This is a genomic window from Zunongwangia mangrovi (assembly GCF_900112105.1).
Taxonomy (GTDB): domain Bacteria; phylum Bacteroidota; class Bacteroidia; order Flavobacteriales; family Flavobacteriaceae; genus Zunongwangia; species Zunongwangia mangrovi.
In genome coordinates, this window is record NZ_FOKV01000012.1 from 1 (window position 1) to 53,235 (window position 53,235).

General features: G+C 36.5%; 46 protein-coding genes. 18 read left to right on the plus strand and 28 right to left on the minus strand.

Going from position 1 to position 53,235, the window contains the following annotated elements; all coding sequences use genetic code 11:
* Positions 1-98 precede the first annotated feature (98 nt).
* The 3 genes from BM201_RS17025 to BM201_RS17035 are packed head-to-tail and all read right to left on the minus strand — an operon-like array spanning position 99 to position 4,734.
* Positions 99-1,121: a sugar kinase gene (locus tag BM201_RS17025; protein WP_092542853.1), complete on the minus strand. Its 1,023-nt coding sequence runs from the start codon at positions 1,119-1,121 to the stop codon at positions 99-101.
* A 3-nt stretch (positions 1,122-1,124) separates the two neighbouring features.
* Entirely contained in the window at positions 1,125-2,522 is a 1,398-nt protein-coding gene (gene uxaC / locus BM201_RS17030; RefSeq protein ID WP_092544849.1) for a glucuronate isomerase, read from the minus strand.
* Between the two features lie 4 nt (positions 2,523-2,526).
* Entirely contained in the window at positions 2,527-4,734 is a 2,208-nt protein-coding gene (locus tag BM201_RS17035) for a glycoside hydrolase family 3 C-terminal domain-containing protein (RefSeq protein ID WP_175487082.1), read from the minus strand.
* A gap of 173 nt (positions 4,735-4,907) precedes the next feature.
* On the opposite strand from BM201_RS17035, the gene BM201_RS17040 reads away from it, so the two are divergent.
* From BM201_RS17040 to BM201_RS17060, 5 genes are read left to right on the plus strand one after another with little or no spacing between them, the layout of a single operon-like run.
* Positions 4,908-7,061 (plus strand): alpha-glucuronidase family glycosyl hydrolase, encoded by a 2,154-nt coding sequence (locus BM201_RS17040; RefSeq protein WP_175487083.1) that lies wholly within the window; start codon positions 4,908-4,910, stop codon positions 7,059-7,061.
* Positions 7,062-7,068: 7 nt separating this feature from the next.
* Positions 7,069-7,812: an SDR family NAD(P)-dependent oxidoreductase gene (locus BM201_RS17045; protein ID WP_092544853.1), complete on the plus strand. Its 744-nt coding sequence runs from the start codon at positions 7,069-7,071 to the stop codon at positions 7,810-7,812.
* A 2-nt stretch (positions 7,813-7,814) separates the two neighbouring features.
* Entirely contained in the window at positions 7,815-8,987 is a 1,173-nt protein-coding gene (gene uxuA, locus BM201_RS17050) for a mannonate dehydratase (RefSeq protein ID WP_092544855.1), read from the plus strand.
* Positions 8,984-10,102, plus strand: coding sequence for an endo-1,4-beta-xylanase (locus BM201_RS17055; RefSeq protein ID WP_092544857.1), 1,119 nt, complete (start codon positions 8,984-8,986; stop codon positions 10,100-10,102). Before uxuA ends, BM201_RS17055 begins: the two co-directional genes overlap by 4 nt.
* Positions 10,044-12,872, plus strand: coding sequence for a glycosyl hydrolase 115 family protein (locus BM201_RS17060; protein WP_245758689.1), 2,829 nt, complete (start codon positions 10,044-10,046; stop codon positions 12,870-12,872). Before BM201_RS17055 ends, BM201_RS17060 begins: the two co-directional genes overlap by 59 nt.
* A 615-nt stretch (positions 12,873-13,487) precedes the next feature.
* Here the strand turns inward: BM201_RS17060 and BM201_RS17065 are convergent.
* The 7 genes from BM201_RS17065 to BM201_RS17095 all read right to left on the minus strand — a co-directional run bounded on the left by BM201_RS17065 (position 13,488) and on the right by BM201_RS17095 (position 23,177).
* Entirely contained in the window at positions 13,488-15,407 is a 1,920-nt protein-coding gene (locus BM201_RS17065) for a RagB/SusD family nutrient uptake outer membrane protein (RefSeq protein WP_092544859.1), read from the minus strand.
* Between the two features lie 9 nt (positions 15,408-15,416).
* Positions 15,417-18,557 (minus strand): SusC/RagA family TonB-linked outer membrane protein, encoded by a 3,141-nt coding sequence (locus BM201_RS17070; RefSeq protein WP_092544861.1) that lies wholly within the window; start codon positions 18,555-18,557, stop codon positions 15,417-15,419.
* Positions 18,558-19,058: 501 nt separating this feature from the next.
* Positions 19,059-19,625, minus strand: coding sequence for a phosphatase PAP2 family protein (locus BM201_RS17075; protein ID WP_092544863.1), 567 nt, complete (start codon positions 19,623-19,625; stop codon positions 19,059-19,061).
* 34 nt (positions 19,626-19,659) lie between these two features.
* Positions 19,660-19,890, minus strand: coding sequence for a hypothetical protein (locus tag BM201_RS17080; RefSeq protein ID WP_092544865.1), 231 nt, complete (start codon positions 19,888-19,890; stop codon positions 19,660-19,662).
* Between the two features lie 11 nt (positions 19,891-19,901).
* Complete coding sequence (locus BM201_RS17085) at positions 19,902-21,275, minus strand: MATE family efflux transporter (protein WP_092544867.1); 1,374 nt, start codon at positions 21,273-21,275, stop codon at positions 19,902-19,904.
* 100 nt (positions 21,276-21,375) lie between these two features.
* The gene (locus tag BM201_RS17090) at positions 21,376-21,783 is read right to left on the minus strand and encodes a hypothetical protein (RefSeq protein ID WP_092544869.1); all 408 of its coding nucleotides are present in this window, start codon (positions 21,781-21,783) and stop codon (positions 21,376-21,378) included.
* An 11-nt stretch (positions 21,784-21,794) separates the two neighbouring features.
* Complete coding sequence (locus BM201_RS17095) at positions 21,795-23,177, minus strand: M20/M25/M40 family metallo-hydrolase (protein WP_092544871.1); 1,383 nt, start codon at positions 23,175-23,177, stop codon at positions 21,795-21,797.
* 174 nt (positions 23,178-23,351) lie between these two features.
* Between BM201_RS17095 and BM201_RS17100 the strand changes: the two genes are divergently transcribed.
* A complete protein-coding gene (locus BM201_RS17100) occupies positions 23,352-23,954 on the plus strand; it encodes a hypothetical protein (RefSeq protein WP_092544873.1) in 603 nt (200 codons plus the stop codon).
* An 82-nt stretch (positions 23,955-24,036) separates the two neighbouring features.
* Here the strand turns inward: BM201_RS17100 and BM201_RS17105 are convergent, their stop codons facing one another.
* Complete coding sequence (locus BM201_RS17105; RefSeq protein ID WP_092544877.1) at positions 24,037-24,477, minus strand: Hsp20/alpha crystallin family protein; 441 nt, start codon at positions 24,475-24,477, stop codon at positions 24,037-24,039.
* Between the two features lie 170 nt (positions 24,478-24,647).
* Here BM201_RS17105 and BM201_RS17110 point away from each other — a divergent pair, with 170 nt between their 5' ends.
* The 3 genes from BM201_RS17110 to BM201_RS17120 all read left to right on the plus strand — a co-directional run bounded on the left by BM201_RS17110 (position 24,648) and on the right by BM201_RS17120 (position 28,508).
* Positions 24,648-25,946 (plus strand): DUF2254 domain-containing protein, encoded by a 1,299-nt coding sequence (locus BM201_RS17110; RefSeq protein WP_092544879.1) that lies wholly within the window; start codon positions 24,648-24,650, stop codon positions 25,944-25,946.
* A 94-nt stretch (positions 25,947-26,040) separates the two neighbouring features.
* Positions 26,041-27,882: an ATP-binding protein gene (locus BM201_RS17115; RefSeq protein WP_092544881.1), complete on the plus strand. Its 1,842-nt coding sequence runs from the start codon at positions 26,041-26,043 to the stop codon at positions 27,880-27,882.
* A 2-nt stretch (positions 27,883-27,884) separates the two neighbouring features.
* Positions 27,885-28,508: a response regulator transcription factor gene (locus tag BM201_RS17120; RefSeq protein ID WP_092544884.1), complete on the plus strand. Its 624-nt coding sequence runs from the start codon at positions 27,885-27,887 to the stop codon at positions 28,506-28,508.
* Between the two features lie 70 nt (positions 28,509-28,578).
* Here BM201_RS17120 and ettA read toward each other — a convergent pair whose 3' ends face one another.
* From ettA to BM201_RS17135, 3 genes are all read right to left on the minus strand, one after another.
* Complete coding sequence (gene ettA, locus BM201_RS17125; RefSeq protein ID WP_092544886.1) at positions 28,579-30,270, minus strand: energy-dependent translational throttle protein EttA; 1,692 nt, start codon at positions 30,268-30,270, stop codon at positions 28,579-28,581.
* Between the two features lie 108 nt (positions 30,271-30,378).
* Entirely contained in the window at positions 30,379-30,837 is a 459-nt protein-coding gene (locus BM201_RS17130; protein WP_092544888.1) for a DinB family protein, read from the minus strand.
* Positions 30,838-30,865: 28 nt separating this feature from the next.
* A complete protein-coding gene (locus BM201_RS17135) occupies positions 30,866-31,045 on the minus strand; it encodes a CAL67264 family membrane protein (RefSeq protein ID WP_092544891.1) in 180 nt (59 codons plus the stop codon).
* 181 nt (positions 31,046-31,226) lie between these two features.
* Between BM201_RS17135 and BM201_RS17140 the strand changes: the two genes are divergently transcribed.
* From BM201_RS17140 to BM201_RS17150, 3 genes are read left to right on the plus strand one after another with little or no spacing between them, the layout of a single operon-like run.
* A complete protein-coding gene (locus BM201_RS17140; RefSeq protein ID WP_092544893.1) occupies positions 31,227-32,855 on the plus strand; it encodes an acyl-CoA carboxylase subunit beta in 1,629 nt (542 codons plus the stop codon).
* Positions 32,856-32,858: 3 nt separating this feature from the next.
* Positions 32,859-33,743, plus strand: a complete 885-nt coding sequence (locus BM201_RS17145; protein ID WP_092544895.1) for a hypothetical protein — start codon at positions 32,859-32,861, stop codon at positions 33,741-33,743.
* A 57-nt stretch (positions 33,744-33,800) separates the two neighbouring features.
* Positions 33,801-35,435: a M1 family metallopeptidase gene (locus BM201_RS17150; protein ID WP_092544898.1), complete on the plus strand. Its 1,635-nt coding sequence runs from the start codon at positions 33,801-33,803 to the stop codon at positions 35,433-35,435.
* Between the two features lie 62 nt (positions 35,436-35,497).
* Here the strand turns inward: BM201_RS17150 and BM201_RS17155 are convergent, their stop codons facing one another.
* The 11 genes from BM201_RS17155 to holA form a co-directional block, all read right to left on the minus strand.
* Positions 35,498-35,716, minus strand: a complete 219-nt coding sequence (locus BM201_RS17155) for a PLD nuclease N-terminal domain-containing protein (protein ID WP_084840021.1) — start codon at positions 35,714-35,716, stop codon at positions 35,498-35,500.
* Positions 35,717-35,780: 64 nt separating this feature from the next.
* The gene (locus BM201_RS17160) at positions 35,781-35,981 is read right to left on the minus strand and encodes a helix-turn-helix transcriptional regulator (RefSeq protein WP_092544900.1); all 201 of its coding nucleotides are present in this window, start codon (positions 35,979-35,981) and stop codon (positions 35,781-35,783) included.
* The gene (locus tag BM201_RS17165) at positions 35,981-36,376 is read right to left on the minus strand and encodes a hypothetical protein (protein ID WP_092544902.1); all 396 of its coding nucleotides are present in this window, start codon (positions 36,374-36,376) and stop codon (positions 35,981-35,983) included. The genes BM201_RS17160 and BM201_RS17165 overlap by 1 nt, the downstream gene beginning before the upstream one ends.
* A gap of 79 nt (positions 36,377-36,455) precedes the next feature.
* Complete coding sequence (locus BM201_RS17170) at positions 36,456-36,818, minus strand: nuclear transport factor 2 family protein (RefSeq protein ID WP_092544904.1); 363 nt, start codon at positions 36,816-36,818, stop codon at positions 36,456-36,458.
* 24 nt (positions 36,819-36,842) lie between these two features.
* A complete protein-coding gene (locus BM201_RS17175; RefSeq protein WP_092544906.1) occupies positions 36,843-37,940 on the minus strand; it encodes an AMP-binding protein in 1,098 nt (365 codons plus the stop codon).
* Positions 37,941-38,018: 78 nt separating this feature from the next.
* Positions 38,019-39,014 (minus strand): CPBP family intramembrane glutamic endopeptidase, encoded by a 996-nt coding sequence (locus tag BM201_RS17180; protein WP_092544908.1) that lies wholly within the window; start codon positions 39,012-39,014, stop codon positions 38,019-38,021.
* Positions 39,015-39,022: 8 nt separating this feature from the next.
* A complete protein-coding gene (locus tag BM201_RS17185) occupies positions 39,023-40,057 on the minus strand; it encodes an o-succinylbenzoate synthase (protein WP_092544910.1) in 1,035 nt (344 codons plus the stop codon).
* A gap of 90 nt (positions 40,058-40,147) precedes the next feature.
* On the minus strand, positions 40,148-40,501 hold the full coding sequence (locus tag BM201_RS17190; RefSeq protein WP_092544912.1) for a four helix bundle protein: 354 nt from the start codon (positions 40,499-40,501) through the stop codon (positions 40,148-40,150).
* A 50-nt stretch (positions 40,502-40,551) separates the two neighbouring features.
* Complete coding sequence (locus BM201_RS17195; RefSeq protein WP_092544914.1) at positions 40,552-41,232, minus strand: metal-dependent hydrolase; 681 nt, start codon at positions 41,230-41,232, stop codon at positions 40,552-40,554.
* A gap of 86 nt (positions 41,233-41,318) precedes the next feature.
* Positions 41,319-42,221 (minus strand): 1,4-dihydroxy-2-naphthoate octaprenyltransferase, encoded by a 903-nt coding sequence (gene menA / locus BM201_RS17200; RefSeq protein WP_092544916.1) that lies wholly within the window; start codon positions 42,219-42,221, stop codon positions 41,319-41,321.
* Positions 42,222-43,226 carry a DNA polymerase III subunit delta gene (gene holA / locus BM201_RS17205; protein WP_092544918.1) on the minus strand — a complete coding sequence of 335 codons (1,005 nt, stop codon included), beginning with the start codon at positions 43,224-43,226 and terminating at the stop codon, positions 42,222-42,224.
* Between the two features lie 83 nt (positions 43,227-43,309).
* On the opposite strand from holA, the gene BM201_RS17210 reads away from it, so the two are divergent.
* The 4 genes from BM201_RS17210 (at position 43,310) to BM201_RS17225 (ending at position 47,081) form a co-directional block, all read left to right on the plus strand.
* Positions 43,310-43,759, plus strand: coding sequence for a type I restriction enzyme HsdR N-terminal domain-containing protein (locus BM201_RS17210; RefSeq protein WP_092544920.1), 450 nt, complete (start codon positions 43,310-43,312; stop codon positions 43,757-43,759).
* Positions 43,760-44,755, plus strand: coding sequence for a glycosyltransferase family 2 protein (locus tag BM201_RS17215; RefSeq protein WP_092544922.1), 996 nt, complete (start codon positions 43,760-43,762; stop codon positions 44,753-44,755).
* A 93-nt stretch (positions 44,756-44,848) separates the two neighbouring features.
* The gene (locus BM201_RS17220) at positions 44,849-45,694 is read left to right on the plus strand and encodes an OmpA/MotB family protein (RefSeq protein ID WP_092544924.1); all 846 of its coding nucleotides are present in this window, start codon (positions 44,849-44,851) and stop codon (positions 45,692-45,694) included.
* Positions 45,695-45,986: 292 nt separating this feature from the next.
* Positions 45,987-47,081 (plus strand): hypothetical protein, encoded by a 1,095-nt coding sequence (locus BM201_RS17225; RefSeq protein ID WP_092544926.1) that lies wholly within the window; start codon positions 45,987-45,989, stop codon positions 47,079-47,081.
* A 125-nt stretch (positions 47,082-47,206) separates the two neighbouring features.
* Here BM201_RS17225 and BM201_RS17230 read toward each other — a convergent pair whose 3' ends face one another.
* From BM201_RS17230 to BM201_RS17240, 3 genes are all read right to left on the minus strand, one after another.
* Entirely contained in the window at positions 47,207-47,827 is a 621-nt protein-coding gene (locus BM201_RS17230; protein ID WP_092544928.1) for an L-threonylcarbamoyladenylate synthase, read from the minus strand.
* Between the two features lie 2 nt (positions 47,828-47,829).
* Positions 47,830-48,042, minus strand: a complete 213-nt coding sequence (locus BM201_RS17235) for a hypervirulence associated TUDOR domain-containing protein (RefSeq protein ID WP_092544942.1) — start codon at positions 48,040-48,042, stop codon at positions 47,830-47,832.
* Between the two features lie 284 nt (positions 48,043-48,326).
* Positions 48,327-50,651 carry an ATP-dependent helicase gene (locus BM201_RS17240; protein ID WP_092544930.1) on the minus strand — a complete coding sequence of 775 codons (2,325 nt, stop codon included), beginning with the start codon at positions 50,649-50,651 and terminating at the stop codon, positions 48,327-48,329.
* Between the two features lie 171 nt (positions 50,652-50,822).
* Between BM201_RS17240 and BM201_RS17245 the strand changes: the two genes are divergently transcribed.
* Together BM201_RS17245 and BM201_RS17250 are read left to right on the plus strand one after the other, a co-directional pair.
* Positions 50,823-52,109: an amidohydrolase gene (locus tag BM201_RS17245; RefSeq protein WP_092544933.1), complete on the plus strand. Its 1,287-nt coding sequence runs from the start codon at positions 50,823-50,825 to the stop codon at positions 52,107-52,109.
* A 157-nt stretch (positions 52,110-52,266) separates the two neighbouring features.
* Entirely contained in the window at positions 52,267-52,788 is a 522-nt protein-coding gene (locus tag BM201_RS17250; protein WP_092544935.1) for a DUF7935 family protein, read from the plus strand.
* The last annotated feature ends 447 nt before the right edge of the window (positions 52,789-53,235 follow it).

The following is a 53,235-nucleotide window of genomic DNA, read 5'->3' on the forward strand; positions in this document are numbered from 1 at the left end:
AAGCTTTCCATCTATTGTCAGATCGAGTGAATTTCAATGTTAATTGAAATTTGTATCGAGATCTCATTTCTAGAATCTAGTATCAATATTCTAAAATCTTATCTCTTAATTCGTCCTCCGGTGCTACCGGCCATTACTTCTTCAACTTCTTCCGGACTTACCTGATTTACATCTCCCAGTATCGTATGTTTTAAAGCGCAAGCTGCATTGGCAAATTCCAGTGCCTTTTGATCTTCAAAATGAATCAGTCCGTAAATCAGTCCGGCGGCATAGGCATCGCCGGTTCCGATTCGGTCCACCACATCGGTAATCTCTAGTTCCTGGGTTTCTAGGTATTCCGTCCCCGTCCATGCTCTTCCGTACACCTTCTGCCAGCTTGCACTGAGTCCGGTTCTTACCTTATCAAATACTTTTTCGATCGAAGGGCATTCTTTGATCAAAGCTTTACTGGCTTCAATAAATCCTTCTTTCGAAAAATCATAGTCGGTCTTTAAAATCTCATTGATTTCATTAACCCCACCCACAAAAATTGTGGATAGGCTTACCAGTTCTTTTAAAACCTCATGACCGTCTTTCCCATATTGCCAAAGATTGCTGCGATAAGCAGGATCAGCAGTGATCGTAAGCCCTTTGGCTTTTGCTTTTTCGAGTCCGATCTTCAAGGTTTCATAAGCGCTTGCTGAGATCGCCGGGGAAATCCCCGTCCAATGTAAATAACCGGCGTCTGCTAAAATTTCATCCCAGTTTACCTGTCTTGGGCTAATATTGGCAAAACTGCCATGCAAGCGATTATAGGCGATCTTACTAGCCCGCATCCCTGAACCGACTTCTAAAAAGTACAATCCCAAGGGATGATCGACTTTGCTAATAGCCGAGGTATCGATCCCATATTGACGCATTTGCGCAATGGCGGCATCTCCTACTAAATCATTAGAAACATTAGTCACCTGTTGGGTATGTTCCCCAAAATACGAGAGCGAGGCCGCTACATTCATCTCGGTCCCTCCAAAATAGAAATCCATTTGGTGGGTTTGGGAGAGTTTGCGGTTCTCCGATGGACTCAGTCGCATCAGCACTTCGCCAAAAGAAACTATTTTGTGATGTGAGTTTGAGTTTTTCACCTTTTAAAACTTAAAGTATTCTTTGGCATTGCCATAGCAGATATTAGCTACCGTACTTCCGATGAGTTCCATATCTTCAGGAAGTTCGCCTGAAGCGATTTCCTTTCCGAAGAGATTGCATAGAATTCGTCTAAAATATTCGTGTCTTGGAAAGGATAAAAAGCTTCTGGAATCGGTTAGCATCCCAATAAAACAGCTAATTAATCCCATATTCGATAATGCGTTCATCTGTTTTTCCATCCCGTCCTTTTGATCTAAAAACCACCAGCCGGATCCCCATTGTACTTTTCCACGAACACTACCGTCATTGAAGTTCCCGATCATCGTGGCAAAGACTTCATTATCGGCCGGGTTTAGATTGTATAAGATCGTTTTAGTGAGTTTATCCTGGCTATCCAGTTTGTTTAAAAACTGAGAGAGTTTTTCCGCTTGTGAATAATCACCGATCGAATCCCAACCGGTATCGGGGCCCAATTGTGCCAGCATTCGTTTGTTGTTGTTTCGAAGCGCCCCTAAATGAAATTGCTGTACCCATCCGAATTTATGATAACACTCACATAAAAACAGTAAGATCGCGGTTTTGAATTTCTCAGCATCAAGATTTGAAACTGCTTTCCCGGCCAGTTTGTTTTTAAAGATCGCATTGATCTCAGCTTCGGTAAATTCAGTATAGCTCATCGCATTTAAACCATGATCACAAAGTTTACAGCCATGTTTATCGAAGTATTCGATACGTTGCAATAATGCATCTTTGAGATCCTGGAAGCTTTCAATAGCGATATTGGTGGTTTTACCCAGTGTTTTTAGATAATCGGTATAACCTTCCGCATCGATCAAAATAGATTTATCGGGACGAAAAGCGGTGCTCACTTTTATTCCGAAATCCTCGCCTGCCATCGCCTGGTGATGTTCCAAAGTATCGGTAGGATCTTCCGTGGTACAAAGCGTATTGACGTTCATTTTATGCAACAAGCCGCGGCAGCTGTTTTCTTGTTGCTGCAACTGATTGTTGATCTCCTGGTAGATCGAGGTAGCGTTTTTTTCATTTAAAAGTTCATCGATCCCAAAATAGCGTTTCAGCTCTAAATGCGTCCAATGATACAGTGGATTACGAAGCGTATGTGGCACCGTTTTGCCCCAGGCTTCGAATTTTTCCTGGTCACTGGCATTGCCAGTGATATAATGTTCATCGATTCCCAAAGTTCGCATCGCACGCCATTTATAATGGTCGCCGCTTAGCCACACCTGGCTGATGGTATCGAACTGCATATCGGCAGCGATCTGTGCCGGTGGCAAATGATTATGATAATCGATGATCGGTTGATCCTTGGCATACTGATGATACAACTCCTCAGCATACTTAGTCTCCAACAAAAAATTATCCGTGATAAAGGGTTTCATATTCTTATTTTAGTTGAAATTGAACCTTTTTCAAGGCTTTTTTTCCTAGTTCTTCATTTCTCTTCAGCGGACTACTACCTCCTATATAAATTTCAAAATCTCCTTTCTCAATAGTTTCTTTTCCATCTTCATCTATAAAACTCAACATCTCTGGAGTGATCGTAAAAGTCAGTTCTTTTGATTCTCCCTTTTTAAGCTGAATATTTTGGAATGCCACCAACTCGAAATTAGGTACTCTGGAAGAAGCTTTTACATCTTTTAAATACACCTGTACCACTTCATCACTATCAAAATCGCCAGTATTTTTTACTGAAATATGAGCTTCTAAAGATTCATTTTTCTTTACTTTTTGTTTAGATAATTGGATTTCAGAATACTCGAAATTGGTGTAACTTAATCCATAACCAAAAGGATACATTGGCGCAACGTCCATGTATTTATAGGTTCTTCCTTCCATAGTATAATCTTCGTAAGCGGGAAGATCTTCGATGTTCATTGGAAAAGTAATTGGCAATCTTCCTGAAGGAGAATTTTTCCCGAAAATGATATCTGCAATAGCATTACCACCTTCTTCTCCCGGATACCAAACCATTAAAACAGCATCGGCAAGTTTATGGACTTCAGCTAAATTCATTGGGCTACCACCTGTTACGATCGCAACAACCGGACGATCTTCTGCAGCTTCACTTACTTTTCGCAAATATTCGATCTGATTTTCTGGCAAATTATAATCCAGACGATCTCCAAAAGTTGGGGAAGCAATAGATTCTCCTTCCTCTCCTTCTAACAGTCCTGATATTCCCATCACCACAAAGGTTGCGTCGCTATTACCGGCGTTAGGCGATGCCCAATCCTGCGGATTTTCATTAGGAATATTAAGCCTGGTTCCCATTCTATATTGCAACTGACTTTCAGGTTTTATTGCTTTTGCGATACCCTCTAAGACAGTTACCATTTCAGGATTTACTCCGTGATAATTTCCTAATAGAACCTCGATATTCGTTGCATTAGGACCAGTAATAAAATATTTTGAAAGGTTATTTTTTAAAGGCAAAACACCGTCATTTTTAAGCAAAACGATCGATTTTCTTGCGGTTTCTCTCGCTAAAGCTCTATGTTCTTCGCTATTCATAACCTCAACTCCAATTTTATTGTAAGGATTACTTTCTTCAGCATCGAACAAGCCTAACTTAAAACGAGTTTCTAGTAATTTGTGCAAGCGTTTATCCAGTAATTCTTCTGAAACCAAACCATCTTTTACCGCTTTCGCCAGAAAATTATAAGTATCGCCACAGTTTAATTCTACACCAACTTCTAAAGCCAAAGCCGCAGCGGCCTCAGGCGATTCTACTACGTCATGCCCATTTACAAAATCCTGTAAAGCCCAGCAATCACTAACCACATGACCATCAAACCCCCATTCTTCTCTAAGAATTTCATTAACAAGTCTATTATTAGCACAGCAAGGTTCACCATTAGTACTATTATACGCACACATAATGGTTTCTACATTCGCATCAACCAAAGTTTTAAATGCCGGCAAATAGGTTTCCCAAAGATCTTTTTCACTAACATCTGCATTAAATTCATGTCTTAATTTCTCCGGACCGCTATGTACCGCATAATGTTTTGCGGCAGCAGCCGTTTTTAGATATTTTTCGTTATCGCCTTGCAGCCCTTTAACAAAAGCTTCCCCTAATCTGGAAGTTAAAAATGGATCTTCCCCATAGGTTTCCTGTCCTCTACCCCAACGTGGATCTCTAAAAATATTCACGTTAGGCGTCCAAAAAGTCAGCCCGCTATATTGCCTGTGATAACCATGTTTAACTGCATTATTAAAATTCGCACGAGCTTCATCTGAAACTGCTGTTGCTACTTTTAAGATCAATTCTTCATCGAAAGTTGCTCCCATACCAATGGCTTGCGGAAATACCGTTGCAACGCCAGATCTACCAAGGCCATGTAAAGCTTCGTTCCACCAGTTATAAGCAGGGATTCCAAGCCTGTCGATCGCAGGACTCGCATGTAACATTTGTAATGCTTTCTCCTCTAAAGTTAGCCTGCCTATCAAATCGTCGATACGCTTATCCATGGACAAATCGGCATTGTAAAAATCGTATTTAGATCTATCGATTTTCGATTCCTGAGCATGGATTTTCAAGCTAAAAAAAGCCATTAAAATCAATGCAAACAACCAACTATGTTTTTTCATTATTAATAATATTTTACCGGTAATTTTAACATAAACCAATTATTATACTGGATTAACAAATAAAACATAAAATTGAAATAAAAGCAACCGATTGCGTAAAATATTTTTTTAATAGCCAAATTTTATATACTTTTCAGTCCGCAATCGTTTGTTTAGTTAATTCGACTTTAAAAATGAAAAAAATACTATTTAGCCTCCTTTTTGTCCTGATAAGCAGCTATGCTGTTTGCCAGAATCCTTATGATTTATGGCTTCAATACGACAAAATTGAAGATAAAACGCTTCTCGACTCCTATAAAAAACAGGTTTCAAATGTCTATTTAAACCTGAATTCGCCTACAGGAGATGTAATTAAAGAAGAAATTGAAAAGTCGTTTAAAGGCTTGCTGCACATCGAGCCAAAATTCGATAATAAAACGCCCAATCTTATTATTTCTACCCTAAACAAACTTGATCCATCGCTGAAAAAAAAGCTCTCTAAAACTTCTAATATTAATGATGAAGGCTATGTAATTCAGCATATTTCAGAAAAAGGAGAATCAAAGATTATACTTTCAGCAAAAACAGAAAAAGGACTATTGTACGGTGTTTTCAACTTTATAAAACAGATACAATTACATAAAGACCTGTCTAAATTGACGATTGTAGATTCCCCAAAGATTCAGAAAAGAGTTTTAAATCATTGGGATAACCTGGACCGCAGCGTAGAGCGTGGTTATGCCGGATTTTCGATCTGGGATTGGTATTTATTGCCAGAACTGATCAAACAGGAATATATTGACTACGCCCGTGCGAATGCCTCAATTGGAATTAACGGTACGGTACTCACCAATGTAAACTCCAATGCTTTAGTGCTAAGCCCGCGATATATTCAGAAATTAAAAGCCTTAGCCAATGTTTTTAGACCTTACGGTATCCAGGTGTATCTAACTGCTCGATTTTCTGCACCAATAGAAACGGGTGATCTGGAAACCGCAGATCCTCTTAATGCCGAAGTTAAGCAATGGTGGAAAGACAAAGCTGAAGAAATTTATACTGAAATTCCCGATTTTGGTGGGTTTTTAGTAAAAGCGAATTCTGAAGGACAGCCCGGTCCCAACAATTATGGCAGATCTCATGTAGACGGTGCCAATATGCTTGCTGAAGCGGTTGCTCCTTACGACGGAATTATCATGTGGCGTGCTTTTGTTTATTCTGAAGAAAAACCTGAAGACCGCGCTAAACAAGCTTATTCTGAATTTAAACCTTTCGACGGAAAATTTAAGGACAATGTATTGGTTCAGGTGAAAAATGGCGCAATCGATTTTCAGCCAAGAGAACCTTTTCATCCTTTGTTCGGCGCTATGCCAGATACACCTTTAATGATGGAATTCCAGATCACCCAGGAATATCTTGGCGGCATGTCTCATTTAGTGTTTTTACCTAAACTTTTTGAGGAAGTTTTAGAAGAAGACACTTATACACAAGGAAAAGGAAGTACGGTTGGTAAAATTATCGATGGGCAGTTAAGCAACAAAAAACTTACGGGAATGGCCGGTGTCGCAAACATAGGAACGGCCAAAAACTGGACGGGACATCAATTTGGACAGGCCAACTGGTATGGCTTTGGAAGACTCGCCTGGAACCCTGAAACCAGTGCCGAAACTATCGCAAAAGACTGGCTAAAAATGACCTTTTCTAATAATGCCGAATTTGTAGATCCTATGAGCAAATTATTGCTCGATTCTAGAGAAGCTGTGGTAAATTATATGACTCCGCTTGGATTGCACCACATTATGGCGGCAGGACATCATCAGGGACCTGGCCCATGGGTTAAAGATATGCCACGACCAGATTGGACATCTGTTTATTATCATAAAGCAGACGAAAACGGAATTGGATTCGATAGAACTTCTAGCGGTAGTAATGCATTAGACCAATACGCTTCTGAAATTCAGGAAAAATATAGTGATCCGGCAACCACGCCAGATAAATATTTGCTTTGGTTTCATCACTTGCCATGGAACTATAAAATGAAAAGTGGAAAAACACTGTGGTACGAAATTACTGCGCACTATCAAAAAGGAGTAGAACAGGTAGAAGACATGCAAAAAACCTGGCAAAAAATGCAGAAATATGTAGATCCACAGGTTTTTAAAGAAACGAATATGCTTTTAGATATTCAGCTTAAAGAAGCAAAACAATGGCGAAATGCCTGCCTGCTTTACTTTCAGCAATTTTCTAAAATGGATCTCCCAGATCTTATTCCAGAAATCACAAAAGACTTAGACTATTATAAATCATTGGAAACTCCTTATGCTCCCGGCATAAGACCTTCCTGGAATTAAAAATTATATGAACTCAAATTTAACCGCAATAGTAACCGGAGGAAATGCCGGCCTGGGATTCGCAACTGCTAAAAAACTTTGCGATGAAGGGATTACGACCTACGTGATTGGTCGAAACAAAGAAAAAACTTTAAATGCCTGCGCCGAAATTGGTGAAAAAGCGAAGCCATTTATTTTAGATCTTACTGAATTAGATAAAATTCCGGATGCAATTACTGAAATTGCAAAAGAAGCCGGGAAAATCGATATCCTGGTGAACAACGCCGGAATCAATATGAAAAAAGAATTTCTGGAAGTCGAAAATGAAGAATTTCAGAAGATACTTCATACCAACGTCACCAGCGTTTTTGCCATGAGTAGAGAAGTCGCCAAAGTGATGAAAGAAAATGGTAAAGGAAGCATTATTAACATTAGTTCTATGGCGGCGCAGTACGGAATTCCGCATGTAATAGCCTATTCTGCCAGTAAAACCGCAATCGAAGGAATGACCAGGGCTATGGCTGTAGATCTTGCCAAATTTGGTATTCGGGTAAATTGTGTAGCGCCGGGATTCATTAAAACAAATATGTCTAGCAAAGCCTTAGATAGCGACCCAGAACGTAAAAATAAAGTATTGGGAAGAACCCCAATGGGGAAATTAGGCGAACCCGCAGATATTGGTGATGCCGTTTTCTATTACGCTACAGATCTTTCTAAATTCACCACAGGAACAGTACTTCCTATCGACGGTGGCAATTCAATTGGATTTTAAATATGGAAACCAGGATCATTAAAACCATGCGTTGGTATGGCGAAAGAGATGTGTTAAGCCTGCACGAATTAAAACAAGCCGGCATAACTGGCATTGTGACCGCTTTGCATCACATTCCGGTAGGCGACATTTGGAGCAAAAATGAGATTCAAAAAACAAAGCAAAAAATAGAGAATCTTGGCATGAAGTGGGAAGTGGTAGAAAGCTTACCAGTTCACGAAAACATAAAAAAAAGAACAGGTAATTATAAAGAATTGATCGCTAATTATATTGAAAGTCTTAAAAATCTGGCCGCTCTCGATATTAAAGTGATCACCTATAATTTTATGCCGGTTTTGGATTGGGTGAGAACAGATCATAATTTCGAAAATGCTGAAGGTGCTGAAGTGCTTAAGTACGATCCGGTAAAATTTAGAGTTTTTGACCTGTTTTTGCTGAAAAGGCCTAATGCTGAAAATGATTATTCTGAAGCACAATTTTTGGAAGCTAAAGAGAAATTTAATACCACTTCAAAAGAAGAATTAAAAGTTCTTTCTAAAAGTGTGATGTTGGGACTTCCCGGAAGTACCGTAGATTTTACTGAAAAGGATCTACTAGATCAGTTGGAAGGCTATAGCGAAATTACAGATGATATTCTTCGCGAGAACCTGATCTATTTTCTAAGCGAAATTTGTCCGGCAGTTGAAGATTTGGGTATTAAAATGGCTATTCATCCAGATGATCCACCATTTTCTGTACTCGGTTTGCCACGTGTGGTTAGCAAAGCAAATGATCTAGAATACATTTTTAAAAATGTAGCTTCTAAAGCAAATGGTCTATGCTATTGCACAGGTTCGCTTGGCGCACAACCCGATAACGATTTAGTCGATATTTTTGAAACTTATAAAGATCGTTTACATTTTCTTCATCTTAGAAATGTAAGTAAAAAAACTGATGGTGTTTTTATGGAATCTGATCATTTAAATGGCGATGTTCCTATGAAGAAAATTATGCAGCTCATTATTGAGCATACCAATTCCACAGGAATAAAAATCCCAATGCGACCAGATCACGGCTATTTACATTCGCTTGAAAAAGAAAAGCCATACTATGCTGGTTACTCATTTATAGGACGATTAAAAGGATTAGCAGAATTAACCGGACTAGAACTTGGTTTACAAAATACAGCATCATGAAAAAACAACTATGCTATATGCTAATATTGGTGCTTTTTGGCGTCGTTTCTTGCAAAGATGGCAAAAAGGAAAGTAAAGAAATAGCCACCAAAGAAACTAATGAACAGAAAGGCCTTAAAGATTATTTTGCTGAAGATTTTCCTATGGGTGTGGCAGTTTCCCCTGCCTCGTTTGAAGGAGAATCGAAAGATCTGATCTTAGCCGAATACAACAGCCTTACCCCTGAAAATGTGATGAAAATGGGTGTTATTCATCCAAAAAAAGATGAATACAATTGGGAATCTGCAGATAAGATCGTGGCTTTTGCCCAGGAAAACAATCTGAAAGTTCGCGGTCATGCGCTGGTTTGGCATCAACAAACGGGTAACTGGATCTTTAAAGATGAAAACGGAAATGATGTGAGTCGCAAAGTTTTATTAGATCGAATGAAAGCTCATATCGACTCGGTTGTTGGGCGATACAAAGGAAAAATCTATGCCTGGGATGTGGTAAATGAAGCCATCGATGATAATCCAGACAATTTTTTAAGAGATTCAAAATGGCTTGAGATCATTGGTGATGATTTTCTTACCAAAGCTTTCGAATTTGCTCATGAAGCAGATCCAGAAGCGAAGCTTTTTTATAATGATTACAACATTATAATTCCAGAAAAAAGAGATCGCGTTTTAAAACTTATCGCTAAATTAAAGGCAGAAGATGCGCCAATAAACGGCATTGGAATACAAGGCCACTGGTCTATTTTTAGTCCTAGTGAAGAGGAATTAAGACAGGCTTTAAAAATGTACACTGAAACAGGTTTGGATGTACAAATAACCGAGTTGGATGTTTCTCTTTACAAATGGGAAAAAGAACAGCGAGAACAACGCCCAGATGAATCTGACGAGTTTACGGAAAAACGTAAACTTGCGCAGATAGAAGCTTACCAGAAGTTCTTTAAGGTATTTAGAGAATACAAAGAAGAACTTACCGGAATTACCTTTTGGAATATCTCAGATCGCAACACCTGGTTAGATCGATATCCTGTTGAAGGAAGAAAAAATTACCCATTATTATTTAATGAAAATTACGAAAGAAAACAAGTTTATGACTCCATTATCCAATTCAGTAAAAAATAAAACGCGGCTAGTTTTTGCGATTTTCGCCTTGCTGGGCTTCAGTATGCTTGGGCAAGAAACTATTGTCTCCAGCACCGCTGGAAACGGCAGTTTTGGTCTTGTTACCGCAAGTCAAACTGCAAACTTAGTATTAGATAATTCAGATTATGAAGGTGTTGCCATTGCGGCTAAAAACTTTCAGAAAGATATTGAACGTGTTACCGGTAAATTACCAGAATTACTTTCCGAAGAAAATTCCGAAGTAAAAAAACACGGAAATGTAATTATTGGAACACTAGGAAAAAATACGATGATCGATAGTTTGGTGCAACATCAAAACATCGATGTTTCAAAGATCGAAGGAAAATGGGAAGCCTATATCATTAAAAAATCTGGTGAAAATTTAGTGATTATCGGTAGCGATAAGCGCGGGACTATCTTTGGTATCTACGAACTTTCTAAGCAAATTGGTGTTTCTCCCTGGTATTGGTGGGCAGATGTTCCTGTAAAAAAATCGAATGAATTATACATTGCTAAAAATGGTGTAACCAGTACAGGACCTAAAGTTCAGTATCGTGGGATATTTATTAATGATGAAGCTCCTGCCCTATCCACCTGGGTAACCGAAAATTATGGCAAGTTTAATCATGAATTTTACGAGCCTGTTTTTGAACTTATTTTGCGTTTAAAAGGAAATTATATGTGGCCTGCCATGTGGGGAAAAGCTTTCTATGATGATGACCCCGCAAATGGTGTTTTGGCTGATAAATACGGGATCGTTATGGGAACTTCGCATCACGAACCATTAGCCCGTGCGCAAGCCGAATGGGGACGATACGGTAGTGGCGAATGGAACTACGAAACCAATGAGGATACTTTAAAAAGTTTTTGGCGCAAAGGAATCAAGCGTATGGACGATCGCGAAACTTTAGTAACGATCGGGATGCGTGGTGATGGTGACGAACCAATGACCGAAGGCACTGCGATTAGCTTACTGGAGCGTATTGTGAAAGATCAGCGAGAGATCATTAGCGATGTGACTCAAAAACCAACTGAGGAAACTCCGCAGGTTTGGGCGCTTTATAAAGAAGTTCAGGATTATTATGACCAGGGAATGCGAGTTCCAGATGACGTCACCCTTTTACTGGCCGATGATAACTGGGGAAATATAAGAAAACTTCCAAAACTTGCCGATAGCACAAGAAGCGGCGGTTACGGGATCTATTATCACTTCGATTATGTTGGTGGTCCAAGAAGTTATAAATGGATAAATACGACTCAAATTTCCAGAGTTTACGAGCAAATGTCACTCGCTTACGATTATCACGCTCGCAAAGTTTGGATCACTAATGTTGGTGACCTTAAGCCAATGGAATACCCAATTAGCTTCTTTTTGGATTATGCCTGGAATCCTGAAGATTTTAGTATTGAAGATCTAAAAGCTTATCCAGAACAATGGGCGACCTCTCAATTTGGAAAAGAATATGCTGCTGAAATTGCCGAATTACTTCAGAAATATACAACTTACAACAGCCGAAGAAAACCAGAATTACTTTCTGAAGAAACCTATAGTTTGACGCAGTTTAATGAAGCTGAAGAAATTCTTAGCGATTTTAACGAATTAGAGAAAAAAGCTGATGAAATTGCAGGGAAACTGGAGGAAAAATATCAATCGGCTTACTTCCAATTGGTGCTTCACCCAATAAAAGCTTCAGCAAATCTAAATAGAATGTATATCGCATTGGCGAAAAACAAGCTGTATGCTGAACAACAGCGTAACACCACAAACAGGTATGCAGAAAAGGTTTCAGAATACTTCAAGAAAGATGAAGAAATTACCGAAGCTTATCATTCAATCGAAAATGGGAAGTGGAATCATATGATCTTTCAGCCGCATATTGGATTTACGTCATGGTTTGATCCAAAACAAAATATTGAGCCAGAAACCAGCAAGATCGATATTCCAGAAGAAGCTGGATTGGGTATAGCGATCGCGAATAGCGAAGATTATTATCCAAAAAGTTCAAATCTTAGCTTACCGATATTCGATAAAAACAACGCGAAATCGTCGGTTGAAATTTTTAACCGCGGAAAAGAGGAATTAGAGATCAAGATCAAAAAACTTCCTAAATGGCTAAAGGTGTCTAAAACTAAAGCTGAAATTAACGAATCTGAGCACTTATTTTTTGAATTAGTTTCTGAAAAATTACCGGCTAAAACCACTAAGGAAAGCTTTATAATTCAATCTGATGATGATAAAGTTGAAATTGAAGTTACTTATCAGCCATTCGACTTTAAAACGGAAGGTTTTGTCGCTAAAAATGGTATCATTAGCATTCCTGCGAATAAATATCAGGAAAATAATGGTTGGGAAATGATCCCAGATCTTGGGAAAAGAGATATTGCCTTAAGACCTGAGAGTAGTTTTACCCAGGAAGCTTCAGAAAATGCAAGCTTAAGTTATCAATTTTCGATCAAAGAAGATACTGAAGCTAAAATGAGCTTTTTGATCTCTCCAAGCTTGGATTTTCTAGATAATGGCGGACTAAAATTTGCATATTCCATCGATGGCGGTGACCTAAATACACTTAATTTACTAAAAGACACCAAAGATAACTGGGGAACATCTGTAAGTAATAATGTGACAGAAGTAATTGAGGAATTAAATCTTGAAAAAGGAGCACATACTCTTAAAGTTTACGCTATAGATCCGGGAATTGTGCTGCAAAATATCATCATTGAAACCGATAGCGCTACACCATTAAATACGTATTTGGCGCCGACAGAATAATTGTAACTTCCATACAATTAATTTAGTTTGATTACAGTAGAATGCCGGGGTGGTTCCCGGCTTTTTTTATGTCTTTATTCGATAGCTTGATCAATTGATGCATTTCTGTCCCCAAGGCTATCTACTTATCTTTAAGCAAATACTATTTCAGAATAAATATCGCTTGTCATATGTGCTTTTTTATTCTAAAAAAATTCCTTTAAAATAGCTAATATTGATCTATACGCGGTGGTGTTTTTCTTTGATATTAGAATATTTCAAAGTTACTTTTTTGTTTCCTGGAAGTATTATATTCTAGCTTTAGAAAACATCTCCAAAACTTCAAATCTTAGCTACAATTGGCGTTTTTAAGGCTTAGAAAGAAGAAATAATCACAGCCTAAAATCAAAAGAAATCGAATAAGTAAGTCCTAAAAACTTCAGAAGTAAACTAGCTGGGGCAAGCCCCCGAGACATTCTTTAGAAACAATCTTTTAATCTCAAGGCAAGCCTCGAAGTATTGTAACCTTTGGCGGCGCCAATAAAAGCTTTTAACTTTATCGAATATCGGTAAGTATTAAACAAAAAAAGAGAGCTTTAAAAGCTCTCTTTTTCTAATCTAAATGCTAATTCAATTTTATTGATAACCAGGGTTTTGGTAAGCACTTTTTTCAGCATCTGACACATCTAAGTTATCTATCTGACCTCTAGGAATAGGTCTTAGATAATGATATGGTTCTATATTTCTTGTTGTCACTGTTGGTGAATGATCTGATGCATCGTTACCTCCAATTTCGTAAGTTCCTGCGATCTCGTTCCATTTTTGGGTACGAACAAGATCATACCAGCGATAGCCTTCTCCAAAATACTCACGAGAACGTTCAGCTAATATATAATCGATATCAATATCTGTTGGCGTAGCCGCAACTAAGGCCGCACTATTATCCTCGATACGCTCTTCCTGCTCTCCATTATCATAACACCAGTTACCGGCACGATCACGAATCACATTAATAAGATCGTAAGCAGAATAACTTCCAGAAGCACCTTTTACAGCAGCTTCTGCAGCAAGGAAATAGAATTCAGAAAACTTCGCGATTGGGAAAGGACGAGTAATAGCTCCGTTAGGAGAACCTAGTCCGTCACCATTATCGGTACGATACGTACCCAATTTCCAAAGTCCTGGATAGAATCTTCTATTGATCTCATCTGGATTGATCACATAATCTGATCGTCCAGGAAGTTCACCTCCGCCAATGTTTCCTCCATTTACGTAGGTAACATTGTCGTTATGTTCATCTAAGAATGAAACTACAGCATCACCGGGAGCGATTTCCATTCCGTTGGCTGCAGTAAGTGTAGCTTCTGGAGCGCCACCTTTATCCCAGTTTCCTCGATAGCTGGTCACAAATGTCGCATCGTAACGAGAATCTAGTTCTTTTTCAGCAAAAGTTTCGGTTAAGACTCCAATAGGCGGCGCCATTCTTGTCCATGGTCTACCATAGCTCTGCGCAGCTTCTCTTTGCACAGCTGAAACTCCGTCTACGCTAATTGTTGTATAATTAGAAGTTACCATCCAAACCGCAGTATTAGCACTACCATCTGTACCACTATATCCTAAGTTAGCTCCATTGTATAATTGGCTTTCTTCTGTACGATCTGCATAAAGCATCATTTCAGCATGGCGATCGTTTGTAGCCACATGCACATCATAAAAACAATCCAGTAAACGATATGGGCCAGGATTTTCAATTCCTTCAACTGCAAGATCATATGCTCTTTGGTAATAATACGAAGGATCGTTACCATCTGGATCTGTTCTTGGCGCTTCTGGATAAGTAGGAATATTATTTGGATTCTCTAACCACCAGGCGTAAGTTAAATACGCCTTTGAAAGGAATAATCTCGCCACGTTCTTAGTCACCGCTCCAGTTAATCTAGGATTATCTGGTAAGTCTTCTACAGCTCTTTCTAGATCTGGCAAGATAGCCCGGGTATAAACTTCGGGCACCGTGTTACGCGTAGAAGTTCTAACTGCAGAACTATTGAAGGCTAATTCACCAGATCCAAGATCTAATGGCACTCCCCCATAGTTTTGAACTAATAGAAAGTAATTGAACGCTCGGAAGAATCTTGCTTCACCAATTAGTGAATTATCCAGCCCAACGGCTTCAGCATTTTCTATGATACCACTAGCTGTGTTTATTGCCGGGAATGCATTTCCCCAAACAACGCTAACAGAAAATCCACTTTCTGAACTTAAATTTCCCTGCCCTGCAAGATCCAGATCAAAAAAGTTGTTGTTTGCACTCTGGGCAGCAGTATATTCATCTGTTCCTGTTTCAGTAAGGTTTAAATAATATGCAAACCCAAAAACGTTTCGCATATTTTGGTATAAATAGGTTAGTCCTCCCTGAACTCCCAGTTCTGTCGTAAAAAATTCTGGAGTAAAAACTCCTCTTGTCTCTTCTTGTAAAATATCGTCTGTACAAGATTTTAATCCGAATACCGATACCAATGAAAATATGGCTATAGGTATAATTCTAAATTTTCTCATATTTTCTTTTTAAAATGAAATGTTTAATCCTATCAAATAGTTACGTGTCGATGGAATATTGGTTCCTATTGTTGGAATACCTCTGGAAATATTACTCGTATTAACCGCTACGTTTTGACGGTTTCCGTTACCATTAACTCCTGAATTTGTTATTTCTGGATCTAAACCAGATTCGTCATGAAAAGGTGAAAAAAGTACGAAAGGGTTTTGTGCAGAAGCATAAACTCTTAATCTATTGATCCCTAAGTTATCTATTAAATCCTGCTCAAAATTATATCCTAAAGTAAGTGAGCGAACTTTTAAATAAGAACCATCAAAATATCCTAACGTACTTGCATATTTTTGGTTATCACCACTCTGAATCCCTCCTGGTGCAGGATATTTAGCATCTGTATTGGTAGGTGTCCAATAATCCACATCTACGTTGTTTTGTCTACCAGTTAACAGGTTTAAATATCCACTAGATGAATATAAAGTACTTACTAAAGTTCCTCCAGATTGAAAAGTTCCCACCATAGTTAGATCAATATTCTTATAAGCTAAGCGAGTATTGAATCCACCCTGAAAATCTGGTGTTGGATCGATAATTTTTCTATCCTCTGCTCCTATTGGTCGTACTGGAGAACCATCTGCATTATACTCTCCGGTATATCTAACTTTGATCATTCCGGCAGCACTACCTCCTGGTTCATATTGTTGTAAATATTGGAAATCTGGATCTGATTCGTTCCAAAGTCCGATTCTTTCGTAATCGTAGATCACATTAATTGGAGATCCCACAAACCAAAGGTTTCCTTCATCTCTTAACTGTCCTGAAGCCAAAGAGGTAATCTCATTTTGGTTACTGTAAAGGTTTATACCAGCATCCCATGTAAATCCATCTGGATTATCGATAATGGTACCGTTTAATGAAATTTCAAATCCTTTGTTTTGAGTAGCACCAATATTACTGGTTACATTTCCAACCCCAGAAGAAGATGGTAATCCAAGAGTATAAAGTATGTCATTCGTTTTAGTTATATAATATTCAAATGTACCTGATAAGCGGTTATTAAATAATCCAAAATCAAGACCATAGTTGTAGGTTTGCGAAAACTCCCATCCAAGGTTTGCATTTGGTAATTGATTCACATAATATCCGGTAGCAAATGTACTTCCGAAGTTATAATTTACAGTGCTTAATCTACCCTGTACAGAGTATGGTGCAATCGCCTGATTTGATGTTTCTCCATAACCTGCACGTAATTTTAAGAGATTTATCCATGCTACATCGTCCATAAAGGTTTCATTACCAATATTCCATCCAACTGAAACCGCAGGATAAGTTACCCACTTGTTTCCTGGTGCTAATCTGGAAGAACCATCACTACGTAAAGTAGCCGTCATTAAATAACGATTATCGTATTGGTACATCACTCTTCCCATATACGAAAGCAATCCTGTAGCAGAATAGCCTGTACCATAGTTTGTAATATCTTCGGAAAGCGCTGAATCTATATTGTACCATAAAGAAGATTCATTCGGAATATTTTGAGCAGTTAGACCTACGTTATCCGTCTCAGTATTTTGCGAAGAGAATAATCCAACGAAATTCACTTTATGTTTTTCAGCAAATGTTCTGTCGAATAAAATTTGATTTTCAATCACGTAATCTCTGGTGATCGAACTATTGTAACTAGCTGAAGATGGGTTTTGTTCATTATAGTTAAAAACTCCACGTCCTGTAAAATTACCATCTCTTGCCGTTCTAAAATTAAGACCAAGATTTAAACGATACTTTAGGCCCTCTATCCACGGAATTTCAACTTCTGCGTAAACGTTATTGTAAGAACCATAATCTAACTGTTCATTTTTTCGACCATCACCAATACGATTAATTTCATTTTCAGTAGGAATCCATAGGTTATCAGCCTGAGTTTGCAGACGAACCGACTCTAAGAAATTTCCGTTTTCATCATACGGACTTAAAAGTGGTGATGCTGCTAATGCTCCAAATACACCTACAATACTGCTGGTTTTATTAAAATTCATTACTGAATTTAATCCGAAACTAAAAAGCTCTCCTACTTCCTGGTCTACCTGTGCTCTCAAAGAATATCTTTGGAAAGAATCTCCCGGTGCTACCGAAGTTTCCTTAAAATATCCCAAACCTACATTATAGGATCCTTTTTCTGAACCTCCTTTTACACTTACATCGTGTGTAGTTTGCAAACCAGTTCCATAAATAAGGTCCTGCCAATCTGTATCGTTTGCGAGATCCTCATCACCACCTAATTCATATATAGGGGTTCCACCCTGATTAGGGTGTGCCGCAACATCTGCTCTTAATTGCGTAAGTTGTGCTGCATTCATCATAGGATATTTTGCAAAAACATCTTTTACTGCATAATATGTATTGTAAGAGAAAGTTGCTTTTTGTCCCTGTCTACCAGATTTTGTAGTGATAAGAATTACCCCATTCGCACCTCTGGAACCATAAATAGCAGTTGCAGAAGCATCTTTAAGGATATCGAGACTTTCGATATCATTAGGACTAATATCACTTAAACCACCCGAAAACGGGATTCCATTTAATACAATTAAAGGATCGTTATTTCCAGAAAGTGAACGTGTACCACGAATTCGCACTTGTGGCGAAGCTCCTGGTCTTGTACTATTGGTAGAAATATTTACCCCAGCAGCACGACCTATTAAAGCATCCTGAAAATTGGCAGTTTTAACCTCATTAAGTTCTTCACCTTTTACAGAAACTACAGATCCTGTTACAGATTCTCGACTTTGTGTACCATAACCAACCACAACAACTTCAGATAAAGCTTCAGTATCATCCTGCATCGTAACATTTATTTGTGTACGACCATTAACCGGAATATCCTGACTTTGATATCCCATGAAGCTATAACTAAGTGTAGCATCTGAAGGTACATTTTCTAAAGTATAATTTCCATCAAAATTAGTTGTGGTACCCTGGTTCGTACCAACGATGAAAACATTTACGCCAGGCAATGGCAATCCATTGGCGTCAATGACTTCCCCGCTTACTGTTATGTTCTGAGCGTAACCGCTGGCGAACATCATTAAGAAGAGTAGTATTGAAAATTTAGGCTGAACACCCAATTTTCGTACATAGTTAGAAATCTTTTCCTCCATATTAGTAAATTTTAAATTAAAAGATTTAAATCATATTAGAATGATAAAAATTGTTAGGTTAATTTTTCGATATGATAAATATATCACAAAATTACTAATTACGAAATCGGTTGCGTTAAAACTTTTATTCAAATTGACTATAAGACCGAATTTTAACAGTCTAAATAATGATATTCAGCACTTTAAGTTATTTATTATTTTTCTAAATTCTTATAAAATTGAAACAATTTAGTATTACATATATAAATACAGCTATCTAAAAATTAAGATTTCATGACACAAAGAGACTAAAAAAGATTAAATTATGATAAATATGAGGTGTTTTCTAGGAATAACTCAATAATAAACGTATAAAATACGCGTAAACACTATTACGCAATCGGTTGTTTAAATATCAAGCAATTAAAATAGCGTTATTTATACAACTTATATATCTATTTGTATATGCTTAAGAAAAGATCAAGAGGGAAAAAAATTCAGTTAAATCTATCTGAGAAGTATTTAAACCACATTCAGCTTCTTCACCACGAACTGTTGAAGTAAATAAAGTAGGTATCCATATAAAATACCAAATAGAGCGCCTATAAGAATATCGCCAGGATAGTGTACTCCTAGATAAACACGGCTATAAGCTACAATGGCAGCCCAGAGCAAAAGGAACCATATCATTTTAGGTATCTTTTTTATAAAAATAGATCCTAAAAAAATTGCGACTGCAAAAGTGCTGGATGCGTGTGCCGAATAGAAGCCATATTTACCGCATCGCTCGGCTACGATCCTGGCAAACTCTGTTACACCTTCCTGCCGGCAAGGGCGCGGGCGCATAAAGAAGTCTTTAAAGACATTAGACATCTGGTCGGTACAAGTAATTAACAGCGCTATACAAACCATAGTCGCTACACTGTATTTCCAACCAAATTTTTTGAATAAAAGAAATAATAGAAAAGCATAAAGTGGGATCGCCATCCATTTATCACTAATGCCGATCCACATCCAATCCCAGGTTTCAGACCCAAGATTGTTTAAATAAAGGAATAATTTATGATCTAACTCAATTAATTCTTCCATACTTATATTAGATAATTACGATTAGATTGCTTGTTTAATCTTCCTCGTATCTAGCTACTTCGCGATCGTAAAAATCGTTAGCCTGCTGAATTAAACTTTCGGCTTCATTGGCCAATTCTTCTTCATCAGCTTTATCAAAATCTTCAAGCCATTCTACCTCATCGTTTTCAAGATTAATGATGAAGCGAGGAAATTCTGTATGAATTACAAAGATCGCATCTGAATAATCGGTATTATCACCCAATAAAAATTTAGGAAATTCCATTGTATATATTTTTAAACTGTTTCGTTTTTAATTTCGTTAGGTTTATTTGCAATCAGCTTATTGCTTAAATAATTGAATCTAAAATACAACATTAATGCAGAAGCTGTTAATCCAGCCAGAAGTCCCATCCAGATTCCCATACTTCCCATGTTTTCAGCTTTACCAAAATACCAGGATACCGGGAAACCAATGATCCAGTACGCAACAAAACAAATGGCCGTGGGAACTTTTACATCCTGTAAACCTCTTAAAGCTCCTAAAATCACTACCTGCATGCCGTCACTTAACTGAAATAAAGCTGCTACAATTAATAATTGCGCCGATAAAAGCACAACTTCAGTATTTTCTATATAAAAGGTAGGTAGCCAGTCTTTCAGTAAAATAAAGCCTACTGCGAATATAGCTTCAATAATAAAGACTAAAAGAAAAACAGACATCGCTATTCTGCGTAATTCCTTATAATGATGCAATCCTTTTTGATTTCCAACGCGAATGGTTGCAGTAACTCCTAAACCAACAGCGATCATAAAGGTCATCGATGCCAGGTTTAAAGCAATTTGGTTGGCAGCCTGCGGATTGGTTCCTAAAAGTCCTGCAAGGAATACCGTAGCGGTAAAAATCGCAACTTCGAAAAACATTTGTAACGCGGTTGGAAAACCAAGATTCAGAATTTTTTTGAAAATATCGGTTTTGAACAATTCTTTTTTAGACCAAACAAAATAAGGTTTAAACTTCGATTTTCGTCTTAAGATCTCCCAAATGAACCATAGCATAAAGAACCTGGAAATTAAGGTACCAATTGCTGCACCTTCTAAACCTAGCTCTGGAAAGATCCAAATTCCGTAGATCAATATATAGTTGAAAAATACGTTTACCACATTTGATAATATGGTAGCGTACATTGAATATTTGGTTTGTGATAATCCATCGGCAAATTGTTTATAAGCCTGGAATATCATTAAAGGTAGCATCGAAAAAGCTACAATTTCGAGATAAGGTATCGCATATTCTACAACTTCGGGTGGTTGATCAAGATAATATAAAAGTGGTTTTGCTAGTAAAAGCAGTAGGAAAAGAAGAATTCCGTTTATACCGCAGAGAATAATTCCATGATGAAAATAACTTCTCCCCTTTTCGATATCTCCAGATCCATCAGCTTCAGCAATAAGCGGAGTAATCGCGAACGAAAACCCAATTCCTAGAGAAAGTGCTATAAAAACAAGGCTGTTCCCTAAAGAAACTGCAGCAAGTGGCGCAGCACCTAGTCGCCCAACCATAAGATTATCAGCCAAGCCAACAAGCACGTGCCCTAATTGCCCCAACATAACCGGATAGGCAATGTTAAGGTTTTTCCTGAATTCTTTTGTGTAATCTGAAAGCTGCAAAACCAAAAATTTAGTGCGCAAAGATAATGGCTTTTATTTGGCTTGAGATTGATTTATCATTAAAAAATAAGTCTGCAAATCTTCCAATATTAGCATAAAGCTAGTTTTGCTTCCCAAGAATTAATTCTTCATAAGATTTTGCCTTCCGAAGTTCCAGAATCCATTTTACTTCGAACTTGCCATAGCCTAAAGATTTTATTCTTTCGATCATAAAATCGCGAAGATCATCTAAAGTCATATATTCGTTAGTTGCTTCAAAGATCAATTCGGTTTTATAGATATTAGGCAAAAAGAAAAAAACTTTTTTAAAGATCGATTTTGGATGTTTTTTGCCAGTAATTTTATAGATCTTCCCGTTGCTATCACAAAACAAGTTGTCCTTCAAATATTCCTGAAAGTAGACTTCAGCATCGTTATAAATTAAAGCATCCAAAAGCAAAAAGGAAGTAAGATCTTCCTCTTTGCTGAAATTTGGATTTGATATGTTTATTGCCGGAAATTTTATCAATTAATATCGAATTACAATCCGTATTTGTCTACCAGGTAAATTAAAGCGGCCATGCTTGCGCCACCAAGTTCGAGCTCTCTTTTATTGATTTTATCAAAAGTATCTGTAGCGGCATGATGATAATCGAAATAACGCTGAGAATCTGGTTGCAAACCGGCCAAAACCGTCCCATCACCTTCTAACGGACCAATATCTGCACCGCCTTCTCCCTGCTGAAAAATATGTAAATAATAAGGTGCGAACAATGAAGCCCAACTTTGTAGTTTTGTAAGCTGAGTAGCATCTGCATGAAAAGTAAATCCTCTTGGTGTAAATCCGCCAGAATCACTTTCTAAGGCAAAAATATGATCTTCACTTTTTTCTTTAGCGACCTCGGCATATTTAAGTCCGCCACGTAATCCATTTTCTTCATTCATAAAAAGCACCACGCGAATGCTTCTTTTGGGTTTGTATCCCATTTCTTTAAAAAGACGCAGCACTTCCATAGATTGTACACAACCTGCACCATCGTCGTGCGAGCCATCACCCAAATCCCAGGAATCTAAATGACCACCCACCACAATATATTCATCTGGATACTGGCTTCCGGTAATTTCGCCAATTACATTATAGCTTTTTACATCTGGATGCGTTTCGCAATTCATCTTAAAATAAACCTTAAGATCTTTTTGCAATTTTAAAACCGAACTCAGATACTCGGCATCTTTAGTGCTAATTGCTGCAGCCGGGATTTTTTGATCTTCAGAAATATCACCATAGTACATTCCGCCGGCATGAGGATATTCATCAATTCTTAAATTCATAGATCTTACAAGCACACCCACTGCACCATATTTAGCAGCTTCTGCGGCACCATTACCACGTTGGTCTACGGCACCGCCATAAGCTTTAAACGTATGGATTTTAGTAGCATCCATAGGTCGATTAAAAAACACGATCTTTCCTTTAATTTTTTCTTCCCCAAGTTTTTCAAGTTCGTCCAATCCATGAACTTCGATAACTTCAGCTTTTGTGCCACCTTCAGGGGTAGCAACAGACCCACCAAGAGCACAAATATTTATAGGTGTAGAACTGCCAGGAATAGTTTCAATATAAGCATATTCACGTGCACCGCGCGTCCATTTAGGCACCATCACTTCCTGTAACCAAACTTTGTCTAAACCAAGACTATCCAATTCTTTCTTGGTGTAATCTACCGCACGTTGCGCACTGTAGGATCCAGATAAACGACCACCAATACCATTAGACAGGTAATCTAGCCAATCGTAGCTTTTGCCATTGGTTAAAGCCATATCATAGATTGCTGCAATTTTTTCTGAATCACTTTCTACTGAAGATTGCCCAAAAACCGGCAACAAGGAAAGAAATAAAATGGGTAAAAGAATTTTCTTCATTTTTCGGAATAAATTTGAGCTTAAATTAACTACAAAATCATTCAAAATAAAAATTAAGTAAGCTTAAAGCTGAAATTGGAGGTTTTCAGCAATAATTCAGTTTAAAATTACCACTACACGGCCATTCAAAAAAGCTATGGATTTTGTTATATTCGCAGTCTAAAACACCGAATTTTGACTCAGGAAGAAAAAGCAGATATCATTAGGAAAGTGACCACTCTTTTAAAAGAGATCCCATCTTCTATGGATGTGGTAAAAAAAGGAGGAAACGAGCACAGTCGCTACGAATATCTTGCTACACACATGGTAAATAAGGCTATTGAAAAAGATGCGCTTATCGTAAGTGAAGATGGAAATGGTATTGCTATTTTGTTTAAAACGAGCAAAAAAGACGACAATTTTTGGAAAAATGCATGGTCTGAGTTAAAACTAGTTTTTAATGTTACCGGTATCAAAAATGCCTACAAAATCGTAAAAACTCAGAATTATATTAAAAAACAACGCCCACAGGAAGGCGAATATTTATACTGCTGGTTTTGGGGAATTCTTAAAGAATCTCGTGGCCCTGGCACTCAGGTTGGCGTTCAAATGAAAAATGAGTTTTACAGACGGGCAAAACTTTACAATTTGCCACTGTATGCTGAAACCAGAATGCGTAAAAATGCCATCGTTTATCAAAAATTTGGATTTCAATTATTTAATAAATGGGATCATCCTAGTGGTGACACGATGTATTTCTTAAGATATATTCCTGAAGAAAAAAGCGAAAAGAATTAAGCTATAAAACATCGAATATCAGATATAAAAAAAGCCGAATCCTAGGATTCGGCTTTTCCTTTTTAACTAACTAACCTAAAACCTATGATATTTCTATCATTCTTTTAGCCTGCACTTTTGCTTCTTCCTTTTTTGGAAGCGCGATCTCTAAAACTCCGTTGTTATAGTTTGCAGAGATCTTCGAGTTATCTACCGTGTCTGGTAAACTAAAAGCTCTTTTAAAAGTGCTGTAACTAAACTCTCTACGAGTGTACTTTCCATTCTTTTCTGAAGTTTCTTTTTCTATCTTATCTTCAGCAGAAATGGTTAGTACATCGTTGTCTAATTCAATTTTAAAATCTTCTTTAGATTTTCCAGGAGCAGCAACTTCGACGATAAAATTCTCGGCTGATTCGTGAATATTCACCGCAGGAATTCTAGTTCCTATATTATTCACATTAGTAGTTCCTCCTAACCAATCTGTTTTAAACATATCATCGAATACAGATGGCAACCAGTTTTCATTTCTCTTAATTAGACTCATAACTTTTTTATTTTTTGTTAAACTTTATTTCTTTTTAAGACACTTAGCTATTAGCAATTTGGATTCCAATTAAAATTTAACGTCATTTTGACAGTTTTTAATGTTTTTAACATGACTTTTTAACATGTTTACTAAATTTGATAGTATATTCAAACATTATATATTGACGAATGAAAAAACTATTTACTCGCCTACTCTCTTTCTTTAATTCAATTAAAAGCAGGATCGCTTTTTATCCTACGGTAATTGGTCTACTTGGATTTATATTCACGTTTATTACCTTATTTCTTGAAGAACAAGGTGCATCAGAGGTTTTACGATCTAATTTCCCGTCGCTAATTGTTAATAGTGGCGACACAGCACTAAGTGTTTTAGGAGCAATTATTACCGGATTAATATCGATGATGGTTTTTAGTTTTTCTATGGTGATGGTATTGCTCAACCAGGCTACCAATAATTATTCACCAAGACTACTACCAGGTTTGATCTCAGATCGTAAACACCAAACTGTGCTGGGAATCTATCTGGCTACGATTCTCTATTGTACTTTTATTATGGTTGCCATCGATCCCGATGCTGCACAAAAAAACCTACCCGGATTTTCTGTGTTTTTGGGAATCCTCTTTACAGTGATCTGCATGGGCGCTTTTATCTATTTTATTCATACTATTTCGCAAAGCATACAGATCAATAACATTTTGCAGTATATCCATCGGCAATCTAAAAACCGACTAACTAAATTACTGGATAGCGAAAGAAACCAAAATGATGATTTTCCAGATTCTAAAAACTGGTATGTCTATCATGCTAAAGAAAGTGCTTATTTTCAAAATCTATCTGTTGCGAACATGTTAGATCTTTGTGAAGAATTAGACACCAAATTCCATATTCTACCCGTCAAGGGAATTTTTATTCTGAAGGACACGCCTGTATTCCGTTCAGAAAAGAAATTAGATAATGATAAAATAGATGAAGTTTTAGCAAATTTCAACTTTGCGCGAAAAGAACTGGTCGCTGATAATTATGTATTGGCTTTTAAACAAATTACTGAAATAATAGCTAAAGCTATGTCTCCCGGAATTAATGATCCCGGCACTGCAGTTAATGCGATAGATTATTTAACTGAATTATTGGCGCTAAGAATGCAAAAAAAGGACAGTAGTATTGTTAATCGAAACGACAAATGTCTTTTGAGATTGAATACGGTGAACTTTAAAGATTTACTTTATAATGTTTTAGTCACCATTAGAACCTACTGTTCTCACGACATTATAATTATTCAAAAAATTGCAGTAATGTTTGAGTATATGCTTCAGCAAGAACAAAAAGAACATTATTATAAAGAACTAATTATTTCTGAAGCTAAATTTTTCTTCGCGAGTGCTTTAGAAGCAACTTCTTCTAAAAATGATATTGAAATTATTAAAAAGCATGCTGAAATGTTGAAAATCGACCTTAAAAACAACTAATTTCAGTTATAAATTAAAAATACCCGATATTGGGTATTTGATAATTGAAGTATTTAGCTAAATTTATTTTCACTCCAACCCACTGAAAATTAATGTGCTAAACAAATACCTTTTAATTCTTTGTTTTCTTCTTATAATCCCGGCTTATGCTTCAGAGGATGACACACTTTTTGTAAAAGGAGAATATCCAGATCACATTGTCGACTTTTTTAAACGATTTCAGGACTGCGAAGAAAGAACTTCCGCAGAGATCATTCAGCACTACAATAGCGGCGAGTTTCAGGATATGCAACCAAGCCGAATGGTAAACCTTGGTTTTACGAAATGTTATAATTACTTCTCTTTAACGGTAAAAAACGACCAGGCTTCTGCACAGGATTATTATTGGAGTTTTTATAATGACGGTATTTTATTCACTTTATACGAACTAAAGAATAACCAACTTCTGCAACTTGGGAAAACCTCTGTAGTCCAAAAACTCGAGGAAAGACCTACACCTATTCGATGTCTTTCTTTTAAGGTAGAAATGCAGGCATTTGAAACTAAAACCCTACTCTTAAAAACAGAACTGCAAGGACATTCTAATCTCTATTTTCCAACAGATTTCACTACTGTAGAAGATATTCTTATCTACGAATCTAATAATGCTTTTCTATTAGGGCGATATTTTGGGTATTTTATTTTTACGGCTTTATTCAACCTATTCCTTTTTATTTTAATTAGAAGAAAGCTTTACGGCTTTATGTTTGGTTATATTTTGAGCATGATCGCTTTTAACGCCATAGAATACATGTACGATGCGCTTTTAGTGCCCGATATAATTCACAGCCTCTGGCTACGTTTTCCAAAGTTATTTTTTATAGTGCTGGCTTCTTACTTTCACACTAAAGTTTTTCAGTATTTCACGGCACATAAAGAAAATTTCCCTAAATGGAATTCAGTGTTAAACCTCATCAATAATTTTATACTTTTTATTGTAATCCTCTTCGTAGCGATACAGATCTTTATTCCTAAAAACACAGCTTTTTTTAACCAATTTCGGCTTTTATTATTTCTATTATTTTTTATCAATTTAGCTGTGCTTGTGGTAAACCTGGTGTATTCTATAATGAAGAGGAATAAACAAGCTATTTATTTCTTAGGTTGTAATTTTCTTCTCATTCTATCACTGCTATTTTATATCACCAATACTTTGCAAATAGGTGGCTCTACGATCTATATGTCTCCGGGTAACATTATAAATGCGGTGGCTTTTGAAGTTCTTAGTTTAACCATTGCTTTTTTACTGAATTACAGAAAGGAATTAAATGCGATGAACAAGAATCTGACTAATGCAAAATTGAAGAGCGAAAAACTAAGCAAGGAGCTAATTGAAGTGCAGGAAAACGAAAAGCAACTTATCGCCAGAAATCTTCATGATGGATTAGGAAATACGATGAATGCTTTACGACTTTTAATGGAAGCTCCTAACAAAAATGAAAAGCAAATCTCCGGAATCTTCAGCTTGGCTAAAGACCAGTTTCGCACCCTAATTTATCAAATATCACCTAAAGAAATAGAGAGTGTTGGCTTATACAAAACCATTCAGCAAGATCTGGAACTTTTTAAAAACACACCAATAGAAATCAATCTCACACTTCTTGGTGACGATAAAAGGATCGACAGTATAAAAGCGGTGAATATCTATAGAATATTTCAGGAACTTATGTCCAACATTATAAAACATTCTAAAGCCAGCGTTGTAGATATTACCATTAATTGTGATGAAAAGACCTGTAGCCTGCAGGTAGAAGATAACGGCGTAGGATTTAAAAAAGAGACCAGCAAAGGCATGGGCATAAAAAATATAAAATCCCGAGTGTCTTATCATCAGGGAATTTTTCATATTGAAAATACTGAAAACGGAATTATAAGCATCATCGAAATACCTATCTAAAAATGGAAGCAATCAAAATTGTATTAGTTGATGATCATTCTTTATTTACTGAAGGATTAATGCAAATCCTGGATCCTATAAAAGACATTCAGGTTATCGCTACTTTTAGAGATGGAGAAACCATGCTTAAAAGTGACGAAATTCATCGTGCTGATGTTTTATTACTGGATATTAATCTCCCCGGAAATTCTGGAATTAGTATTGCTGAAAAAATGAAACCTTATTTTGGCTCATTGAAGATCATTTGCCTATCGATGCTTTTTGAAGAGAACATTCTTGAAAAACTGAAAGAAATAGGCGTTTCTGGTTACCTGCCAAAATTTATTCATACGAGCGAACTTATCGAAGCCATACGAAAAGCAACTAGTGGGAAAACCGTTTTTTATGAAGAAAAAGCAAAAGCGGTAAGCAATGTAAAGGTTTGGACCAGTGATTTTAAATTAACTAATCGCGAAATAGAAATCCTTCAGCTTATTAAGGATGGTAAAAGTACCAAGGAAATTTCAGAAATTCTTCACCGCAGCCAGTTTACCATCGAAACACATCGTAAGAACATGATTAGAAAACTGAATCTTAAAAATTCAAGCGGATTGCTACATTTCGCAATGAAAAATCTCCCAACCTGATTTTCAATTTTGATTCAGCAAAAAATATAAGCAAAAAAAAGGCTCCCTACTGGGAGCCCATATTGTAAGATTATCGCGTTAGTTTTTTATACTTGATTCGTTTTGGCATTACATCGCCACCAAGACGTTTCTTCTTATTCTCTTCGTAATCAGAGAAACTACCTTCAAAGAAGTATACTTGAGAATCTCCTTCAAAAGCAAGAATATGAGTACAAACTCTATCCAGGAACCAACGGTCGTGAGAGATCACTACAGCACATCCTGCAAAGTTATCTAAACCTTCTTCTAAAGCTCGAAGCGTATTCACATCAAGGTCGTTCGTAGGCTCATCTAGTAACAGTACGTTTCCTTCTTCCTTAAGCGTCATTGCCAGGTGAAGTCTGTTTCGTTCACCACCAGAAAGCATATTTACTTTTTTGTTCTGCTCGCTTCCGCTAAAATTAAATCTACTTAAATATGCTCTAGAATTTACCTGTCTGCCGCCCATCATGATAAGCTCCTGCTCATCACTAAAGTTTTGCCAGATGGTTTTTTCAGGATCAATATCAGCATGGCTTTGATCTACATAAGCGATTTTTGCAGTTTCACCAACATCAAAAGTACCTTTATCTGGTTGCTCCTCGCCCATTATCATTTTAAAGATCGTAGTCTTACCGGCACCGTTTGGACCAATAATTCCAACAATTCCCGCTTGTGGCAAACTAAAATTAAGATCTTCGTATAATAATTTATCTCCAAAAGCCTTACTTACTCCATTTGCATCGATCACGTTAGTACCTAATCTTGGACCATTAGGAATGTAAATTTCAAGCTTTTCATCCATTTGTTTTTGATCCTGACTAAGAAGCTTGTCGTAATTTTTAAGACGAGCTTTTTGCTTAGATTGACGACCTTTTGGATTCATTTTAGCCCATTCTAATTCTCGCTCAAGCGTTTTTTGGCGTTTACTTGCCTGCTTTTGCTCTTGTGCTAAACGTTTTGATTTTTGATCTAACCACGAAGAATAATTTCCTTTCCATGGGATTCCTTCTCCTCTATCTAATTCTAAGATCCAACCGGCAACATTATCTAAGAAATAACGGTCGTGAGTTACCGCGATCACCGTTCCTTTATATTGTGCTAAGTGATGCTCTAACCAATGTACAGATTCGGCATCAAGGTGGTTGGTTGGCTCATCTAAAAGAAGTACATCCGGTTCTTTAAGTAATAAACGGCAAAGTGCTACACGTCTTCTTTCTCCTCCAGATAATACTGAAATTTTCTTATCTGCATCTGGAGTTCTTAAAGCGTCCATTGCAATTTCCAGCTTGGTATCTAATTCCCACGCATTGCTCGCATCGATCTTATCCTGAAGTTCTGCCTGCTTGTCCATAAGCTTTTGCATCTTATCTGCATCTTCATAAACTTCAGGCAAACCAAACATATCGTTGATCTTGTTGTACTCATCTAAAACCGCTACAGTTTCAGCAACACCTTCTTTAACAACTTCAAGAACAGTTTTATCTTCATCCAGCTCGGGCTCCTGCTCAAGATAACCAACGGTATATCCAGAAGAAAATACAACGTCTCCCTGATAATTGGTATCTCGGCCAGCAATGATCTTCATTAAAGTAGACTTACCAGAACCGTTTAAACCAAGAATCCCAATTTTTGCTCCGTAGAAAAAACTTAGGTATATATTTTTTAGAACAGGTGTATTCGCAGATTTGTAGGTTTTAGTAACCCCACTCATCGAGAATATCACTTTTTTATCATCTGCCATGTAATCGTAAAATTTTTTGGTTGAATTAATACTATTAAAAATTCAGTTTAAAATCATCCAATATGACTTTAAAACCGAGCAAAAATACAAATAAAGAAACACAAAATATTAGTGATCGCCTAAAAGTCGAAGCAAAAGAATAAGTTGCCCGGTATGTTGTGCATTATGCTCTATAACAAGCAACAACTCTCTAAGCAAAGTATGATCTTCACTATTTTTAACCGGCGTATCCAAATTGTTCTGTTCATCCAGAATGTAATCTGCAAGCTGCTGTCGCTCTTTAAAGAATTTGGATTTTAACTGTTCCCATTCATTTTCGCTTTCTGGAGCTTGTTTTTGATCCCAATAAGCTTCTGGCCATTTTGGTGTTTGGTAATCATCTAAGAATATATAATCCAGGATATCCTTCTGGGTGTAGGTGATATGGTAAAATATCTCGTAAAAAGAATACGGTAAACCATGGATTCTATTACCAATCTTTTCGAACGATGCTTCATTTAAAACCTTATCTATAGGCATAAAAGCTTCACCACCCATAAGATGTTTTACCAATTGTGCTCTCTCCATAAATCTATCTTCTTTTAAATTTATAAAATCAAATTCGGCCTTTCAGTGCATTAAAAACCCAGGAAACAGCAAAAAAACCAATTCCCACTACAGAAAAACCTATCGCGTGATCTTTATATTTTAAGACACCTAGAAGTACGATCGCTGTGGCCACTAAAAATATAATAAATGAAGCCCAGGCGAAAATGGTGTTCTTGTTTAATCCCATAAAAAAATATTTCTTACAAATATCGCATATTTTGATTAGTATTTTAAAAATCAAATAGCTTGTATTTTGTATTTTAGCCAATATTGTGAAAATTTTTAAATTATTTTTGAAAAGAATTAAGCAAATCAAGGTTAAAATTCATTTTTACTCACCATAAAATTGCTTCCAAAAAACTGTTTATATGGATATTAACTTCAATAAAAATGAAGATCATAATAAATTATTAGTTTCAGATTTAAACCATCATCTAAAGAGAGTGTATCTTGGTGGTGGCGAGAAACGTATCGAGAAACATCACGCCAAAGGAAAAATGACTGCCAGAGAGCGGATAGATTTTTTACTGGATAATCCTGAAGCTGCTATCGAAATTGGCGCATTTGCCGGTGATGGCATGTATAAAGAACACGGTGGCTGCCCAAGCGGTGGCGTTGTGGTAAAAATCGGGAAGGTTTCTGGTAAACAATGTATCGTTGTAGCTAACGATGCTACCGTAAAAGCCGGTGCCTGGTTCCCTATTACCGGTAAAAAAAACCTACGTGCACAAGAAATCGCTATCGAAAATAAATTACCTATTATTTATTTGGTAGATAGTGCCGGTGTTTACTTACCAATGCAGGATGAAATATTCCCAGATAAAGAACACTTCGGAAGGATCTTTAGAAATAATGCGGTAATGAGCAGTATGGGAATTACCCAAATTGCTGCCGTGATGGGAAGCTGTGTTGCCGGTGGAGCATATTTACCAATTATGAGTGATGAAGCTATTATTGTTGAAAAAACCGGAAGTATTTTTCTTGCCGGAAGCTACCTGGTAAAAGCAGCAATTGGCGAAACCATCGATAATGAAACCCTTGGTGGTGCAACCACGCATACAGAAATTAGCGGCGTAACAGATTATAAAGCCAAAGACGATAAAGATGCGCTGACCAAGATCCAGAATATTATGGATAAAATTGGCGATTTTGATACCGCTGGTTTTAGCCGAAAAAAAGCTGTAAAACCTAAATTAGATCCTAACGAGATCTTCGGAATTCTACCTAAAAAGCGATCAGATCAATATAATATGACTCAAATTATTGAGCGTTTAGTTGATGATTCTGAATTTGAAGAATACAAAAAAGGTTACGGCGAAACGATTATCACCGGCTATGCAAGAATCGATGGTTGGGCCGTGGGAATTGTTGCCAATCAGCGTAAGATCGTAAAGACCAAAAAAGGAGAAATGCAGTTTGGCGGAGTGATCTACTCAGATTCTGCCGATAAAGCCACCCGTTTTATTGCTAATTGTAACCAAAAGAAAATCCCTTTAGTATTCCTTCAGGATGTAACCGGATTTATGGTGGGCAGCAAAAGTGAACATGGCGGCATCATTAAAGATGGTGCAAAGATGGTAAATGCGGTAAGTAATTCCGTAGTACCAAAATTCACAATTATTATTGGTAATTCTTACGGCGCCGGTAATTATGCGATGTGCGGTAAAGCTTACGATCCAAGATTGATCGTTGCCTGGCCAAGTGCAGAGCTTGCAGTAATGGGCGGTACGCAGGCCGCGAAAGTTTTAGCACAAATCGAAACCGCTTCTTTAGAGAAAAAAGGCGAAAAGGTAGATGCTGAAAAAGAGAAAAAAGTTTTTGATAAAATAAAATCCAGATACGACGAGCAAACCTCAGCATATTATGCGGCAGCAAGATTATGGACAGATGCGGTTATCAACCCTATGGATACCCGTAAATGGATCTCGACCGGTATCGAAGCTGCGAATCACGCCCCAATTGAAAAAGATTTTAATTTAGGTGTAATTCAAACTTAATCTATGCGAAAACTATTATTCTTATTATTTATCAATTTAACTTGTAGCTCACTTTTTAGCCAGGATTCTACCCTGATAGCGCGTACTAAAACATTTATACCAATAGATGCTTATCGGAAGTTCGCAGAAGAAGAGCCAGATCCAGAAAAAATTAAAATTATAAATGGAGACAGCTTAGTAAATGTTCCTGAAGATTTTTATCCACTAAAACGAAAAAATGGGGAAGTTAGGGTAAAATATGAACCTAAGGATTCTTCTTTTCTAGAGCTTTATAAAACAGTTGTTTTTAATGCTAAGAAGGAAAATAGCGATAAAACAACCATGAAATATTGGAAAGATGATATCAAAATATTTTTTGAGGAAAGTGTTCCAAAATCACATGTTAACGACTTAATGGAATTCGCCCAGTCGATTTCTAAAGATATTGATTCCCTTAATATCGAGCGAGTAGATAATATTGAAGCATCTAACTACCATATCTATTATTTAAATTTAAAATCTAATATAGATTACGACCCAAGAATTGCAAGAAATAGTGGATATTATGTTAGTTGGAACGGCAAACAACAAATCTATGATGCATCATTAAAAATTAATACTGAAAACGTCAAAAATAGTATTACACAACGAAATCATTTGAAATATTGGTTTTTTAGATCTCTTGGATATTTTTATTCTTCAGACGATATGGATTGTTATAGCATGCTTTCAAGCTGTAAAGGTTATAGAAGAGCTTCCAAAAAAGATCTCGAAATTCTAAAATATCACTATTCCTATGGAGTTTGTAAAGGTGCTAATCTTAAGAGTTTTGAAGAATTAACCTCAGATATGCAACAACGCTTAAAAGAAAATCCAAATGCACGAATTTATGTAGTGCATCAAAATTAATAATAACAATAACCTCAATATAGTTTAAAACCACATTGTTTAATTTAATCATCAGGAATGAAAAAAGTTCTTTCTACATTTTTATTTTCAATGCTTGCTTTTGCAGCGTCCTCACAAGTGCTTAGCAACAAAGAAAAATATACCGAAGCTGATACGCTTCGTGGCTCACTAAGAGCTGAACGTGCTTATGATGCACTAAAATATCATTTAAAACTGAAAGTAGATCCTTCAGAAAAATTTATTGGCGGTAGCAATATTATCACTTTTAAAACCGAAGAGGAATTACCGGTAATACAAATCGATCTATTCGAAAATATGGATATCGATTCGATCGTTTACCACGGAAAAAACCTTCAATATAACCGTAAATACAATGCTGTTTTTATTGAATTTGGAGAAGCTTTAGCTAAAAACACCACAGATTCTTTAGAATTTTTCTACTCGGGTCATCCAACAGTTGCTAAAAACGCGCCCTGGGACGGTGGTTTTGTTTGGACGCAGGACGAACAGGGAAATCCCTGGGTGGGTGTTGCCGTACAGGGAACTGGAGCCAGCCTTTGGTATCCTAATAAAGATCACCAGAGTGATGAGCCAGAAAGTGTTCAGTTAGATATTGCAGTGCCAAACGGATTAATGAATGTTTCTAACGGCAGAATGATTGGTAAAAAAGATCTTGGAAATGGTTATACCGAGTGGAGTTGGGAGACCGTTAACCCAATTAATAATTACGATGTGATGATCAACATCGCTAACTACGAGCATTTTTCAGATAAATTTCAGGATCTAACTTTAGATTATTACGTGCTTCCTTACAATCTTGAAAAAGCAAAAAAACACTTTGAAGAAGTTCAGGATATGATGGCTTGTTTTTACGAGAAAATGGGGCCTTATCCTTTTGTAGAAGATGGCTATAAATTAGTGGAAACTCCGTATTTAGGTATGGAGCATCAAAGTGCTGTTGCCTACGGAAATAAATACATGAAAGGATACTTAGGAAATGATCTTTCTGGAACCGGAGTTGGCTTAAAGTGGGATTATATCATTATCCACGAATCTGGACACGAATGGTATGGAAACAGCATCACCGCCAAAGATATTGCCGATATGTGGATTCATGAAGGTTTCACCACTTATACTGAAGCTATTTATACCGAATGCGGTTGGGGAAAAGAAGCGGCCTTAAAATATATTAAGGGACAACGTGCAAATATCCAAAATAGAGCAACGATTATTGGAGATTACGGAGTTAATGCTGAAGGTTCTGGCGATATGTATTTTAAAGGATCTAATTTATTGAACACCATTAGAAGCATTTATGACGATGACGAACTTTGGTGGGATACTTTTAGAGATTATACAGCAACATATAAGCATAAAATAATCGATACCAAGACGGTTGAAGAATTCTTCGATAAACCAATTAAAACGGATTTAAAACCAGTTTTTGATCAATATTTAAGACATACCAGAATTCCGGAGTTACAATTTAAAAAAGAAGGAAAAACTTTCGCCTTTCGCTGGCGAGCAGATGTAGAAGGTTTTAATATGCCGGTAGATGTTTTTATCGACGGAAAAGAAACCCGTTTAAAACCAACAATGGAGTGGAAAAAACTAGACAAAAAAGTTTCTAGTGAAGATGCTATAAAACTTAACGATTTAGAGTTTTATGTAAATATAAAGTTTGAATCATAAAACTTTTAAAGCTCAAAAAATAAAGCCTGAAATTCGATAATTTCAGGCTTTATTTTTAAGTTTTATGTGAGTCGTTGTTTCCTACCCATTATAAAATACAGCAAGGTCCCGAAAAAACTGAAAAAGATCACAACAAGTAACCAAACGATCTTATCGTTTCCTTTAAAATCGTTTCTTACAATATCGATTATCGCCAACAAAGGGAATAATAACGCAAATAAACAGGTAATTAAGATGAGAATGATTTGCGGGGCGCCAATGGCAAAGATTTGATGTAGCATATGATTGATTTTTTTATAAATCTAACGTTTTTGATCTAAAAAAAGTCATTTTGACGAAAAATTGCTAATCTGTTTCTTCCAGCTGAAAAATTTCATTAACCGAACATTTAAAAATCTCGGAAAGCTTTAAAGCCAAAATTGTAGAAGGAGCGTATCTATTTTTTTCCATAGAATTTACCGTTTGTCGGGAAACGCCGAGCAATTTCGCTAAATCCTCCTGAGTCATATCCTTTTTGGCGCGTTCAACTTTTATCGAATTCTTCATTAATTGAACTTTTTCATAAAGTAGAAAACACCAAAATACCATAAAAACATGGTAAAGAGCAGCTGATGAGCATGGATATCGATTTCAAAACTTCCGTGAAATAAAATACTTACAAAAGGACCTATCACGATAAAGCCAACTCCGTATAAAAAAGTAGCAGCAAAAGCAACCAATCTTAATTTCATACTACGTTCATCTTCTATTTTTCCTTTTGAAAGCGCCAATATTAAAAAAGCAATTAATATCAGATCAAAAAATATATTCTTTGTAATTTCTTTTTCTACGGAAATAATTTCTGTGATCACAATTCCAAAAAGTAGTATTGCAATCACTAATAAAACATATCCAACTATTTTAAATTTATGCGGAAGTAATTTGAGATGTGTATTTTCCATTTGTAAAGAATTTAAGCCTAAATGACAAAAATACTTTACATTTCAGAATTATCAAATTTTGAACTTATTAAATTACTACTTAAAATAAACCATTTTGATTTGGGGAATTCTCTTCGATTACCTGGCCTAAATCCCAAAGCTCTACAATTTTATCTCCAGAAAATCTAAAAATGTGTACAACGGCAATTTGCATGTCTGCTTTCTCAACTAAAGAATGTACCACTACCTTATCTTTATCTGCCAAAACCTGCTGCGGCGTAATTGCCTGATTGGGATTGTTTTGATGATCCTGCTTCATAGCATCAATCAAAGATTGTCGATCACCTTTAAAGTATTGATTATGATGTATAAAATCTGCACTTACAAAAGCAGAAAATCCTTTATCCACAGCACCCATTCCTACCGTTTTCAAAAAGAGTACGGCAATTTCCTTATTCGTCATTTTTGAAAATTGATTTTCTGAGGGTCAATTTACCCTGCTTTTTAGTGTATTATCCCTATGAATTTTTCCGCTGGAAGTTTCCTCGAATTTTTCAACAAAATAGATCTTTTTTGGGTGCTCAAATTTTTCCAAAGATTTTAGACTGGATATGCTTTCTTTCATTTCAGCTAAACCTTCTTCAGAAAAAGCGGCTTCAATAAACAGCACCAGTTTATCTCCCAAAGCATCATCTGGAATCGAGGTTATAAAAAAGCGAGAATCGATAATTTTACCCAGTTTTTTTTCAATTTCTTCAGGATGCAATTTTACTCCGCCGCTATTAATTACATTATCGATACGGCCTTTCCAATGGAATTTTTTATAGGTTAGAATATCAACAACATCATTCGTAATAATTACCTCATCTGAAAGATTTGGTGCTTTAATTACCAAACAACCACGATCGTCCTTACTAATATTAATATTGGGAAGCACCTTAAAAGGCCTGGATTGTTTCTTTTTCTTAGTAGGATTAATTCGTCTAGCGGCAATATGAGTGATCGTCTCTGTCATTCCATAAGTTTCATAAACTTTGGTATTCACCTCTTTTACCATTTTTTGCAATCTAAGCGACATGGCACCTCCACCAACGATCAGTTTCTTGACCAAATGTAAACGCGCAACCGAATTATCCAGTTGAAAAGGCGTCATGGCGCAAAAGTCATAAATCTTAAAAACCTGGTCCAAAGGCGTGGAAGATGGCGGAACAAGATCCAGCTGCCAACCGCAGACGATCGCTCTAATGATCATCATTTTACCAGCGATATAGGTAGCCGGCAAACATAACAAAGCTGTAGTGTGGTCTGGAAGATCAAAATATTTGCACGTGGCTAGGGCCGAATTGACCATGTATTCTTTTTTAAGTTGAATGGTTTTTGGAGTTCCTGTAGATCCTGAAGTTTTCACTTCAACAAAATCCTGTGGTTTCAGCCATTCCAGGAGAAAGTTTCCAACCTCTTCTTCATAAGCTTCGCCTTCCTTTATAAAATGAAAGGCATGCTGTCGCAGCTCAGCGTTACTGAAGTGTTGCTTATTCAGCTTAAAATGAGGATGCGTCTCCGGAACCTTATAGTAGTCTGCCATATTGCTCTCCAAATATGTTTGAAATCTGACTAAGCTAAGTTATTAAATTGCTATTATAAATTTAAAAATAGCTAATTTTTAGTAATCTTCCCTAATTTCTGATAAATCTTCAATATCAGCAACACCATAAGTTTCAACAACTTTAGGTTTTTCTACTTTTCCGAAAAGTCGATTTCCCCAGTTTTCCCAGTTATATCGCTTGGCATAGACCAATAAGATCAATGGATAAATCACCAATACACTTACCCAAACATCCCAACCGGCAACAGGGCTGGAAACATCACGAAAAATAGATTCTGTATTAAAAGCCGTCCAATCTGCTGTTACCAATAAGGCAGCAACCATATTGTTTGCTGCATGAAAACCTAAAGAAAGTTCTAATCCTTCATCCATCAGCGTCATTATACCAAGCATTAAAGCAGTCCCAAAATACGAAACCATAACCAAGTCTCCCATTTGTGTAACTTCTGGATTTGCATAATGCATTGCTCCAAAAATAAAAGAAGTAATTAGTAAAGGAATCCAGCGATAACCGGTTTTTATACCAATTCCCTGCATCAAATATCCTCTAAAGAAGTATTCTTCGAAACTTGTTTGCAGTGGTACAAATAAAATTGCAATAATCGCTAAGACAAGAAAAGGAACCAGTTTGAAATTAAATATGTAATCATCGGGACTTAGGAAAAAATAATCTACTAAAATCAAAACTATATTTAAAATGGCTATGATAGAAAATGAAAACCAAAATCTACCCCAATCTATCTTTGTCCTACTTGTTGTAAGGTTAGTGATACTATTTTTATGAATCGCCTTATACAGTAAGAAGAATACGAATAGCGACAACGCGAAACCAAAAAGCATTAAGAAAAAGGTTATGTTGCTACTAAAATCGGTCATCATTCGGTTTTGATCAATAAAAATAGCTATCATCTCTTCATTATATCCGTATTTAAGGACTAGGGCTACAAAGAATGGAATAATCTGTAAACAAATCCAACTGAAAAAAACTGCTATAGTACCAAATAAATATCTTGCACCGCTACTCTTACCTTTAAAAGCCTGTTCTATATACATTTGTGTTTTTAAAATTTAAAATCCCAGTTTAAATTAGGATTATAACTAATCTTACCATCTTTTACCTCTAACGGACTCTCAATATTATTGGTGTATAAACTTCCCGTTCCTAATCCCTGGGGCATCGTTACATTTTTCTCGTAAGTAAATTGAGAAATAGCATTTAAACCAATATTGCTCTCTAAAGCACTTGTATCCCACCAGCCAATATTATTCGTTTCAGCTAAGTCGATCCATTGCTGAGTTCCTTTAAATCCACCAATAAGACTTGGTTTAAATATCAAATATTGAGGTTGTATGGTTTGTAGTAATTTTTTCTTATTTGTTACATCAAAGACACCTATCAACTCTTCGTCTAAAGCAATGGGAAGCGGAGTTTCAGCGCAAAGTCTCGCCATTTCTTCCCAATTTCCCTGTTTTATGGGTTGTTCGATACTGTGAAGTTCTAATTCACTTAAACGCTTCAGTTTTTGTAATGCATTCTTTGGGTCGAAAGCACCGTTAGCATCAACACGGAGTTCAATTTCTTCTGCGGAATATTGGGATCGGATATACTTCAGCAATTCAATTTCAGTATCAAAATCGATGGCTCCGATCTTCATTTTTATACAGTTGAAACCCGACTTTAATTTATCTTCAATCTGAGATTTCATGAAATCTTTTTCTCCCATCCAAATGAGTCCGTTTATCGCAATAGCCTCCTCTCCTTTTGTAAATGCTGAAGGAAATAATTCGAATTCATTTTCATTCTCGAGAGACTTAAAAGCCATTTCGATCCCAAACTGAATACTTGGAAATTTGATTAATTGCTCCCAAAGTGCAACTTTACCCAAATGAATATTTTCACAAGCCCATTTCAGCTTTTCTTCATAATCTGGACGATCGTCTATGCTTAAACCGCGTAAGATTCCGCATTCGCCATAACCAAAATTATCACCATCTTCGATTTTGATAAACCAGCTTTCCTTAACAGTAAGAACGCCCCGCGAAGTTCCGCTGGGGCGTTTAAAATTTAAAATATGCTTTTTGTAAGTTGCTTGCAACTGCTTAGTATTTAGTCTGTTTGTATTTTAGATTATTGGTAAACTAAAAGGCCATAAATGTTAGAATTTTGAATAAATTTTAATCTCTGATTAAGAGCTTAATGTGGTTCTAAGTTTTGAAGTCATTTTTATAATCTCATCCAATTTACTCGAAAGTTCTTCAAATTTTTTCAAATCTAAAAAACTAAGATCGTTTGCAATGATTAATTGCGTTTCTAACTCGTAACATGAACCTAATGCAATCTCTAAAAATCTTGAAAAATCTCTATTAGATTTTCTTGAGGCACCTTCAGCAATGTTAGATGGAATTGAGATGACTGCTCTTCTCATTTGCGAGGTTATCCCATAACGCTCATCCTCTGGAAAGTTCTTAGTAGCTAAATAAACAGACTTACAAAACAATCGGCTTTGTTGCCAAACTCGTAAGTCTTTAAATTTATGCATATCTAAAAATCTAACATTCTAATCTACTAATAATCCAATATTCTCTAAAATTAAACACTTAATTTCTCTCCTATATCGAGTAATAATAATTCTTTTCCTTTATCGGCGAATTTCTTTTTGGCTTCAGCATGATCGATTTCGATATAACCAAAAGTATCGTAGTGACAACCTAAAATTCGGTCACATTCTATAAAATCACTCGCAATTACGGCTTCATCTGGTCCCATGGTAAAATTGTCTCCGATTGGTAATACCGCCAGATCAAGTTTTGTAAATAACGGAATTAATTTCATATCCATACTTAAAGCAGTATCTCCAGCGATATATAAATTCTTTTCTCCGGTTTGAATTACAAATCCTCCTGGCACTCCACCAGAAGCACCATCTGGAAATGTACTGCTATGCCATGCCTGTACATATTTCACTTTCCCGAATTCAAATTGCCAGCTTCCGCCGTGATTCATTGGGTGTACCGTAAATCCTTTATCTTCATAATATGAAGCAATTTCAGCATTACTAACGATCACCGCATCTGTATTTTTCGCCACAGTTTCTACATCTAATACATGATCCTGATGCGCGTGTGTCACTAAAATATAATCTGCTTTTATATCCTTTAAATTGATCTTATCCTTTGCATTTTCATTTCCGGTTATAAAAGGATCTACCAAAATATTAATATCTCCTATCGTAAGACCAAGGCAATTTTGGCCGTAAAATGTAAGTTCCATAATAATTTTTTTGAGTTGCACCTAAAATACTAATTGATGCCAGCAGAATAAGAATTTAGAATTCTATAATTTTGTTAAACTTCAGCTTAAAAAACCTGACCTAAACCAAACAAAAGTGATAGTGCAAAAGTAGATAAAGCCAATACTTTTAACTCTGGATCCAGTAAAGCCGGAGACTCATTTTGCATTACTCGTTTTAAGTGAAGCACAAGCGGAATAAAAGCAACATAAAATACAATATCATCCCAGCCTTCAAAAACCAAAGCCGAGTAAACCGCCATAAGCAAGATCGCACCAATGATCAAAAAGTAATGATAAGCTTTGGCGCCCTTTTCGCCTAATTTTACAGCCAGTGTCATTTTCCCAGATTTTTCATCTGGAACTCTGTCACGCATGTTATTTAGATTAAGCACTCCTGCACTTAAAAATCCAATAGCTGCAGCCGGCATTAACACCGCCCAGTCAAAATCATTTACATAAAGAAAGAATGATCCAAATACGGCAACAATTCCGAAGAAAATAAAAACAAATATATCTCCTAATCCGCGATAACCATAAGCCGAATTTCCCACTGTATATTTTATAGCGGCAACAACAGAAGCCACACCCAAAACCATAAAAATTAAACTATACAAGAAATTCTCGCGACCAAAAGAAGCGTAGATAAGACAGACTGCCAGAATAAGAGTAATTATCGAAGTTAAGATAATCCCCGTTTTCATTTCTGAATGCGTTATCAATCCGCTTTGAATCGCACGTTGCGGCCCAATACGTTCGTCGTTATCGGTTCCTTTTACGCCGTCTCCATAATCGTTTGCAAAATTAGATAACACCTGAAGCCCTAAAGTTGTAGCAAGTGCCAAAGAGAAAATCCCCAAGCTAAAATATCCCTGCTGAGCTGCAATGGTACTGCCTACTAAAATCCCTGAAATTGATAAAGGTAAAGTTCGTAATCGGGCAGCATTTACCCAGGAATTAATTTTTTTCATTTAACGCATTATTTTAACCAAAACTTCCTTTAAAAGATCTCCAGAAGATAAATTTACTGCTCCAACTCCTTTACTCTTCACATCGGCTTCCTGCAAAACATTAATAGCGTAACTCACTTTTTTCATAGGATAATTTCTGGCAGCTACGGTGTAATCGTTCACAAAATATGGATTCACTTTTAGCTGTTTTGCCACATTCATCTTCGATTTATCGGGCAAACCATGATATTGTAGCAACTGCGAGAAATAAGAGAATAAAAGCGATATCGTCACCACAAGTGGATTATCCTTTGGATTTTGCGAAAAATAATTGATAATGCGATGTGCTTTTACCTCGTCTTTTAAACCTACGGCTTTACGTAACTCAAAATTGTTGAAATCTTTACTAATTCCTATATTTTGTTCGATAAGCTCTGGCGTAACTTCAGTGCCCTTTTCACAAACCAATTGAAGTTTCTGTAACTCATTATCGATCTTCCCTAAATCTGTTCCTAAAAATTCTACCAGCATTTGCGAAGCTTTTGGAGAAATCCCCAGTCCTCTCGATTTTAAATTCCGAACGATCCAATCTGAAACCTGATTTTCATAAAGCTTTTTGCTATCTAGAATAATCCCGCTTTTCTTTATCGTTTTATAAACCTTTTTACGCTTATCCAGCGTTTTATGCTTATAGCAAAGCACCAAAACCGTTGTTGGTTGCGGGTTTTCAGCATAATCACTGAGTTTATCGATAGTTCTGGCAAGATCCTGAGCTTCTTTTACAATCACCACCTGCCGCTCTGCCATCATAGGATAACGCTTCGCATTTCCAACGATTTCATCTACATTGGTATCGCGACCATACATAATGATCTGGTTAAAACCTTTTTCGTCTTCTCTCAGTAAATGATCCTCGATATAATCGGCTACCTTATCTACAAAATAAGGCTCGTCTCCCATCAAAAGATAGATAGGAGCTATTTTTCCATTTTTAATATCGGTCACAATTTGCTTTGCGTCGTCCATGCAGAAAAGAATCTATTTAGGCTGAAATTAGTTTTATCCTTAAAGGCTTTTGGATGTTGTATTCTTTAGTATTTTTGAGGTCTATGATCGACCTTAATTTTCCAAAATATAATTTCAGGTTCAAAAATAGTCAAAATAAAATAGCTGTTTTCGACGAACTCAGGAAAAAATTTATCATTCTTACTCCTGAAGAATGGGTGCGACAACACTGTACACAATTCTTAATTCAGGAAAAAGAATTTCCCAAAAGCCTTATTAATGTTGAAAAACAACTGAAACTAGGCAAACTAACAAAGCGATACGACGTTGTGGTTTACAATAGCGATGGCAGCATTCATTTAATTGTAGAATGTAAAGCGCCACATATAAAAATTACCCAAAATGTTTTCGATCAAATCGCGCAGTACAATATGACCTTAGATGCAGATTTTTTAATGGTCACCAATGGATTATCCCATTATTACTGTAAAATGAATTATGAAGCTGGGGAATATGAGTTTCTACCAGAAATCCCGGCTTATAAATTGGCTTAAATGACAGTAGCAGTTGTTATCTTAAATTGGAATGGAAAAGACTTGCTGAAGCAATTTTTACCATCGGTCACTCAATTTTCTACGGAAGCCAATATTTATATTGCCGATAATGCTTCAAGTGACGATTCGATAAATTTTCTGCGGAACAATTATCCTGAAGTTAAGATCATTCAGAATAAAGAAAACGGTGGTTATGCTAAAGGCTACAATGATGCACTGAAGCATCTTTCCGAAGACATCTTAATCCTATTAAATAGCGATATTGAAGTCACCAAAGACTGGCTTAAGCCGATATTGGAGGTTTTCAGCAAAGATTCTAAGACTGCTGCGGTACAGCCAAAAATTTTAGACTTCAAGAACAAATCTTTTTTTGAATATGCCGGGGCAGCAGGCGGATTTATCGATAAATTTGGTTATCCATTTTGCCGCGGCAGAATTTTTGAAACCATCGAAGAAGATAAAGGGCAGTATGATGACGAAACTGAGATTTTTTGGGCATCTGGAGCCTGCTTAGCGGTAAAAAACACTGTTTTTAAAGAACTTGGAGGTTTTGACGAAGATTTCTTTGCCCACCAGGAAGAGATCGACCTCTGCTGGAGAATAAAAAATCTTGGTTATCATATAAAATACACCGGCAAATCTTGCGTTTATCACGTTGGAGGGGCTACTTTAAATAAAATGAACCCTAAAAAGACCTTTTTTAATTTTAGAAATAGTCTTTTTATGCTGGTTAAGAACCTTCCTAAAGAAAAAATGCGTAAAATTGTGTTGCAAAGAATGGTTTTAGACGGTATTGCCGGACTAAAATTCCTTTTTCAAGGTGATTTTGGTCATTTTTCGGCAGTTTTGAAAGCGCATGCTGCTTTTTACGCCAATTTTTCAAAAATGAATAAAAAAAGGATTGAAAAAACCTCTAAAATTAAATACTTTGATGTAAAATCTGTCGTTTTTGAATATTTTGCATTGAAAAAATCGACATATAAAAATTTAATATAAAGTCTATCTAAAGTATTGTTAATACTACTTTTAAGCTTTATATTTTTTTGATACTTTTGGAAAATCTAACATTAACAATAATTACAATAAGTTATGAAAAAAATCATGCTTTTATCAGCCTCTGCGGCTATTTTGCTTTCTTCATGTGTTTCAAACAAGAAATACGCTGAACTTGAAGCAAAACAAAAAGAAACTCAGGACCAGCTTAATACCGCCACTGTAAAATTAAATGCTTGTCTTGAGGATAAAACCGAAATGACAGAGAGAATTAAAGTTCTTAACAATACAAACGCGGCGTTATTAAACAACGTTGGTGATCTTGCTACACTTTCTAAGAAAGAAGCAGAGAACTTAGAGCGTTCATTAGAGAGCATCAAAGAAAAAGATCTTGCTATTAAGAGCATGAGAGATGCGATCAATAAAAAAGACTCTGTTACTTTAGCTCTTGTAACCAGCTTAAAAGGAGCTATTGGAAACATGAACGACGAAGACATCGAAATCAATGTTGAGAAAGGTGTTGTTTACGTTTCTATTTCAGATAAATTATTATTCGACAGTGGTCGTTATAACGTAACAAGCAGAGCTAAAGAAGTTCTAGGAAAAGTTGCTACAGTTATTAAAAACAAGCCAGACATCGAGTTTATGGTAGAAGGTCATACAGATGACAAATCTATTTCTACTTCTATGTTCCAGGATAACTGGGATCTATCTGTAAAAAGAGCTACTTCTGTAGTTAGAATTTTACAAGACGAATTTGATGTTGATCCTAAGCGTATGACAGCTGCAGGTAGATCTTACTACATGCCAGTTGCTTCTAACGATACTGCTGAAGGTCGTGCTAGAAACAGAAGAACAAGAATCGTAGTTCTTCCTAAACTAGATCAATTCTACGGAATGATCGAAGAAGGTATGGAGCAAGCTTCTAAAGCTTCAAACTAAGAAAATAAAAGATATATCTTATATATCGAAAAAAGCCTCGCAAATGCGAGGCTTTTTTATTTACTGTATTAAACCAAAACTTATAATTTTTTGGAAAATACATCTTCAATATCCTGATTCAAGTCTAAATGGAACCAACGAATGCCATTATAAAAAGTTAGTTTAAACAAATTTCATCATTCATTTACAAATCATAAATTATTAATACATAATTAAATTGTGAACTATAATTTTTGATCAAATCTAAAATTATGCATATTTTAAACTTTTCTTAACAACTTAACAATTTTTGATGAAACGAAACAAACTCCGTGGCCTAAGCCTTCTGGCTGCATTAGCATTTGTATTTTCTTGTGAAAGCGAGAAGATCGAAGAGGAAAACTCTAGTTACGAAACGCTAAATTATAGTGTTAACAATAATACTGTAAACACAGATTTTAGTTTAAAAGAAGAATTACCAGATGTAAATGAAAACCTGGGCGATTTAATTACAAATGATGCGGTAAGCCCTAGCGAATGCGCGCCCACTGCATTTGCTGAAGTACAAAATGATTATATTTTACCCATAGTTCAGGATCAATTAGCACTAACTTATTACTCACTCTACTTAGATCTGAATTTTTACTATTCTTATTTTGATAGAAGCGAACAATATTTTGGCGAAGATGGAAGCTATACAAATTTTATGTCTAAGCGAAAAAGAGAGCTCGAGAGATTTTGGGACATGGAGGATGAAATTATCTTAAATGGGCAGCATACAGCTACTTTAAATGATCGAGAAAAAGTTGCCGATCTTTATGAAATTGTTGGTGCAAATGTAGAAACTCGCGAAGATGCCTATGCGATCGCAGATCAAATCCTGGCTATTAATGCTGCTTCTCCTAATTTACCCGAAAATCCGTTTTTTGCGACTGATGGATTTGCAGTAACTAATAACCTAATCGTAATTGGTGACGGTATTGTACAGATGTTATCTGAAACCGGAATAGATTCAAAAATAGTATGGACTGGTATTTTATCTCACGAATGGGCGCATCAAATACAATTTGATAATACCTCATCCTGGTATCCAAATGGAGCTGCAGATGATCCTGCGGAAGCTACCAGATATACTGAATTGGAAGCAGATTTTCTTGCTTCTTATTATATGACTCACAAAAGAGGAGCTACCTATAATTGGAAAAGAGTAGAACAGTTTTTTGAACTATTTTTTGCGATTGGAGATTGTAGTTTTAGTAGTAGTGGACATCATGGAACTCCGCTTCAAAGAATGGAAGCTTCCCGACTTGGTTATGAACTGGCTGCCTCTGCTCAGAAAAAAGGGAAAATTCTTTCTCAGCAAGAAGCTCATGACTATTTTGTGGAAAATATCGATGAAATATTATAACAGATACCACATTTATATATAAAAAGCCTCGCAGATGCGAGGCTTTTTATTTTAAACTCTCTTCATTTTAAAATATGAAAAATCACCGGATAAACGAGGATTTTCAATTTTAAAACGCTTTAGTTTTACATTATTTCCAAACTTCCTTTTCCTTCTCTTAGTACTTCTGGTTCTTCTGAAGTTAAATCGATCACGGTACTTGGGGTATTATCACCATATCCACCATCGATCACAATATCTACCAGGTTATCCCATTTTTCCTGAATCAACTCTGGATCTGTAGTATATTCAATTACTTCATCTTCGTCTCTTATCGAGGTTGAAACTATTGGATTGCCCAGTTCTTCTACGATTGCGCGACAAATATTATTATCTGGCACTCTTATCCCTACAGTTTTCTTTTTCTTAAATACCGTTGGTAGATTATTATTTCCAGGTAAAATAAATGTATATGGGCCGGGTAAACATCTCTTCAGAATTTTAAATGTCGCAGTATCTATTTGCTTAACATAATCTGAAAGATTACTTAGATCGTGACAAATAAAACTGAAGTTCGCTTTTTCCAATTTCACTCCCTTTATCTGGGCGATCTTTTCTAAAGCCGAGTTATTGGTGATATCACAGCCCAGACCATAAACCGTATCGGTAGGATAAATTACGAGTCCGCCGCTACGTAAAGTTTTTACGACTTTCGCGATTTCACGCGGATTCGGGTTTTCATTATAAATACGTATAATTTCAGCCATTATTAATCAGCTTTTTCGACTTCTTTTTCTAGTTTCAACACTTTGCTGCCATCTTCCTGTTCGATGAGTAATGCTTTATTTCCTTGTTCTCCTTTTCGGGTGATTTCACTACCGTCGATGGTTTTTGTAACTTCTTCAGTATAAGTTTTGGTTACTTTACCTTCAGCAGTTCCATTTCCCCAGTCCCATTTTACGTTACTTCCTTTTTGAATCATCTTTTTTCTTTTGAAGATAAAAAGAAAGCCGCATTCCGCGGCTCTGAATAACACAAGTTTAACTCGAAAACCTTGTAAAATTTAGCAATTTATGGTGTTTGTAAATTTTGAAAATGGATTTTAATTTGTATATCCGCGATACATCATAAGAGTTTCGATCACCCTGAACTTGATTCAGGGTCTCATCACAATATTTGGTTGGTTTTTCAATACCGTATGAGATTCCGGATCAAGTCCGGAATGACAAAGATTTAAAATTCTTATGAATTGCGGATACTCAAATTTTAAGAAAGTAGCTTCAATTTAGCGAATCTTAGCAATAGCTTTTTAATACCACCATTTTCAAAATTGATCTCGGCTTTTTTATCTTGGCCTACACCTTCAATCCCTAAAACTTTTCCTTTTCCAAAACGCATATGCTCGACTTCGTTACCAACTTCAAGCTGAATTGCATTCGAGGCTTTTGCAGGTTCTGAAGCTGCCGGTCTTAGTTTTCGTAATTTCCTTAACTGTTCTTCTGTTGGCTTATGCGCCGGTGGTGGCGTTCCTGCTTTTGGTTTTGTTTGGCGAAGTTTGGATTTATCAACTTCATCTCCAAAAATATCGGTATTGATAAGCGGTTTGTATTTATAATCATCCTGCGGAATCATATAATCCAAAAACTTATCATCTATTTCTTCTATAAATCGGCTTGGCTCGGCATCTACCAGTTTTCCCCAACGATATCTACTTTGCGTATAAGTTAAGAAAGCCTGTTTTTCAGCTCGAGTTACTGCAACATAAAATAAGCGGCGTTCTTCTTCAAGTTCAGATCGGGTGTTCATACTCATTGCTGAAGGGAAAAGATCTTCTTCCATACCTACAATATAAACGTAAGGAAACTCCAATCCTTTCGCCAGGTGAATCGTCATAAGCGCCACGCGGTCTTCATCTTCAGTATCTTTATCAAGATCGGTGGCTAGCGCTACATCTTCTAAAAATTCAGCTATAGATCCATTGGCATCGGCAAGTTCTTTTTGCTCTTCCACAAAATCCTTAATACCGTTTAAAAGCTCTTCGATATTCTCGATTCTTGCAATACCATCTGGAGTACCATCTTTTTTAAGTTCCTGTACGAGTCCGGTTTTTTTGGTCACCGTATCTGCAACAGTAAACGCATCGGCATTCTGAGCCAAAATTGTAAAATGCTTGATCATATTTACGAAATTGTCCAGCTTGGTCCTGGTACTTTTTGTGATCTTAAGTTCTGGTAAATGATCCAGATTTTCTAAAACTTCGAAGATCGATTTTCCATATTTATTTGCAGCGATACTTAGTCTGTCCATCGTTGTGGCTCCAATCCCGCGCGTAGGATAATTGATCACACGCTTCAAAGCTTCTTCATCTTTTGGGTTGATCAATAATCGCAAGTAGGAAAGCACATCTTTAATCTCTTTACGCTGGTAGAACGACAAACCTCCATAAATTCGGTATGGAATATCCCTCTTCCGTAACGCATCCTCCATCGCCCTACTCTGCGCATTGGTACGGTACAAAATAGCAAAATCGCCATTAGCCATTTGATTTTGCATCTTATTTTCAAAGATCGAACTGGCTACAAATCGTCCTTCTTCACCATCCGTAAGTAACCGGTTTACCACGATCTTTGGCCCGTCGTCATTCGCCGTCCAAACTACTTTATCTAATTTGGTCTGGTTTTTATCGATTATCGAGTTGGCTGCATTTACAATATTTCCGGTAGAACGATAATTTTGTTCCAAGCGGTACATTTCTACGCCTTCGTAATCTTTCTGGAAATTCAGAATGTTATTAATGTTCGCACCACGGAACGCGTAAATACTCTGCGCATCGTCCCCTACCACACATATATTCTGAAACTTATCAGACAATGCTTTTACGATCAAATATTGCGAGTGATTGGTATCCTGATACTCATCCACCAAAATATATCGAAAACGATTCTGATATTTCTGAAGCACTTCAGGAAAACGGTTTAAAAGCTCATTGGTTTTCAGCAATAGATCATCAAAATCCATGGCGCCGGCTTTAAAACAACGCTGTACATATTCCTGGTAAATATCACCCATTCTTGGCTTTTTGCTCATCGCATCGGCCTCCATTAATTCAGGATTATTGAAATAGGCTTTTACCGTGATCAGACTGTTTTTGTAAGATGAAATTCGGCTATAAACCTGCTTATATTTATAAACATCTTTATCCAGCTGCATATCCTTAATGATCGCCCTAATCACACTTTGCGAATCCTGTGTGTCATAGATCGTGAAATTAGAAGGATAGCCCAATTTATCGGCTTCAAAACGTAGAATCTTGGCAAAAACCGAGTGGAATGTTCCCATCCAAAGATTTTTAGCTTCACTCCTACCTACGATCTGCGAAATACGATGCTGCATTTCTCTTGCCGCTTTATTGGTAAAGGTTAACGCAAGAATATTAAAGGCATCGATCCCTTTACTCATCATGTATGAGATCCTATACGTAAGCACACGGGTTTTACCAGAACCGGCTCCCGCAATTACGATCATAGGACCATCAATCTGCAATGTTGGCGCCCTTTGGGCATCATTTAATTCGGCTAAATAAGCTTCCAATTTCCTTCAAATTTTAAAAGCGTGAATTTAACCAAAATGAATCAATTTCTAAACTCCGCCTGTTAATACTTTTAAACAGGGATATACTAAGCTTTAAATGTTTATATTTTTTAGTATTTTTAAGAGAACTAGTTTTTAGCTAAAAATACAAACCCTTTTTAACGAATTTCAATGAAGAAAGTTTACTATCTATCCCTCTTATTATTTTCCGCTTTTAGCTACGGACAACAAATGGATGCAGACCTTGAAGAAGACATCGCTACTGTAGAAGAAAAAGTGATCGAATGGCGAAGAGATTTCCATGAACATCCCGAACTTTCTAATCGCGAATTTGAAACTGCTGAAAAAATCGCCAAACATTTAAAAAACTTAGGTTTTGAAGTCGAAACCGAAATCGCAAAAACCGGAGTTGTAGCTTTACTGAAAGGCGATCATCCCGGCAAAGTTGTGGCTTTACGTGCCGATATTGATGCTTTACCGGTAACCGAAAGGAATGATCTTCCTTTTAAATCTGAAGTAACTACCGAATTTCTTGGCTCGCAAACCGGAGTGATGCATGCCTGCGGTCATGATACGCATACCGCAATATTGATGGGTGCTGCTGAAGTTTTAGCGCAAAACAAAGACAAGATTCATGGAACTATAAAATTCATTTTTCAACCAGCTGAAGAAGGACCACCACCAGGTGAAGAAGGCGGCGCAAAATTAATGATCAAAGAAGGTGTTTTAAAAAGTCCCGATGTAGATGCCATCTTTGGTTTACATATTAATTCTGAAACTCCCGTTGGCACCATTCGCTATAAACCTGAAGGTACAATGGCTGCGGTAGAACGTTTCGTGATTAATGTAAAAGGAAAACAAACACATGGCTCGCAACCTTGGAGTGGTACCGATCCTATTCTTATTTCAGCAAAAATTATCGATGGTTTACAAACGATTATTAGTCGGGATTCTAAATTGATTGACGCTGCTGCAGTGATTACCGTTGGAAAAATTACCAGTGGTGTGCGTTTTAATATTATTCCTGAAAGTGCCGAAATGATAGGAACAGTGAGAACTTTAGAGCCTAAAATGCGCGAGAAGATCTTAAGCCGAATGAAGGAAATGGTGCCTAAACTTGCTGAAGCCTATGGTGGTGAAGCAACTATTGAAATCCAAAATAACACAGCAGTTACGTATAATGATGTTGCATTAACTAACCAAATGTTACCAAGCCTTCAAAAAGTGGCCGGAGAAGATCATGTAGAACTGGTTAAAGCCACTACTGGTGGTGAAGACTTTTCATATTTTCAGGAAGAAGTACCCGGTTTATATTTCTTTTTAGGCGGACAACCTTTGGATAGCGAAGAACCGGCACCGCATCATACGCCCGACTTCTTTATCGATGAAAGCGGATTGATCCTTGGCGTGAAGGCAATGACCCAATTGGCTCTAGATTATCTTGATCCACCGCAATAAATAAATTTAAGGAATTTCTTTTCATGCTGAATTTGATCCTGGAGCTCATTTTAGTTATTTGAAAGCATAATTCTAAAATATATTAAAAGGTACTTTTTAGTTAACTTTGACGTTTAACTTAGAAAAAGTACCTTTCGTTTTTTTAGAATAAACCAGCATGAGCGATCTAGATTTATTGCAAATCCTTTATAATATTTTACCGGCTATAATCGTAGCCGCAGTAGCTTTTTACTTTTTTAAAACCTTTTCTGAAAATGAGAATCGCAGACGCCGATTTTTATTGCACCAGGAAAATCAGAAAACAGGACTTCCTCTTAAACTCCAGGCATACGAGCGCATGGTGTTATTTTTAGAACGAATTTCCCCTGGAAATCTATTAGTAAGAATAAAGCCAAATACTTCAGACAAGATTCAATATTCAAATACTTTGGTTAGTGCAATCGACCAGGAATTTGAGCATAATTTAGCGCAGCAGATCTATATTTCAAATGAATGCTGGAATTATATAAAAACAGCTAAAAATGCTACAATATCACTTATAAGACAAACCGCAGCAGATAACACTATTGAAAATGCAGCCATGCTTCAGGAAAAAGTACTCACGATTTTGATGGATGAAGATGCACCAACCGTTGCAGCACTAACATTCGTTAAAAATGAGGTGAAGGAGATTGTGTAATGTAAGTTAACAGTTAACGGTGCACAGTTTAAAGTTTTTTAGCTGTTAGCTTTCAGCAATTAGCGATCAGCTTGAAAATTGATCCTGAAATTTCACAATTTGAGCTTTAATTTTTAAAGTTTTTATATTTTATCTAATTGAACTTCAAACAAGTAAAAAGTAATAATATAAGAATCGATATTTCGAAATTAGATTTAAAATTCATAGTTCAGAATTATGACAAAGACTAGCAAAACTCAAAAATCAAAAGAAAAGCCAAATATCTTAGTTCTGGGATTAAGCTTTTTAGTTTTTTACACGCTATTCAGTAACTGGGATTACTTAAAAAGTTTGATTACGAATTTGTTTTGAAAGCTGAATGCTGAATTTGGATTTGAAAAATGTCATTTCGATTTCTATGACAATTCCAATCGGTTTTTATAATTTGTTTGATTTTTAATTATTGCC

What these genes read in the sequence shown, in the direction of transcription:
- uxaC (WP_092544849.1), bottom strand. Translation starts at nt 2,522, where the DNA reads ATGAAACCCTTTATCACGGATAATTTTTTGTTGGAGACTAAGTATGCT.
- BM201_RS17035 (WP_175487082.1), bottom strand. Translation starts at nt 4,734, where the DNA reads ATGAAAAAACATAGTTGGTTGTTTGCATTGATTTTAATGGCTTTTTTT.
- BM201_RS17040 (WP_175487083.1), top strand. Translation starts at nt 4,908, where the DNA reads ATGAAAAAAATACTATTTAGCCTCCTTTTTGTCCTGATAAGCAGCTAT.
- BM201_RS17045 (WP_092544853.1), top strand. Translation starts at nt 7,069, where the DNA reads ATGAACTCAAATTTAACCGCAATAGTAACCGGAGGAAATGCCGGCCTG.
- uxuA (WP_092544855.1), top strand. Translation starts at nt 7,815, where the DNA reads ATGGAAACCAGGATCATTAAAACCATGCGTTGGTATGGCGAAAGAGAT.
- BM201_RS17055 (WP_092544857.1), top strand. Translation starts at nt 8,984, where the DNA reads ATGAAAAAACAACTATGCTATATGCTAATATTGGTGCTTTTTGGCGTC.
- BM201_RS17060 (WP_245758689.1), top strand. Translation starts at nt 10,044, where the DNA reads ATGAAAATTACGAAAGAAAACAAGTTTATGACTCCATTATCCAATTCA.
- BM201_RS17065 (WP_092544859.1), bottom strand. Translation starts at nt 15,407, where the DNA reads ATGAGAAAATTTAGAATTATACCTATAGCCATATTTTCATTGGTATCG.
- BM201_RS17070 (WP_092544861.1), bottom strand. Translation starts at nt 18,557, where the DNA reads ATGGAGGAAAAGATTTCTAACTATGTACGAAAATTGGGTGTTCAGCCT.
- BM201_RS17075 (WP_092544863.1), bottom strand. Translation starts at nt 19,625, where the DNA reads ATGGAAGAATTAATTGAGTTAGATCATAAATTATTCCTTTATTTAAAC.
- BM201_RS17080 (WP_092544865.1), bottom strand. Translation starts at nt 19,890, where the DNA reads ATGGAATTTCCTAAATTTTTATTGGGTGATAATACCGATTATTCAGAT.
- BM201_RS17095 (WP_092544871.1), bottom strand. Translation starts at nt 23,177, where the DNA reads ATGAAGAAAATTCTTTTACCCATTTTATTTCTTTCCTTGTTGCCGGTT.
- BM201_RS17105 (WP_092544877.1), bottom strand. Translation starts at nt 24,477, where the DNA reads ATGAGTCTAATTAAGAGAAATGAAAACTGGTTGCCATCTGTATTCGAT.
- BM201_RS17110 (WP_092544879.1), top strand. Translation starts at nt 24,648, where the DNA reads ATGAAAAAACTATTTACTCGCCTACTCTCTTTCTTTAATTCAATTAAA.
- BM201_RS17120 (WP_092544884.1), top strand. Translation starts at nt 27,885, where the DNA reads ATGGAAGCAATCAAAATTGTATTAGTTGATGATCATTCTTTATTTACT.
- ettA (WP_092544886.1), bottom strand. Translation starts at nt 30,270, where the DNA reads ATGGCAGATGATAAAAAAGTGATATTCTCGATGAGTGGGGTTACTAAA.
- BM201_RS17130 (WP_092544888.1), bottom strand. Translation starts at nt 30,837, where the DNA reads ATGGAGAGAGCACAATTGGTAAAACATCTTATGGGTGGTGAAGCTTTT.
- BM201_RS17135 (WP_092544891.1), bottom strand. Translation starts at nt 31,045, where the DNA reads ATGGGATTAAACAAGAACACCATTTTCGCCTGGGCTTCATTTATTATA.
- BM201_RS17140 (WP_092544893.1), top strand. Translation starts at nt 31,227, where the DNA reads ATGGATATTAACTTCAATAAAAATGAAGATCATAATAAATTATTAGTT.
- BM201_RS17145 (WP_092544895.1), top strand. Translation starts at nt 32,859, where the DNA reads ATGCGAAAACTATTATTCTTATTATTTATCAATTTAACTTGTAGCTCA.
- BM201_RS17150 (WP_092544898.1), top strand. Translation starts at nt 33,801, where the DNA reads ATGAAAAAAGTTCTTTCTACATTTTTATTTTCAATGCTTGCTTTTGCA.
- BM201_RS17155 (WP_084840021.1), bottom strand. Translation starts at nt 35,716, where the DNA reads ATGCTACATCAAATCTTTGCCATTGGCGCCCCGCAAATCATTCTCATC.
- BM201_RS17160 (WP_092544900.1), bottom strand. Translation starts at nt 35,981, where the DNA reads ATGAAGAATTCGATAAAAGTTGAACGCGCCAAAAAGGATATGACTCAG.
- BM201_RS17165 (WP_092544902.1), bottom strand. Translation starts at nt 36,376, where the DNA reads ATGGAAAATACACATCTCAAATTACTTCCGCATAAATTTAAAATAGTT.
- BM201_RS17170 (WP_092544904.1), bottom strand. Translation starts at nt 36,818, where the DNA reads ATGACGAATAAGGAAATTGCCGTACTCTTTTTGAAAACGGTAGGAATG.
- BM201_RS17175 (WP_092544906.1), bottom strand. Translation starts at nt 37,940, where the DNA reads ATGGCAGACTACTATAAGGTTCCGGAGACGCATCCTCATTTTAAGCTG.
- BM201_RS17180 (WP_092544908.1), bottom strand. Translation starts at nt 39,014, where the DNA reads ATGTATATAGAACAGGCTTTTAAAGGTAAGAGTAGCGGTGCAAGATAT.
- BM201_RS17190 (WP_092544912.1), bottom strand. Translation starts at nt 40,501, where the DNA reads ATGCATAAATTTAAAGACTTACGAGTTTGGCAACAAAGCCGATTGTTT.
- BM201_RS17195 (WP_092544914.1), bottom strand. Translation starts at nt 41,232, where the DNA reads ATGGAACTTACATTTTACGGCCAAAATTGCCTTGGTCTTACGATAGGA.
- menA (WP_092544916.1), bottom strand. Translation starts at nt 42,221, where the DNA reads ATGAAAAAAATTAATTCCTGGGTAAATGCTGCCCGATTACGAACTTTA.
- holA (WP_092544918.1), bottom strand. Translation starts at nt 43,226, where the DNA reads ATGGACGACGCAAAGCAAATTGTGACCGATATTAAAAATGGAAAAATA.
- BM201_RS17210 (WP_092544920.1), top strand. Translation starts at nt 43,310, where the DNA reads ATGATCGACCTTAATTTTCCAAAATATAATTTCAGGTTCAAAAATAGT.
- BM201_RS17215 (WP_092544922.1), top strand. Translation starts at nt 43,760, where the DNA reads ATGACAGTAGCAGTTGTTATCTTAAATTGGAATGGAAAAGACTTGCTG.
- BM201_RS17220 (WP_092544924.1), top strand. Translation starts at nt 44,849, where the DNA reads ATGAAAAAAATCATGCTTTTATCAGCCTCTGCGGCTATTTTGCTTTCT.
- BM201_RS17225 (WP_092544926.1), top strand. Translation starts at nt 45,987, where the DNA reads ATGAAACGAAACAAACTCCGTGGCCTAAGCCTTCTGGCTGCATTAGCA.
- BM201_RS17230 (WP_092544928.1), bottom strand. Translation starts at nt 47,827, where the DNA reads ATGGCTGAAATTATACGTATTTATAATGAAAACCCGAATCCGCGTGAA.
- BM201_RS17235 (WP_092544942.1), bottom strand. Translation starts at nt 48,042, where the DNA reads ATGATTCAAAAAGGAAGTAACGTAAAATGGGACTGGGGAAATGGAACT.
- BM201_RS17245 (WP_092544933.1), top strand. Translation starts at nt 50,823, where the DNA reads ATGAAGAAAGTTTACTATCTATCCCTCTTATTATTTTCCGCTTTTAGC.
- BM201_RS17250 (WP_092544935.1), top strand. Translation starts at nt 52,267, where the DNA reads ATGAGCGATCTAGATTTATTGCAAATCCTTTATAATATTTTACCGGCT.